The following is a 57,250-nucleotide window of genomic DNA, read 5'->3' on the forward strand; positions in this document are numbered from 1 at the left end:
ACGTGCTTTTGCCTTCTTTTTGGAGGCTTATCCTTTAAATTTAGAGCTGTTGACCTTTCTGGGTTTCTCGCCGGTGTTTTTGTTGGGATTCCGATTATTGTTTTTGGTGGATTTAAGTTCTTTTTCATTCTTGCATTCTTTTTTATAACTGCTTCTATAGCAACAAAATTTAGATATGAAGAAAAAAGTAGAAAAGGAGTTGCTGAGAAAAATAAAGGTGCGAGAAGTTATATTAATGTATTTGGCAATGGTATTGTGGCTTCTTTTTTTGCTGTTTTGTATTATATTGCTCCAATCTATCTTAATCTAGATAGTAATATATTTCTACTAGGATTTCTCGGTGCGCTAGCAACTGCAGCTGCAGATACTGCGGGAGGAGAAATAGGAAGACTTTCTAACTATAAACCAAGATTGATTACTAATTTTAAGGTAGTAGAAACTGGGGCAGATGGAGGAGTAACACTATTGGGAGAGTTCGCAGAGCTTATTGTTGCTTTTTTAATAGGAATAATGGCATATCTTGCAGGGCTTGGAGACGTGCGTATTATTTTGATAACTGGTATAGCGGGATTTGTAGGCTCTAACATTGATAGTATAATTGGTGCAACTCTTGAAACTTGGTATGACTTTTTTGGAAACAATCATACAAATATTGCGGCAACTATAGCAGGTGGAATTTTAGGTTCTATTTTACACTTTTTTAACATTTAGAAATTTTGGCCATAAAGAGGCCGTTGGTATTATGGATATGGGGAAGGGATCTTCTGCATAAAGAAATTTCATCAGATAGTTTTCTTCCAAAGATTTCAGTGAATCCCTTTTCAAGAGGGATTCCATCAATATCTGTATCAATCTTCATAAGTTTAATATCAAAATTTTCTAGTGCCCACTGAACAACAAATTCATTCTCTTCTGGCTCTAAGCTACATGTAGTATAAAGAAGAGTTCCTCCGCTTTTTAAACTGTCAATTGCTGCTTTTATGAGTTTTTTTTGGATTTCACTTAAGAAAATCACATCATGCGTGCTCTTTAAGGATTTTCTCAAACTATCCTTCCTCATTATACCGCTACCAGTACAAGGTGCATCAAGGAGAATTTTATCAGGGCTATTTTTTATTTTAATTATATCTTCACCGTTTATATTAAAGACAGCTATGTTCAAGCACCCGAGCCGGGAAATATTATTCTTGAGTGCAGAAAGCCTTCTCTTATTTATGTCAAAAGCATATATTATTCCTTCATTTTCCATAATTGCAGATAAATGAGTTGTCTTGCCTCCGGGCGCCGCACACATATCTATCACAAAATCATTCTTATGGGGAGAAAGAATCGGAGAAACGTTCATTTCAGCAACACCTTGAATGTATAAATATCCAAGAAGGTTTTCCTGGGTAGAAGAGACCGAAAATTTTGATTTTTCAATAATAAAACCAAAATCTTTGACATCTTTTAATAAGAATCCATTTTCGGTAAGTCTTTCATGTAACTCTTTTCTTGATATTTTTATCGTATTAATTCTAATTGAATCTTTGTTCTCAACTTCATTTGCTTTCAAAAAATCTGGGAGTTTATCCCCAAACATTTCGTTATATCTCTTAAGATTATCAAAGCTATATCCATATTCTCTCGCTATCTCACTCAACTTCATTAAATCAACAAACATATAAAATAGAGTGATATTAAAATAACTTATGCTTGAACTCGAGATGAAAGCTAGAATTGACAAGTATAGTAGAGGGAGAATTGATCAAATCTTAAAGAAATCAGTTTTTCTTGAAGAAAGATTAGAAGAAGATATATATTTTTCCTCGCCGATGAGGGATTTTAAACAAACAGATGAAGCACTAAGAGTTAGATACTCAGGAAATAAAGCTATATTAACATATAAAGGACCAAAGCTTGATAAGATATCCAAATCAAGAGAGGAGTTTGAGGCTTTTGTTTCGGGCGATATAGAGCTAATTCTTCAGAAGCTTGGATATACAAAAATAATGGATATAAGGAAGAAAAGAAAGGTTTACCAATATAATGATTTCACTTTGTTGATTGATGATGTTGAAGACCTAGGTGAGTATATTGAAATAGAGTTAAAGTCAGAAAATATTAAAGACATTGCAAAAATAGAAAATCTGTTTGATTCCCTTTTTCTAGAAAGTGAAAGAAGATCCTATCTTGAACTATTGCTTTTTGAAAAAAAATAAATTAATAAATTTTAAATCCTTCTTTAGAAAGGATCTTATTTGCAAGTTCAATATTGTCCACTTTTAATACCAATATCTTTTCGTTGTCAATGAATCCAAATCCAAGTGCATCTTCAATATTGACGTTGTTTTCTCCAAGAATTTTAGCTATCTCTGAAATAGTTGTTTTATTTACGTTAACACCAACTACATTCTGTATATTTGCTATCATTTCATGTTTTGAAAGTATTGAGGCTGCTTTTGTTACATCATCTAGGATAAGTCTTACTATTCCAAAGTCACCTGCATCTGCAATTGCAAGTCCTGATATAGAGATTCCTCCTTTGGATAGCTCTTCAATTATCTTCGAAAGCCTTTTTGGTTTGTTTTCAATGAATACGGATAGTATTTCCAAGTAGTTCACCTTTTCTTTGTCTGGATGAATGGACCGGTCAAAGTATCTTTCAAGACTTTGTCTGATGGATTCTTTGTAAGTAGACTTACAACAACCATTGTAATTACAGCTAAAACGAAGCTAAACATGCTGAAGTGCATTGGTAACTTCATTATGAATTGATGGACAAATCCAAAGAGTATTGCAGTTGAGAATCCAACGGCCATCGATGCAAGTGCTCCTTCTCTTGTAGCTCTTTTCCAGTAAAGACCAGCGAGTAAAGGCATTACAAATGTTGAAAGCATCACTCCTATTCCCATCCAGATTAATAGTGCTAGGAGTTGTGGCGGTTTTACGGCAAGGTAAAGTGTTAATGCTGCGGCAACTATAACTACTGCCCTGCTAACGGCGGTGATCTTTTTGTCATTGGCTTTTGGATTTATTAGATTCTTATAGATGTCCCAACTCACTGAAGTTCCTATTGTAAGCATGAGCCTATCTGTAGTTGACATGACCGCCGATAAAACCATTACGGCAAACAAAGGCCATACAATTGAAGGTAATGCATAGTTAACTGCTGCCACAAAAGAATAATCTGCATAAGGAACGTTAATAATTCCATCTGATACCATTGTCTTTGCTCCAAATCCAACAATCTTTACTAGGTACATTATTACAACGTATATCCCGAATGCTACAAAAGGTGCAAATTTAAAGTATTTGTCCTTTTTAACAGCAAGTACGTTGTTAACAATATGTGGAGCAGATCCAAGTCCTATTGCCAGTAGGAAAAAGAACGATACTAGATATAATGGAGTCATAAATGCATAACCTGCATATGGTGGATGCATCTGTGGATAAGCGAGATTTACCATGTTTGGATCTATAGATGCCAATACTGTGTTTATGTGTGTAAGTCCTCCAGCAGCCTTTATAACGAAGGGGGCCACTATAAGAACTCCACCTATCATGAACGCTCCTTGAATCATATTTGTCCATGCAACTGCATATAATCCGCCTAATGTTACATACATTAAAACTATTATACCTGCTATTAAAAGTGCTTCAGTATGAGTTATACCAAAGAGCCATACAAGTATTATACTTATTGCAGTATATTGACCAACAAGATAGATACCGCTAGTAACAACTACTGCTAGTCCTGAAAGTGCTCTCATTAGTTTTGGGCTGTAAAATCTGTGTGCAAAATAGTCTTGAACGGTCATATAGCCCATTTTTTCTGAGATTTTGTGCAATTTTGTTCCGTAGAACAATATACAGATTGCAGTAGTCAATGGAACAAATATCTGCTCCCATATGCTAGGCCATCCTGCAGTATATCCTAACCCTGCAACTCCCAATATAGTCATACCACTTGTTGTAGAAGCAACAATTAATATAACAAAAAACCAAAATCCTAAACTCCTTCCAGCTACTATGTAATCTTCACTGCTCTTTACTTTCTTAGATGCCCAGGCACCTATTGCAAGCATCGCAATAAAGTAGATTACAACTAGGGAGGTCGTCATTATTGATGCCATTATTTATCCTCCTCCGCTTTATATTTAAATCCCCAAAACAAAAGTAAAAGGGATATTACCACTGGAACTATTAAAACAACGTAAAATGTTGTTTCGGGTAGACCAAATATCATTTAATTCCTCCTATCTTTCTAAATTTCTTTTATCGATGACTCGTTGAGCTTTACCTTGGGACCTTGGTATTGTTCCTTCTTCAACGAGCTTAACATTTGCTTTTACTAAAAGAACGCTCTTTAGATCTTCTTCAACTTTATCTTTGAGTTGAATCAAATCTTTAAGATTCCCTGTAAAAAGATTTTTTGTTACCTCTATCTCAATTGTCAAGTGATCAAGAGGCCCTTTTCTTTCAACAATTATGGCATAATGTCCTTTAAATGTTGAATTTTTTAGAATTACTTCCTCAATTTGACTTGGGAAAACATTAACTCCCCTTATGATGAGCATATCATCACTTCTTCCATGGAGTCTTTCAATTTTTCTAAAAGGAATGCCACAATTGCATTTGTCTTCGTATATTACAGAGATATCCTTAGTGCGATACCTAAATAGAGGCATTGCTTCCTTCCATAATGGCGTAAAAACTAGTTCTCCCCTCTCACCTTCACCAAGAATTTCTCCAGTTTTTGGATCGATTATTTCCATTATGAAATGATCTTCCCAGACATGAAGCCCATCTTTTTCTTTGCATTCAACAGCTACTCCGGGACCACATAGCTCTGAGATTCCGTAGTTATCGTAGGCATTAATATTAAACAGTTCTTCGATTCTCTGTCTCATACCCTCTCCCCAAGGTTCTGCTCCAAAGACGCCAATCTTTAATTTAAGATCTTTTTCGGGATTGATTCCCATTTCTTCTATTGCTTCCCCAAGATATATTGCATATGAGGGTGTGCTTGTGAATGAGGTTGTACCAAAATCACGCATTATCTCAATTTGTTTCTTGGTGTTACCAGACCCTGTTGGAATTACGGAAACTCCAAGTTTTTCAGCGCCATAGTGAAAACCAAATCCTCCTGTAAAAAAGCCATAATTGTATATAATCTGCATAGAATCTTTTTTTGTTAAGCCCGTAGCTGCCAGAACTCTCGCCATCAAATCAGACCAGGTATTAAGGTCATTTTTTGTATAGTAAACAACAGTAGATTTTCCTGTTGTTCCAGAAGATGCATGAAATCTTACTATCTCCTCCATTGGTACTGCCACAAGCCCAAAGGGGTAGTTGTCCCGAAGGTCATTTTTTGTTGTGAATGGAAGCTTGTGAAGGTCATCGATATTTTTTATATCGTCAGCTTTCAGATTGCATCTTTTCAAGGTATCTTTAAAAAATCGAGAGTTTTTCGAAGCGTAATCTACGCAACATCTTAGTTTTTTATTCTGATATTCTATTATCTCCTCTCTGGATTTAAACTCCAAAAAAACACCCCGTTAAATTTCCCTAAATAGGGATAAATTTCACGAGGGAATTCAATAGCCATAATAATAATAGCAATAAACGGAAGAGAGAGCATTCTCAAAAAGAACATAAGTAGGTTTGAATAAATTCTCCCTCATTGAATCCCTCATAGTAAAAACAAATAAGATATTTATAAGGTTTTCTAATTTTTTGAGATTTATTTGAACACTGTTCTATCAATCAATGATAAATTATTTCTAATAACTAATAAGTAAAGAGATTTATTTAAACAATTGAAATATTAAACATATGGATGGAAGAATTTTAGAACAGATTTTGGAAAGACAATAAAAAAGAAGTTGTCAAAATATTCAAAGAATATGTTGTTGAAGATATAATAAAATAAATATAAAAAATATTATTTTATTTTAATTTCAAATGACTTCTCATCTATTGGAGGAACGCTTTCCCATGGCCTAGCATAAGAGAACTTGATATTAGTGTCTGTGTTAGATCCAATTACCTTGAATTCAAATATTTCAATTCCGCCACTTCCCATAAGTTGTGGCTCATCGGCTTTGTAAGATGAATCGACTAGTTGGATTATAGTTTCATCAAAATCTGCATTCCATTGGTATCCAGTAGTTGGATTGGATTTGAGAGTAATTTTGAATATATCTCCTTTTTTTACAGTAATAGCCCCTTGTGTATCTTCAGTGTAAGTTTTTTCTTGGGCTCCAAAGAAGGCGAAATATGCAGCTATTGCAATTAGGATAATAACGATTCCTCCGATTAATATTTTTTTGTTTTTTTCCATTTATATCACCTGTTCGACATATTCTAAATATCTTTTATATTTTTAAATATAATGATATAGTTCAATATATTTTGAAGCTAAATAAGTAAAAATTATAGATTAATTAATGACTGTAAATAAAATCAATTAATATTAGATTTATCTTTGTTTAAGGATTTTTTAGAAAATTACCTTCCTACGATGTTCTCTATCTCTTTTATTGTGGCTTTTCGCTGTTTCTCCTTACCGTATAAGGCAAATATCTTCTCTGCTGTTTCAAGAGTTCTTATTGCAGAATCTAGCCAATTGATTAAATCTGCCGAAAATATTTTAAGGCCATAATCTTTTCTGAACTCTTCACTAACTCTGTGGGGCGATAATTTTGCTTTTCTTAAATCTAATAATCTTTTCCCAATCTCAATCTTTGGACAATTACAATATGGGGCGTCTTTACAACCACAGGCAAAAAATTCAGTTAAAAGATTTATCAAGACTTCTTCACCGTGCCTAGATAGGGCTTCCTTTCTATTCTGGAAGTAAATTTTTTCTAGAGTTGTTCCAGAGAAAAGAGAAGACGAATCAATTTTTAGAATAGCTTGGAGTTTACTTGTGAGGTAAGTATTGGGCAATGGTAAAGTTTGAAAAATAATTTCCCTAACGTCCTCTCTATTAAATTTCTTCATGAAAAGTGCATGAGGTATTTTAAGAAAATTTGAGGAGACTATCCTACCAAATTTAGTAATATTTGCCTTATCTGCCCTGATATCGATCAATCCTTCCTTTCGTAAAGTATCAATAAATACATTGTCAAAAGATGGTGCAAATCCCATTTCAAAATTTCTTTTTATTTCACCAACGGATAAATTGGAAAATGTGGAAATAATCGATAATATTCTTTCTAGGGATGTATCACTATCATATTGAATATCTACCTTCTCAGATTTATTATCTAAAAGATAAAAACAATGTTCTTCTTCAGAAACATCGCCGTACTTTTCTTGTGGATCTACCAAAAGGTAAGCTTTTCCTTTATCATGAAAAGATGGTCTGCCAGCCCTACCTATCATCTGCTGAAATTCAAATATCTTAAGTGGCTCTATCCCCATGGAAAGCGTTTCGAAAGTTACTGCTGATGCTGGAAAGTCAACGCCTGCAGCAAGTGCTGCCGTAGTGACGACTGTATCAAGCTTTCCTTTCCAAAATTTATTTTCTATTTCTCGTCTCTCCTTAAAAGGAAGGCCAGAATGATAAGCTGCTGCATTTATCCCTCTTGTCTTAAAATGTTCAGCAAGAGAGTGACAATTCTTTCTTGAATTAGAAAAAACAATTACTTGCCCTCTGTGGCCTTTTGAAGAGATTTCTGAATTTTCCTTTCTTATTAATCTAGAGATAGTATGAAGTTTCCCACCGTGACCAGTGCAGAAAATAACATGCCTTTCAAGTGGAACAGGCCTCTTGTCATAACTGACAAGTTCCATTTTGAGTATATCTGAGAGTTCTTTTGGATTTCCAACAGTTGCAGATAATCCAATAAACTGAGCCCTTGGGCACAAAATATATAGTCTTGATATTAAGCTGTCTAATAAAGGGCCTCTTTCTTTGTCTTGGAGCATGTGAATTTCGTCTATTACAACAGTAGAAATACCGCTAATAGTAATCCCAGATCTAAAAATCTGGTCTATGCCTTCATATGTTCCAATTATTATGTCTGAATCTAAAGACCTGTTTATATCTTTTGGATTTTCGGCAATTCTAGATAACCCAACTCTCAAGGAAATGCTGTTATCAGGATAGTTCTCTTTAAAGTCCTCATACTTCTGTAAAGAAAGTGAAACTAGAGGGGATAAATAAAGTAATTTATCTCCCTTTTTATATTTTGAAAAAAATGATAATTCTCCAATCAAGGTCTTTCCTGAAGCAGTTTCGCTCATAATGAGAAAATTTTTACCATTAAATAGTCCCTTTTCTATTGCAATTGATTGTACCGGTGTAAGTTCGTTGATGCCTCTTGAAAAAAATCTTTCTTTGAATTCATTAGATATACCAAGATCAGATATTTTATGGATTTTAATGTCAAGGCGAGAAGCGTCAATTCTATCGTACATCGTGATAGATGAATCTCGTGTAGGATCAAACTTTGGATCAAAAACCATAAGCACCCTGTCAACGTCAGAATATCTTTTCAGTAATTTCTCAGCAAGTTTTGTATCTTTGATCCCTTTATAGTTCAAATCTTTTGTAATTTCAGATTTTGCACATATTTCACATATTGGCTCAGAGTGATAGGTGTAGGGCGTTCCTTTAGTATTGATTCTATTTTCAATCAAGCAGAACTTGCATAAAGAAATAAAATCAAATTTAGCGCCATAAGATTTTAGCATGTTGATAAATAAATTCAATATATCCTCGGTGAAGTGGTCTTTTGATATGTAAATGGTATCACTTCTCAGAAGTTTAAGTGATTCTTTTGGCATCAAGATTGTTTCTTTATCATCTTCAAGTTTTCTAAATTTTTTAGGAACAAATCGCTCTCCGTCTTGGACAAGAACAAGAAGGTATTTTGTAGCAATCTTCCCACTAAGAACTTCTAGGATTTCAACTTCATCTTTTTTCTTCTTGTTCCTTACGGCAATGAGCATTATAAGAAACCTTTTCCACAATATTTATAAAATAACCTTTTTAATAAAATAAAGGTGATCGTTTGAAGGTTCTTATAGCCGGTAATTTTGATGTTGTTCATCCGGGGCATATCTATTTTTTAAAAGAGGCATCAAAATTAGGAAAGGTCACCGTTATTATAGCAAGAGATGAAACTATTAAGAAATTTAAAGGTCGTGCCCCAATATTTAATGAGAATGAACGTAAATTGATTCTTGAAAGCCTTAAAATGGTCGAAAAAGTTATACTTGGAGATCAAAAAGATTTTTTTGCGCCAGTTTTAGAAGAAAATCCCGATATAATTTTTCTCGGACCTGATCAGTATTCATCATGGATTGAGCAACGGATAAGCAAAAGTGGACTTACTACAAAAATAATGAGACTTGACAAGAGATTGCCCTATAGTTCAAGCGAACTTAAGAAGAGGTTTTTAAAGGTATATGCCCTAGATTCTTTAAAGAGTGACACTGGGATATAATTAACAAGGATTTTCATATGTTTAAACAAATACCTCGTATTGATATAGATGAGATAGTGGATAAGGCATTCAAAAATGCCAAGAAAAAGGCCCTTTCTAGTAAAAAGAACATTAATGAGATGGTTAAAGAAAAGGAATCAATTAGAGTAACAGTTGCCGGTGAGACTTTGGCAGAATCTCTTTTCAAGGTTGTGGATAGATATCCCTCGTTTGATAGATTGCCCCCCTTCACACGAGAACTGATAGATGTAATTGTGGGTATAGATAAATTAAGGCACAATCTAGGTGCTGTTTCTTTTGCTGTGAATACAATTAACTCAATTAAAATAGAGTATATAAAAAATATTAGAAGAGCTAAGTCTTCTCAGGATGCATCAATTCTAAGAAAACAATGTTATGGTCGGTACATATCAATATTAAAACAGGTAGAAAAAAATCTAAAATTTTTAAATCATGCTAGAGATAGATTAAAAAATCTTCCTTCAATAAATCCAGAATTATACACGGTTGTTATTGCAGGATTTCCTAATGTTGGAAAATCATCACTCATGAAAGCTCTTACCAATTCTGAGCCAGAAATAAATTCTTACCCTTTTACAACAAAAGGAATCAATGTTTCTTCATTTAGTTACAACAGAAGAAAGATACAGGTTGTAGATACGCCCGGGCTATTGGATAGAGAACTTAGTTACAGAAATCCAATTGAACTACAAGCTATATCTGCATTGAAGTATCTTGCAAAATTAATTTTATTTGTCTTTGATCCAACTGAATCATGCGGTTACAGTATGGAACAACAGACTAGCCTATATAACGAAATATCTGAGAATTTCATAGGTGTGCCCTTTATAAAAGTCTTAAATAAAACGGATTTAAATGAATGGGGTTTTAGAGAAGAAATAGGAGGCATAAAAATATCTGCTCAGGAAGGAACAAATATAGATATTTTGAAAAAAAATGTTGAAGAAATACTTTTTAAATATTTTGAAGAAGAGGTAGATTACTTTGGAGAAGATTGAATCAATAACTAAAGGAATTACGGGTTTTTTAAGAAGCTTCAAGAAAGTTGTTGAAGACATTAACAGTGAAAAAGAAATTAAAAAAATAGTATATACTGGAAATCCTTACACATGCACCCCGATAATTGAACTATTATGTTATTCTATTAGAGAGATGAATAAAGAAATTATATATGTCCCGTCACTTAATATCGATAATCCTTACAAAGTCAATCTTTCTGATATTGATTATAATTTTTCCAAGGGAGGAGACCCCCTTAATCCAGATTTGGTAGTTATAATGGGTGGCCTAGCTATGCGCGGAGGTCCCGATGTAGAAAACGTTCAAATATTCTTAGATAAGATAGGTAACAAACAAAAAAAGGTAATTGGCTTTTGTTTTATGAGTATTTTTGATAAAGCAGGTTGGTGTAATGTTGTACCTTTTGACTATCTGATTGATATCCAGATGGATGGTTCATTATACGGTAGATAAAATGGAATTAAAAAGCTGTAAAAAACAATATATGAAGGATACTCACAGAGCTATTCCTCCAGAAGATACACTTAAAATTGTCAAACAAAAACTAGAGATATGTGGAATTACAAGAGTTGCAGATATAACGGATCTAGACAGACTTGGAATCCCTGTTTTCTCAGCCATCAGACCTGATGCTACTTTGGGATCAGTTTCTGTCTACAATGGAAAAGGTGTTTCAAAAATTGAAGCAGAGGTATCTGCAATAATGGAAGGAATAGAAAGATATTCTTCTGAAGTTAATGAAGAGATGATTTTAGATTCTTCACAATCTGAATTAGATGGAAAAGTAAATTATTTATCTCCTTATGAATTATCATTACCTGCCAAAGAGATGTATAATGAATATATAAAACTAGGTTGGGTCAAAGGTTATGACCTGATTAGAAAAGAAGAGATTTATGTCCCAGCAAATTCAGTTTTCCACCCATATCCTCTAAAAAGAGATTATCCTCTTTTCAGAACAAATACAAATGGGTTGGCTTCTGGAAATACTTTGGAAGAAGCAATTTTTCACGGATTATGCGAAGTTATTGAAAGAGATGCATGGTCTCTTGTTGAGATGAAAAGAACTTTTCCAAAGAGTCTTGTAATTGAGATAAATGATCCTTTGCTTGATGATTTTATTAATAGATTTAAGGAAAATGAAATAGAAATTATTTTTAAAGATATTACATCAGATATCATGGTTCCTACAATTCTTGCTGTTATTGATGATTTGAGATTAAAGGATCCAACTCTTATGGTAATGGGGATGGGGACCCATATCGACCCAAAAGTAGCCTTATATCGCGCTATAACGGAAGCGGCACAGTCAAGATTGACTCAAATTCACGGCGCAAGAGAAGATACGCAGAAAGCAGAAATGAAAAGAAAGATAGGATACGACAGAATTAGAAGATTAAACTGGTATTATCTTAATGAATTTGATATAAAGTCAAAAACATCTGATTTCACAATTAAAGCTTCAGATGATATACTTAAAGATATTAATACGTTATTGGAAATTTTGACTAAGAATGGAATTAATAGAGCCATAGTTGTTGATCTTACAAGGAGCGAACTTCAGATACCCGTAGTTAGAGTTCTTGTTCCACAGCTTGAACAATATGGTATTGATAATTCAAGGATCGGATCAAGAGGGCGGATGAAAGAAGTTGATAAAAATTATTATCTATTTGGGCCCAAGCCTCCCAATAGAAGAGGCTAAATCGATTTTGTCTTCAAATAAAAAAAGAGAAGTTATCTATGCACCCCCTATTAGGCGAGGGGACATCCCAAATGCTATTTCAGAAAGTATGGATGTAATTGGGATTATTGATGGCGTTTTCTTTAGAGAGAGTGCAGTGTCGCCAAGAGAGATAATGGAAGTTCTAAAGACGAATGGTGCAAGAATATACGGCTCATCAAGTATGGGTGCATTAAGAGCTTCAGAACTCGATAGGTACGGCATGGTAGGAATTGGAAAGATTTACCAATATTACAAGGATGGAATCATTAATTCTGATGACGAAGTTGCCTTGTCATTTGACAGTGAAGAATTTATTCCAATATCAGAACCACTTGTCAACATTAGAGAAACAATAAAAAGAGCTGTTGATGAAAATATAATAAATCAAGAAGAATCTGAGATAATCTTCAAATCCGCAAAAGTCTTGTATTTCCCAGAAAGACGGTGGGACAAAATAATAAAGAACTCAGAAAAACAATTAGGAGCGTGTCTCTCTAATTTTTCTATATTTGTTAAGGAAAAAAAGGTAGATTTGAAGAAAGAAGATGCAATTCAGCTTCTTAAAAAGATAGATAGTGATTCGAAATAGTTATAAGTTTCTATCTTGAAGATTATTCATGCGAAATAATAAAGATCTTTTTAACGAGTCTAAAAAGTATCTATGTGGAGGAGTTAATAGTCCTGTAAGAGCCATGAAACCTTACCCCTTTTTCACTGAAAGGGCCAAGGGGGCAATGTTATTAGATGTAGAGGGTAACAGCTACATAGATTACTGTTTAGGTTATGGGCCAATGATGTTGGGCCATAAAAATCCAGAAATTCTTGATGCTGTAAAACATCAACTTGAAAAGGGAACTGATTATGGAACACCGACAGAAAATGAGATTATCTTTGCCAAGAGATTATCTCAAGTTGTGCCTAATGTTGAAAAGATAAGGTGTGTTAACACTGGTACCGAAGCAACTATGAGTGCAATAAGACTTGCTAGAGGTATAACTGAAAGAGATAAAATTGTGAAATTTGATGGAGGCTTTCATGGAGCTCATGATGTAGTTTTGGTAAAGGCTGGATCTGGAGTAATGACTTCGTCCATCCCAGGTTCAAAGGGGATACCAAAAGCTTCTATAAAAAATACTATTTCTGTCCAATTTAACAACATCGGGGCATTGTCATCAATAATTGAAAAGGGTGATGTGGCAGGAATTATTATAGAGCCAATTATAGCTAATGCTGGTTGTATTTTACCTGAAAAAGGATATTTAAAGGAAGTAAAAAGAGTTGCAAAACAGAATGGAACGTTAATGATTATGGATGAGGTTATCACTGGATTTAGGGTAAGCTTAGGTGGTGCCCAAGAATACTTCAAAGTCAATGGGGATATTATCACTATGGGAAAAATTATTGGAGGAGGCTTCCCTCTTGCTGCATTTGGTGGGAAAAAGAAGATAATGAATGAAGTATCTCCTGAAGGTCATGTATATAACGCAGGTACTTTCAATGGAAATCCTGTTTCTATGGCTGCAGGATTAAAAACACTAGATATATTAGAAAGAAAAGAAACATACACAAAAATAAAGGAAAGAACGGACAAAATTGTGGATGGAATTTATGACATGACTTCAAAAATGAAAACTGCTTTATACAGTGCACCAGGAATGTTCTGTTTATATTTCGGTGTCAATGAAGTTAAAAATTATGAAAATGCTAAAAAAGCAGATACGGAAATGTTTAAGAAATTCCACAAAGAATTATTGAAAAGGGGAATATTTTTACCTCCTTCTCAATTTGAATGTAATTTTTTGTCAGTAGACCATGACGAAGAAGTGATAGATAAAACACTAGAAAGCATGAGTGCTGCACTAAAAGCAATTAAAAGATGAGGATAAAATGAAACTTATTTGTGGTACAAGAGGTTCAAAGTTAGCTTTGACTCAAACTGATGAGACCATTGATGCTTTATGTAAAAAAACTGGGATAAATGTTGAAAAAAAGATAATAAAAACTAAAGGGGATCAAATTCTTGATCTTCCTTTACACAAAATTGGAGGAAAAGGATTATTTATCAAAGAGATAGATGATGCCCTTATCAACAATCAAATAGATTTTGCCATTCATTCTCTGAAGGATTATCCTACAGATATCCTGCCTGAACTTGAGATTTGTGCAATTACGAATAGGAGACCTCCTTATGACGCCTTAATAAGTCTTGAAGCGTCTATGGATGATCTTCCTGAAGAGTCTACAGTTGGTACCTCCTCTTTGAGAAGAAAATCAGAAATATCAAGGATACGTCCTGATCTTAATATTAAAGATATTAGAGGAAATTTAGATACAAGAATTAGAAAACTGAAGGAAGGCCAATATGATGCAATAGTAGTTGCAGAAGCTGGATTCTCAAGATTATATGGAGAAATAAAAGAAATTGAAGGTTACAAATTTTCTCGAATTAGTTCTGACATTATCATTCCTGCGCCAGGACAGGGAGCTTTGGCTATTGTATGCAGAAAAGATGATGTTGAAATAAAGGAAGTGTTAAAAGCTATTGATCATGAGAAGACAGAAATAGAAACGATGTGTGAGCGACAATTTATGATTGATGTAGGCGGAGGGTGTAATCTTCCTGTAGGAGCACTTTCTTTTATAAATGAAAATGAAATTGAGTTGAAAGCATTTGTAGGGAATTTAGAAGGAACTAAATCTGTTAGGGGCGAAATTAAAGGAAAGAAGGAAGATTATATAAAGATGGCAAAAGAACTTGCTAAGAGAATTAATATCAGAGAGTGATTATTTGGTTGTATACATAGCGGGGGCAGGTCCAGGTGATCCAAAACTTATTACAGTTAAAGCTCTTGAACTAATTAAAAAGGCAGACGTTATTCTATATGATAAACTTGTAAGTAAGGATTTACTTTCATACTCTAAGAAAGAGTGTATTAAAGTTTATGTGGGAAAAAAATCAGAAGGATCGAGCCAGTTTCAAGATGACATAAATAAAGAACTTTATGATTACGGAAAAGATTACAATATCGTTGTTAGACTTAAGGGGGGAGATCCCTACATATTTGGGAGAGGTGCGGAGGAAGCAATGTACCTCTATGATAAGGGAATACCTTTTGAAGTAATTCCAGGAATTTCATCAACAGTTTCCTGCCCAATGTATTCTGGGATACCTCTTTCTTATAGAGAGTCAAACTCAGCTTTTGCGTTTTTAACTGGTCATGAAGCGGAAAATAAATCATTTAGTCTAAACTGGGATAGACTTCCAGACACATTAGTAATAGTAATGGGGATAAAAAATAGAGATGCGATAGCCAAAAATCTAATTAACTCAGGATTTGACCCGAACACACCAGTTGCAATAATAAAAAATGGAACAACATTGCTCCAAGAAACATCAATCTGTGACCTGGGTACTTTAGGAAAAACTCCTGCCGATCCTCCTTCTGTTATATTTGTAGGAAAAAATGTTTTGTTTAGAGATAAACTTGACTTTTTTCAAAAAAAAATATCTTTAATCAAAGGCAGAAAAATATTTGTTTCTAGAGAAAGTGGGGAAGAACTAGATATTATGCAAAAAATGGGGGCAAAAATATATGCTTACTCCCTAATCGACATAATAAATATTGATTTTAAACTTCCTAATTTATCATATTATGATGTCATTGTTCTTACAAGTGCAACGGGTGTTGATAAGCTTGAAGGTGTCGACTTGCCAATAGAAAAAGAATATTACACGATAGGCCCCAAGACTGAAGAAAAATTGATTGAAAGGGGAATATACCCCAGAAGACCCGAAAAATACAATTCAAAGGAACTTGCAAGATTTATGATTTCAGAATTTAAGGAAAGAAAAAAGATTTTGACTTTGAGATCCCATGAAGCCCCTGGTTATCTGGAAGATAGATTAAAAGAATTTCACGATGTTACAAGGATTGATGTTTATAAAGTAAAAATGAGAGATAATATACTCGATAAAAAGAATTTTGACATAGCATTTATTTCGAGCTCTTCAAATGCAGAAGCCTTTAAAAAGATGGGATTAAATGCGGGAATCATTGTCTCAATTGGGCCTGAAACAAGTAACGCTCTATTCAAAAATGGAATAACTCCTACAATCGAAGCAGATACTCATACCTTGTCTGGCATGCTTGAAGCCTTATTAGACCATCTAATTGGATGTGATACTTTTGACAAAAATAAAAGATCCTAAGAATATAGGAATAGTTGCAGTTTTTTCAGCACTTGCATTTGTAGCTACTAGATTTATTCAGATACCAATTCTCCAGACAGGAGGCTATCTAAACTTTGGCGAAGCTATAATATATGTCGCTGCCATATTTTTTGGGCCTTTTGTTGGCGGATTAGTCGGTGCGATTGGTCCAGCTCTTGCAGATGTTACATCCCCATATGCTGCCTTTGCTCCTTTTACATTTATCATAAAAGGCATCGAAGGATTCATAGTAGGCAAAATATCTTCTGGCAATCAGAATAAAATTAATAAAGCAATAGGCATATTAGCTGGCGGAAGTATAATGGTTGTTGGATATTTTATAGTTGAAATATTCGTATTTTTGATACCACCTCCAATTGCACTTATAGAAGTCCCATTTAACGTATTACAATTTGTAGTTGGGGGAATAATAGCTATAGTAATAACTGAAAGACTAAAAAAAAGTGTGGATAGAATAATTTATAGGTAGTATGAAAGACAAATCTAGATATCTTGAAGATTTAAAAAAAGTAATTGATGAAGGCGAAGTAGACTTTAGAATAATCGATACGCTAAACATTCTAAACTCTAAACAGAGCTACTATACTACATCCAGTTGCGCAGGCAGGATAATTTTAATTGAACTTGGAGAAATAGGAGACAAAAGGGAATCAAATTTTATTTTTAAAAGTCATGAAAGAGTAGATTACAAGGATATCTGGAGAATTATAAATGAATACAGCGGAAATAAAATGCTTTTTTTAATAGTCAACTCGCCTATAATTCATGTAGTTTGTAGAGATATAGAATCTGCTAAGAAATTGATTAATATTTCAAAAGATTCTGGATTTAAATATTCCTCAATTTTCTCTATAGGGGAAAAAATAATTGTTGAAATAAGATCCACTGAAAAAATGGATATACCGGTCGTAAAAAATCGTAAAGTGTATCCTAGCGAAGAATACGTAATAATGTTAGTTGAAATAGGAAACCAATTGATTGAAAGGATTAAGAAGAAGATAGAAAAGCTTAACGAAAATTTGAGGAGTATAGAATAGAAAATAATAAAATATTATTTTTTTATAGTCTTTTTCTTTTTTGGTATATCGTAGTTCTTCATGTCTTTTAGATTATCAGTTTTTACAATTGCTTTTACCTTATCTAGAGCGGAGATTAAGGATTCATCGGTCTTCATTCTGTAGACAATTATCCCAAGCTGTTCATAGCTTTTAACAATGTCTTCATTGTATACTGGTATTTCAATTTTAATGGGTTCATCGGTTGGGTTTCCTACGATTATATCTCTATAACCTAGTTTTGCAACGTTTTCTACAATATACCCGCCCATATTCTGAACATCTTTTGGAAAAAGTATAAATTTTGCCATTTTTTACACCACCGTTAGTAGAGACATTACCATTGCAAGGAAACCTAAAGCTGTGAATCCCATTGAAACTGGATACACTTGTTTAAAGGTAAATATTGGTGAGAATGCAGATACTATAGAGAATAGTATTGGCATAATCAAGCAGAGTAGGCAGTGTAGAACTAGTAAGGGCAAGTTAAGTGTTGGGGGAAGTCCTATGAATAATGTTATGAAAACACTTGATAGAACAAATAGTATTGATTCCCTCATCAGATAGTAACCTCCTCTAGCCCAAGCTGCGTATTCTAATGATGGCCCTTCAATTACATCAGATTTAGCTTTTTCAATGCTGAATGGATATTCGTTTAATAGCATTATATACCCAACAAAATAAACAAATCCAGCTAACATACCTGGAAATGTAAATAAAATTGGTTTTAGACTCATAATTTTTTCTAGGTACATTAAATCAATTATTCCACCAGGATAGATAAATGATGTATCAAATCCTTGGAATTGAACTATATCTGAAAAATTAATTGATTTAACTAAGATTACGGGTACGAACATTGCAAGGTATAGTGGAAATGAGCCTACTGTAATCATCTTAAATGCTCTGAGTACACTCTGTTGCTCAAAGAATCTCCTGTAATCTCCTTTCATTACGGCCCCTTTTATCTGGTCAGCATAAGGCATTGAAACAGACAAAATAGATCTTGAAAAGCTACCAATTGCCATGAACAAGAACTCTATTACTTTTAGTAATCCTACTACAGCGACAACTGTTCCCAATGCATTTACGCCCCACCATTCTGGAGTTGTAAAGAGTACCGCAAAGAACATCACGAATATTCCTATTATAGGTAGACTATGGAATAATCTTGGCATTGGTGAATTTGGTTTTATCTTTTCTTTATAAAAGAATTTAAGAATTGCCCAGAATCCAGGTGTGAGTATAGGTGGACCTATTCTTTGTTGTATTCTGGCCTGAACTTTTCTTTCAAGTCCAGGAATAAGAAATCCAGTAATTAATGCTGCTAATGGAATAAGTATGGTTGCAAGTATTAGTTTAATCATCATAGACCCCTCCTAATTAGGCTCTTCACATCTTCCTCTGTAAAAATCCTCTCCTTTCCATTTTCAACTACAATGGCTCTATTAGTGCAAGCAAGACATGGATCACAGCTTGCCATGGTAAGCATACCATCAGTTAATTGATCCCCTATACATGCAACTTCCATTGCGGCTAAAGCAGTTAAAGTTGGAGTTCTGTTTTGGTAGTTTCGTATTCTGCCAGTTTCATCAAGAGCTAGAGAATCATAAATCTCTCCTCTTGGTGCTTCAATATAAGAGGTTGAAAATTTCATTTCCTTTAATTCAAAACTTCTGTTGGATATTGGGCCGGAAGGTAAAGATTCGAGCGCCTGTTCAATAATCTTAATGGCTTCAATTGATTCAAGGGCTCTTGAAACAACTCTATCTTTATTATCTCCGTCGTCTAATACTATAACATTGAAATCAAAGTTTTTGTATTCTTTCATTTTCTTTCTAAGATCCACGCCCCAGCCACTTGCTCTTCCTGTTGGTCCAGGTGCGGCATATTTTATAGCTTCTTCTTTAGTTAATACGCCACTTCCTTTGATCCTTGACATGATCATTGAATCGTTAATAACTCTATTTGCATAATCGCCTATTTTTATTTTTAATTTAGCCAATCTTGTCTGTAATTCAGATAGCCTATATTCATCAATGTCACACCTTGGTCTTACACCGCCTAATATAGGAACTGCATAGTGAACCCTGTTGCCTGAGATTATATATAGAAGATCCATTATATCTTCCCTCAAAGTAAAGGCCCTCATACACATTGTTTCGTGACCCAAAACTTCTGTTGCGTGGGCCAAGTAAATCAAGTGGCTGTGAAGCCTCTCAAGTTCAGCCATTATAACTCTAATATAATCTGCTCTTTCTGGAACTTTAATCCTAAGTCCTCTTTCAACGGCTCGTGTGCCATTCCAAAGGTGTATATGTGAACATATACCGCAAATTCTCTCAGTAATTATAAGTCCTTTGTGAACGGGCATCCCTTCCATGATTCTTTCAATACCCTTATGGTAAGGATCAAGAGTAAGTTCACAATCTACAATTACTTCGTCTTCAACAAAGAATCTTGCTCTATAAGGTTCAAGCATTGCAGGATGTAAAAGACCCACCGGGACTTCTACTTCTGCCTTGTCTTTTCTAGCATTTTCTCCCACTCTTATCACCTCTCCAACAATAAGGGTATACCTGCTGCAATTCCTGCAATGATGTCTTCAGGCCTTGCTGGACACCCAGGAATATAAGCGTCAACTGGTATCACTTCATCTACCCTACAAAGTACTTCGTCACTATCTCCAAGTTCTCCGCCAAAATCTTTGAATATGCCGCATCTAACTCCACATGAGCCTACAGCGGCAACAATCTTTGGATCAGGGATTGCCTCATAAAGTTTCTTTAAAGGTTCGATAGTCCTTCTTAATACTGGACCAGTTACTGCAAGTACATCTGCTTCCCTTGGATTCCATGTTAAGATAACTTTGTACTGTTCAAGATCGTACCTGGGTGACCAAGCGACGTTTGCAATCTCAATATCGCAACCATTGCAACCACCTGTGTAAAACAACATGACATGAATTGCGTTTTTTCTGGAAATTTTCTTTAACATTTTTACACCTCACCAAAATATTTTGAGGAATCCTTAGCCATTATATCAATGATTTCTTTTATCTGAGCTTCTTTGAGTTTTATTGGTTCTTTTAAGAGCTTAGCAGGGTCGGCTTTAAATTCTCCAACTTCTCTTGGATGAATTGCACCAGGTTTTCCATAGAATGCATAAATTGGACAGTTATCATGACACCAAAAACAGTAAAGACACTTTAAAGGGTCATATTTTGGAGTTTGTGTTTTTGTATATCCCTTTACTATTTCAATCGGTTTCTTAATAGGTACCATTTCAATAGCTTCTACAGGGCAGATATTCGCACATCCCCCACATCCTATGCATGATTCATCATTAATAACTTCGGGATATTTTACCTTGCCTTGAAGTATGGAATTTCTGATATCTTTACTTGTTACTCTATCAGCGGCAAAAAGTATTCTAAGGATATTCACATATATACCCTTAAGAAATATTAAAAAAATACTTTTCATTATTTTGACCTCCCGTTAATGGTTCTGTCTTCAAAATCTGTCTGCACATTTATTGCATATGCAGGACAAATGTTATCACAAGCACCGCATCTAATACATGTATCCATATCAAAGACAAGTTTTTTTGCCTTGACAGAAATTGCATCTGATGGACAAATTTTAACACATTGCTCACACATTATACATAAATCATCATTATAAGTTAGAGTTCCACCTTTGATTTCTTTGTGATATCTTGTCTTTCTTGGAAGACATTTGACAGGACAATATGCACCACAGTTTTCACACATTACGCATTTTTCAAGATTTACTCTAAATCCGTTCAAATCGACCTCAATGCACTTAGTTGGACAGACTTCTTTGCAGATACCACATTGGATACATCCTTCGTGTTCTCCTTGCCATTCTCTGTAGTTTAACTTAATTGCATCTTTTTTACAAGCTGTTGTACAAATTCCACAAAGGATACAGTGGCCAGTGAACATCTTCTCTCTTTCACTTGTCTTAATTTTTGTTGGACAAGCTTTAACACAAAGATTACAATTGATACATGTTACTGTGTCAAATCTTATTCTTCCTCCTTCCCACTTTAAAGCATCATTTGGACAGGCATCCACGCATAGTCCACATTGATTACAATAATAGAGTTTTCTTTTTGATTCGCCCTTAATTATCTTAGGTCTATGATTTTCAATGACTATTGCATTATTAATACATTCTCTAACACATGTGTAACAAGAAACACATTTACCATAATCGATAAAAGAATTTTTTATTGCCCCAACTGGGCAGACATCCATGCATACGTCACAATGTGTACAAACTCCAGGTGTTGCTTCATATTTTATTGCTTTTGCAGGGCAGTAGTAAGTACATCGGCCTCCTTTATCACATCTTTTTTCATCTATAGCTATGCTTAAGAGCTTGGATTTTCCTTTAGCCTGAATTGGGCCCCCGTCTCTATCTTTTTGCTTTGGCATTATCTCTTCACCTCTTCAATAGTCATTGACTCAAGATTAAACCTAAGCTTTCCTTCGGCATTGACTCTGGCGCCCATTGGACAAACGTCTCTACAAACATTGCACATTGCACATATGCCCTCTGGAACTTTCTTATCCTTGTACTTGATCATTTTTATAACACTGACAGGGCAGTTCTTTTCACATATGGAGCATCCAATGCATTTTTCTTTGTCTACGATATACCCTCCATATCTATTTTTGAATATAGCATCGACAGGACATACTTCCATGCATTTGCCACATGTAACACAACTGAAAGCTTTGTCATTAATTATTCTAGTACTCTTCGTAGGGCATGCTTCTACGCACTTCTTAGCTAGATTACATTTATCAGTGGTAATGTACATCTTATTGCCTCCTTATGACCATTGCAATGAAGACTCCAATCACGGTTGAAAAGAATGCTTCTGAGAATCTGATTATATGTCCAAATAATGTCCATTGATAATCTGGATACGTGCCTAATGCCATTGCAATAAGTACTGAAACTAATAAAATTATAACATAATTTGCTTTGCTTATCTCTTCAAAGTTGACTTTGTATCCAATAATAATTCCATAAATAAGGCCAAATAATATTGGCCCCCATTGATTTGCAAGTCCAAGAGCCACAACTTCACCGCTCATCTTTCTTCGCCTCCATCAAGAACATCACTATTAGCGAAAGACCTGCCAACACGTTTAATCCTACTCCAATATTGAGGTAAGGTATAATACCAGGATGAGTTGGGTCTGGATAATCAAGAATATTGTCCCAACCAAATGCTCCAACATTTATTATATCATATGGATCGACACCAGTGTTGTATAGGTAGTAACCTGTTCCATAATAATAGGAAGTAAAGACAAGTCCAACCACTCCTATTAGTAAGAATATCAATGCTCCGATAGTGGACAGATTTACAAGATATCTGTGGGTAAACCTAAGGGGTGTTTTTTTGAGCCCATATATAACAACAGTCAAGAAATATCCAGTAGCTATTACTGCTCCACCGGGGAAACCTCCTCCCGGTGAAATGTGCCCACCAAGAACGATTGTAACACCAAAAGCTACAAGGAATATAGCTAGAGGAAATGCCATCAATCTTTGAATAACTGTGGATTTCTCGGTCATTTCTGGAGTTTCTTTTTTCTTGTATCCTTTTAGAGATCCCCATCCGAATACAACTGTTGTGGTTATTACTGCAGTTATTAAAATAAAAGTTTCGCCTAGAGTATCGTAACCTCTGAAATCGAATAGGATTACTGTAATAACATTTGGCGCAATGTTACCGCTGTACAGATTATAAAGATGACTCATTCCAGGTATTACATAATCGCTGAACTGATAGAGAGTTCTCAGGATAACGAATGACGCTATCAGTAGTGATACTCCTGCAATTATATTTCTTCCTTGTTGGTAGTCACTTGTTTTCACTTAAATCCCTCCTAAGAATATGGTAAATAAGAGTGCAAGTGTTAACGCCACATAAAATGAAGATAAATTTATGGAATCGGTGTTTTCTTTCTCTAACCTAAACACATTAGGCACTGTAAATAGGATTCCTGCCAGAATTATCAACGCCCCGAAACTCAATATGATTGAATTTGCAGTTCTTAAGACTAGTATTGCACCTATTAAGAGGAATGATAACATTAGAAATTCTGATGTTAGGGCACTTCCTATACCCATTCCCTGTCCTTTATCTTTCATTTTTTCATGGAATATTTCGTATACTTTATCTAACAATTATCACACCCCCAAAGAAACAACAAAGTTGTATATCGGATCATAGATAATATTTGGGAACAATCCTATTGCGAGACAAGCTAGGATCAATACAACGATGATGGCTTTCAAAATATTTCCACTAAATTCGGTATCAACTTTAATATTTGATCCTGGTTTCATGAATATCATGTAAAACGCTTTGATTATAGCAACAAACGTTGCTACACTCAGCAATATAACTAGTACCCCTAGTTCTGGTACACCTGCTTGAGTTGCAGCCTGAATTAATCTCCATTCGCTCTGGTAGGAGTTAAACGGCGGAACCCCTGATATTGCAAGTGTGGCTAATAGCATTATAAATCCAACTAAAGGAAAAGTCTGTAATCCATTCCCAAGTTCATCGAGTTTTGTAGTTTTGTATTTATCATAAACAAAACTTGCAATGAAGAATAGAATTGCCATACTTAAAACATCATTGACCGCATGGAAAATACCTGCTGCAATACCAAATGACGTTCCAATCCCCAAACCTACTGCTACAAGACCTGCTTGAGATACAGCTACAAAAGATAGAAGCTTTCTAAGTTCTATCTGTTGTAATGCCATGACTGAGCCTATGACAACAGTGAATATAGCAAATCCCAACATTACAGATTTTATAAGTGCATATCCAGAGAAAACTCTGAATAAGATTATAGCCATAGCTACAAGAACAAACTTAGACTGAACTTGTAATAATGCGGATATTTCAGGTTTTGCATTTTCATATATATTGGATTTTATTATATGGAACGGGAAAAGACCTGATTCGTATAGCCATCCTAATGTTAGTAAAGCTACGGCAGATAGTCCAATTGGAGTTAATTGTCCTCCGGCTTGTATAGCCTGTGATAAATCTGTTATGTTCAAAAGTCCATATGACCCCAATAGGAGGGCTATTCCTAATAAAATAGAAGCTCCTGAAACCGTTCCAAATACCATGTATTTGAACGCTGCTTTGAAGCTTTTAGCATCTTGAACAGCTATTACTAGTGCAGCTTGAGCAACTACTAGGATTTCAGTGAAAACAAAGAAGTTGAATATATCGTCAGCCAATATTATCGCACTTGTTGAAGCTAAACTAATGAAAATCATGGCCATGTATACCCCGGAAATCATCTTTTTATTTATCACTGTCAAAACGCTAAATCCTGTTAGGATAGTTAAAACAACCATTAAGATTTTCTGGACAGATCCATATGAATATACAATTCCCATGTAAACTTCAGGAATTAATATTTTAGATATTTCAGGGAAACTCCCAGTTCTTAGATGGCCACTGAATAGATGCACCCCATACAAAGTCACTATTGGTATAAATACAAAGACAATCAAAGAGACTATGGAGATAAATTTTACGGATTTGTCTTTTTGATGAAGAAAGTTTACTAATATCGCCATTATAAGCGGGAGTACAACCATCAATGGGATCAAAGTACTATTGTTTAACATTTATTCTTCCCCCTCAAACATTTTTTGAACGCTAAGAGTATGATATTTGTTATATAATACAATTGCAAGTGCCAGCATTACTGAGAGTGTAGATGCTCCAATAACAATGTTTGTAAGAACTAATGCAAACGGAAGGGGGTATGAAGCGTTGCTTGCAAATTCACCAAATTCTAGTAAATGAGAATAATTTGATGGTGTCGCAGAAGCGTGGAAGTGATGCATTACCTCAGGAATAAATCCTCCAGGCCTATAACCAATGGTAATCAAAACAAGATTTACTCCATCACCAATCAAGTTAGCACCAATTATTTTTTTCAGGATGTTGTCCATCATTAATAATGCCCATAGCCCTGTTACAATCAGTATACCTGCTGTAAGGAAAGAAGCTACTTGAAATGGTTCCATTTATTCATCCCTCCCCTGTGTCGTTTTGTAGAGTGCTACTATGAAAAGACCGGGAAGTAGTGCTGCACCTAAAATTGCTTGTACCGCAGCCACATCTGTAGCAAGTAAGAAATGGAATATTGCTGCTAAGGAAAAACTTTCGAAAGTAAGGATAATTATACTCTTGTAAAGATTTTCCTGAATTATTGCCATTAAGGCTGACAAAGCCACCGCAAATAACAATATATAATCAAACATAATCATCTGCCTCCGTAAAGTCTGCCCAAGATATAGAATGGACTGCAAAAGGCATTAGGAAAAAATGGGCTAAAGCAGCTAGGATAGCCACTGGACTTCCAAGGAAGATAATGACAAGTATACAGACGACATCCATTACACCTAAAATATGAAGTCTTGCATACACTATATTTTTTCTCTGCCCAAATCTAAAAAGTCCTAAAGCCACGCCAATAAGTCCCATTCCTGCTATTAGATAGAAATAAGGGAGTATCAATTCCATAAAAGAATATATGTTCATTCTGCAATCCCTCCTCTGAAGAACCTTGATATAATCAATGTTCCTACTGGCCCAAGTAAAAGTAAATATATTGCTATATCAGAAAAATATGGAATTCCATACATTTTTCCTACAATCATGAAACCCGTCGCAACACCAATTTCGGCAGCGCTTGCACCTGCTAGAGAATTACATACACCTCTAAAAGTTGTAACTCTAAGGCCAGAAATTATGGCAACAGCGAGTCCTATCAACATGACGTAAACGTAATAATCTTTAAGCTGGAGATAATGGCCGGCAATTAATATAACAGCTAAAATCAGCACCAATAAAATATTATTTTTGTTCATTTAATCCTCCACCATCTTTTTTATCCATCCCTCAAAAGGAATAACATCTTTTTGAGTTCTTGGAGAAATAACAGCTACAAGTAATTTCTGCTTTTCGGGAAATATATCAATCGTAAGAGTTCCTGGGGTAAGAGTGATACTGTTAGCAAGAATCGTCATTGAAACAGGTCGCTTAAGAACTGTATCTATCTCCATGACTTGCGGATCAATTTTACCATTAATACATTGAATAAAAACGTCTCTTGCTGAAACAATAATATAATACACCAATCCTATAAAATAAATAATACCCCAAAATGGTCTCATGGCTTTGCTCATTTTTACACCTTCAGGAATTTGAGTAAAAGGTTTATTTATAGTTTATAAATGTTTCGTCAATCGTTAATTAGCGACAATTACTTAAAAAAAATATTATTTATTAAACATAAAAACAATAAAAACCTTTAAATATAGCTTAAAAAACGTGTTTTAAATAAAGGTAGATGGTTCTCTTGGAAATCGAAGATAAATGGCAAAAAAGATGGGAAGAAGCAAAAATCTTTTATTCTGATCCCAACAATAAGAAAAAATTTTTTGTAAACTTTCCTTATCCATATGTTAATGGATTCATGCATTTAGGTCATTCTTTTTCCCTTATGAGGGCCGAAGTTTTTGCTAGATACAAAAGAACGTGTGGGTATAATGCAATCTTTCCTTTTGGATTTCATGCAACAGGTACACCCATAGTTGCAGCTGCCGAGAGAGTAAGAGATGGAGAAAAGTCCCAGATTGATATTCTAGAAAAGATGGAAGTTCCAAAAGAGTTAATTCCAAAATTTTCTGATCCAGAATTTTGGGTTACTTATTTTCCAGAAGAATCGATTAAAGATCTAAAGCTTCTGGGTCTTTGCGTTGACTGGAGAAGAAGCTTCATAACAACTTCACTTAATCCCTATTATGATAAATTTATCAGGTGGCAGTTTAACAAATTAAAAGAAAAAAACTTTGTTGTTAAAGGAGAGCACCCAGTTACCTGGTGTCCAAAATGCAATAATCCAATAGGCGATCATGCAAGGCTTGAAGGAGAAGGGATTACTCCGGAAGAAATAATCTTACTTAAATTCAAATTCGAGGGTAAGATACTGCCTGCGGCCACATATAGAGTTGAAACTGTATTTGGCGTCACAAATATGTGGATGAATCCAGATGTAAAATATGTAGAAGCAGAAGTTGACGGAGAAGTTTGGATTATCTCTCCCGTTGCTTCTGACAAACTAGGTAATCAAAAACATGAAATTAAGGTTATTAGAGAATTAAACGCTAAAGAGCTAATTGGAAAATCATGTGTAAATCCTCTGACTGGAGAAGATATCCCGATTCTTCCTGCAACTTTTGTTTCTCCTGAGATAGGAACAGGTGTTGTAATGTCTGTTCCTTCACACGCCCCATATGATTATATTGCATTAAAGGACATACAAACTAATCCATCAAAATACGAGGTTTCTGAAGATCTGGTCAAAAATATAACGCCGATATCATTGATAGTTGTAGAAGATTTTGGAAAAAATCCAGCGATTGATATCTCTGAAAAGATGGGAATTTCTTCCCAAGAAGACGTTGATAAACTTGAAGAAGCAACTAATATCATCTATAAGAAAGAATTTCATCAGGGTATATTAAACGAGAGAACTGGGAAATATAAGGGCATAAAAGTTTCTGATGTAAAGAAAGTAATTGTTACTGATTTTACTAATGATGGCGTTGCAACTCTATTTCACGAACTCCCTGGAAAAGTAGTATGTAGGTGCCTTACCCAAGGAGTAGTTAAAATAGTATCTGACCAGTGGTTTTTAGCATACGGAAGCCCAGAGTGGAAAGATCTGGCCAAGAAATGTCTAGCTCAGATGAACATTTATCCTGAAAAGGCTAGAAAACAGTTTGAGTACGTTCTTGATTGGTTAAAAGACTGGGCATGCACCAGAGAGTTTGGGCTTGGAACAAAACTCCCTTGGGATGAAAAGTGGATTATCGAATCACTATCAGATTCTACAATTTACATGGCGTATTATACTCTGGCAAAGTACTTTGAAGATCCATCTTACAAAATTGACTCCGAGAAACTTGAAGATTATTTCTTTGATTATATTTATTTGAATAGAGGCAACATAGAAGAAGTTTCTCCCAAAAGTGGATTATCCAAAGAACTAATTTCCGATATGAAGAAGGAGTTTGAGTATTGGTATCCTTTTGACTTTAGAAATAGTGGGAAAGATCTAATCCAGAATCATCTTTCTTTCTGTATTTTCAATCATGCTGCAATCTTTCCAGAAGAGCTCTGGCCTAAGGGATTTGGAGTTAATGGCTGGGTTCTTGTAGATGGAGAAAAGATGAGTAAATCCAAAGGTAACTTCTATACTATTAAACAAATTGTGAAGATGTACGGTGCTGATGCAGCAAGGATTACCCTAATGAATGGGGGAGAGGGACTAGATGACCCCAACTGGGACAGTGAATTTGCAAGAACTGTCACAGACAAATTAAAGAATTGGCAAGATTTCTGTATTGAAAACTACGGAAAAGGTAGAACTGAGAAGTTGTACATAGACAGATGGTTTTTATCTGTACTACACAAGGCCATAAAGGAAACAACTGAAGCTATGAATGATACTAATTTCAGGACAGCTCTCTCAAAAGGATTCTTTGATCTACAGAGAGACCTTAAATGGTATCTCAAGAGATGCCTTAACTCGCCTAACAAAGAAGTCATTTCTGAAGTCATTAAAGCTCAAACACTTATGCTGACCCCATTTACACCCCATATATGCGAGGAAATTTGGGAGAAACTAGGATTTGAAGCATTTATCTCAAATGCATCCTGGCCAGAATACAAGGAAGAAATGATAGACAAGATTTCTGAAGAAAGTGAATACTACGTTGAAGAAGTTGTTAATGATATAAGGGAAATAATAAATGTTCTCTCAAGAGGGGAGCAGAAGATTTTAGAAAAAGTTGAAATCTTTACATCAGAAAACTGGAAATGGGATCTTATCGAAATCATAAAGACAAAAGACAATATGGGTGAAGCAATTAAGGTCGCAATGTCAAATGAAGATTTCAGGGAAAACGGTAAGGATGTAAATCTCATAATCCAAAGGTGCTTTAAGAATAGATACTTCCCAGAAAGATTCAATGAAAAAGAAGTCTTGAAAGAAGCAGAAGCATTTCTAAGGGAAGAGTTCAAAGTAAATATTAACATAGACCCTCAAGAAGATCCTGGAAACTATAGAAAGAAGGCCCTACCAAGAAAACCAGGGATACATATCTATTTCAAATAATTTATTTAAATCTAATAGAAATCAATTTATACTGATAGTGATTTTGATGTATCAAGAGGGACTCTATGCTTGGAACATTAATACAGCTTATTATTTTATTCTTTGTTGTTATTGATCCTCTAGCAAGTTTCTTCGTCTTTTATGCCACTTCTTCAACAATGGTCCCAAAAGAAAGACAGAAGACAGGCGTTCTGGCTATATTAATTGCTGTTTTATTGTGTTTCTTGGTGCTTATCTTAGGTCAGAGTTTATTGGAACTATTCAGCACGACTCTGGATGAATTCAGGATAGCAGGAGGGATAATACTGACAATTCTCGGAATAAAAATGGTTCTAGGGGAACCTTTGATAAACACACATGACAAAAAAGAAAACTCTGCCCGAGCCTTAGCATCTATTATTGCAACACCCCTTATTACTGGACCCGCTACTATTTTCACAATTATTATAGCAAGTAACGATTATGGAAAAGTTCTGACAGGTATTGCTGTTGGTATTGTTCTCTTAGTAACGGTCTTATTATTCCTTATGTCTAATAAAGTGAAAAAAGTATTGGGTGACACGGCCACCCAAATTGCTATGACCATACTTGGGTTAGTAACACTTTCTTGGGGAGTGAAGTTCATAATCCTTGGGATAAAAAATATCTTCTAATTTATTCTAGGAATAAAACTTCAAAAAAGAACAGCGGATGAAACTAAGATTAAAATAACGACACTTGCTATATCCATCACACTGGTAAGTAAAGGTATTACCACATTATCAGGATCGAAATTTGTTCTAATTGAGAAATATGTAAGGTAATATGAAGTCAGCATACCGGCAAATGAAGATATAATTGCTACAAGAATCGATATCTTGAAAAGTGTCAAGAAAGCCATCGAGGGTATATTAAGTAAGGTTGATAATCCAAATGCCATTATGGCTAATAAAGGAAATAAAATTATAGTAATTGCAAATGTATATGAAAACTCCTTCAATATTTTTATTTTTGGGAGAAACGTTATCTCTGCCTGGCCTAAATGAAAGCTAGTAGAAATCCTTGCAGAGAGAATACTTCCAATATTCCCATTCTCCGCATTGAAAAGAGGCGACAAAACAAGTAATAACGGGAAAATGCCTATGAACTCCAAATTCTTGTCAAGAAGTGAACCTGCAAGAGTACTCAAAAAAGCACATACAGCTAGAAAAGCCATTGATTCTTTTAATATTTTTTTTGCATAATAACTGTTTCTCACAGAAAATAGTGAGAATAAAACAATGATAGTACTTATTGTAAGGCTAGAAAATATCATAAAATTTTTGCTTAAAGAGAATGATAAAATGCCTACCGCAAAAAGAGATACGACGTTTAGAATATCGCCAATTGATGCAATCAAAGGTGAAGACATATTGTCAGGATCAAGACCTTTCTTAAAAGAGAAAACGGCAACCAAAATTGTAGTTACAATGAGACCAATTGCAGCGACAAGAGATGCAAATAGTGAAATAAAAAAGAGATGGATAAATCCTATCGTTTGATTGCCAATAAGGAAGCCCCCCAACATCGCAAAAAAAGCGATTACAGTGGCCATTGTGACAGTCTGGATAAGAGAAGAATAAACGTTTTCTGCTATCAACTTTGAGTCTCGTAGACTAGGAGTTATTTCACCGGTATGAAGACCTGTTGAAAGTCTTGAACCCATTGAAGCATAAATATTTCCCCTCATGTCAATTGTGGCCGGAAGCATGGTCAATATTCCAGGCAATAAAATCAAGAAATCAATCATTTTTGTTAGGTAAATACCCGCAAAAATATCGGCAAAAGCACATATTATGAGTGCAAACATGCTTTGCTTAATTATAGTAGAAAAATCAGAAAAGTCTAGTTTCGGGGGCCATGTTCCAAACCTCTTTGTAGATACCTTTACTGGAAAGGTCCTTTTCTTTTTCAACTACATGCACTCCCCTTTTAAATGCCAATTTATGGATCAAAGATCCTCTAAGCCTCGACCGATGACCCAATAAATCGTCTTCTTCCATTTTTCATCACTTAATAATAGCCTACATATTTTAAAAATACTTAAAAAGATTTCTGTGAATAGTTCTTTTGAATATAAGAATAAGGTTTATAAATTTAGTTAGTAATTTGAATTTAATGAAGAGAATAAGGCCTTTTATCAAGAACAGCACTAAAGTTAGAGTTCTGACAAGATATCTTAATAACAACAGGGAAGTAAAGGAATACATGGAGAGGGTTAATCCTGTTTTTTATGAGATTTCATTTCTTGACTGTTATGTTGAAAAAAGCATAAGCGAGGAAGTCAAAAAAACATTGGAAGCCTATGAAGGCCTTGAAATAACAACAGCTGAGATCAAGGATAACAAATACACATTTTACATAGATAGTAAAGAAGGCGAACCAATTATTTGGATGAAAAACGAAGACCAGAGGATTAGATTCTCCAAAATACCTGTAGAGTTATCATAGATGATATAAGATGAGTTCAAAGTTTTTAGGATCTGTAAGGTTACATGCACCTTACCACCCTTCTATAGTCATTAAACTTGACAAAATAGAGTTCAGGATAGATAGCTCCTGCGGGGCAAAAAACGAGAACAAAGTCTATCTTTTAACACATTTTCATTTTGATCATGTTAGGTCATGTATGGCTGGCGGAGCAGACTTTCTAAGCCTTTCCGAAAATCCAATAAAAATCTATGCGCCTTATGATGGCAGAAAAGAGTATTGTGAAACTGAGAATGTCTTTGATATTCATTCTAAGATGATTAACTTTCATTCTAAAGGAAGAAGAAAACTTGTTCCGATACAGGAAAATGAAAATCTTCGATTTAATGGCACTACAGTTGTTCCTGTTCCATTTAAGCATACAGTACCTAACTTTGGATATTACATCAATAATCTAGAAACAAGCGTCCTTGTTACAGGGGACTGGGAAGGGTCAAATCATAAAAACAGACAAAAAATAATTTCTTTGGCTCCAAGGGTATTTATAACAGAATGCAGATATTTTTTCGACGAAGAAATAGAGATTGCAGAGGAGAGAATGCATGTTCATGTTGAAGATCTTCTTGACCTAAAAGAAGAGCTTGAGAATACAATGATTATTTTGACCCACATATCCCATAGATACCGCGAACTTGACGATATTATCAAATTAACAAAGGAAAAGGACTTAATATTTGCAAAGAATATATCGTTTAACAACGCCGGTTACCGTATCCGGGAACGATTCAAATAAAAGATATAATCTATAAACAATATAAATTTTTCTAGATATTTGATAACGGAAAATTTTAAATAAAGTTAATTGAATAATTAATGTTGCACAGGTCGAAACTTCGCTGGTAACAAAGTCTTTCATTCCTTGCATCTGGGCCGCTTAGGCGGATTTGAGTTTCACGCTCCACCCGCATTCAAGGCTCTTGGACAAGGGTATTTCCGGGATGGCTAAGTCTTATCGGAAAGTATTTGAGCCACGCTCAAAATTACCCGGTCCTTGACATTGAAAAAAATGTCTCTATCGGACACCGAAAGGCAATAGCCGCTTCGAGAAGTCGAAGCATCCGGCTATGAAAGACCTACTCCTTCGAAGCGACAAACTGTGCAATTTTTTCTTTATAGAATTAAAACTAAATAATAAGAACTAGCTTAGGTTGGCGTTGTTATATTTCCACTTGAAGCAAATATTTTGGGAAAAAGTTGCACTAATTACAAATGTGCTCAATTTCTTTGCAGCAATTATTATCGGATTATTGATAGGAGTGATAATGTCAATAAATATCTTAAAGAATATGGATTCATCTTTATTTTCATATTTCTTGGATGCTTCTCATCTCTAAAAATACCAATGCTAACAATTGAAACTGGGTACCTTGGTATTGAATTTACTCTAGCAAGAGCCGCCATCGCCGTCCCATTGTTCATTGGAATCGGGCACTTAATGGATTATTACCTAAAAGGAAAAGACTTTCAGGTCACAGACCCAACTGAAGCAAATTAAGACGTATGTTTTTAAAGGATTAGAAAAATAAATTATTATGAAGCAAATTTTATGTTTTTTTGTTTTTGCTGTAATTATCTTTTCAAGCCAATCTTTTCTTTACTCTGAGGATAATATTTTGTATGTATTAGATGACGGCTATATCATCAAAGACGTTTCATTTGATACAAACATAGATAATTTTTATCTAGCAGGAGGAATAAAAGGCACTAATGATTCATTTATAATTAAGTCAAAAGATGGCCAATTATTAAGAGAACATATAATTGAAAACTTCAGGATTATAAAAATTATAACTGATAAATTTTCTAACACTTATATATTAGGGTCGTCAGGAGACGGAAATAAAATACTTATAAAACTTACTTCAAGCCTCAGCAAAAGATGGGAGGTACAAATAAGATTTTCCGATATGGATGTTTTATCTTCTTTTACGGTAAATGATAATCAGGAGATTACAGTTGTAGGCTATTCGAGCTACAAAAGAGAATCTGATTCTTTTGTTATAAATATAGATCGTAATGGAAAAGTCATTACAGAAAAAGTACTGGACATCGGACCATTTGAAAGGCCCTATCAGATTCTCGAGGACAAAGAAGGCAACTTTTATATTACCGGAGAATCTAAAGATAAGAATTTTGACCTGTTTGTTTGCAAAGTAACCAAAGATTTTGAACTACTTTGGATTGACTATTTTGACAATCAAAATTGGGAAGATGGAGGTCTTGCTCTTGAGTTTATTGATGACGAGATTATTGCTTGTGGTTATTCTGGGAAGGAAGGCTGGTATGTTTTTGACACGGTTTTCATTAGATATTCCAAAGAAGGTAATGTAAGCATATTCGACAGAAAGAATTATTCTGGTGGAAGTGATTGGATTAAGCACTTCCAAAGAAAAGATGAACACTACTATGTCATATTATGGGATATCCTCACAGGGAAAGAATATACTCTAAAACTGGACAACAACTTTAATATTTTAAGAAAAAATGAAATCCAGAAAGAAGAAACGCCAATCAAAATAATCAACATAGGGGATAAAACCTATTTTGTATCTACAAAAGGGAATACAATATATATCAGAGATTTAGAATGAGCTATTGGATTTTATCCATATATTCTTCATTTGCAATGTGGTAAACCGTTCTAAGAGGGATCTTCAAACTTTTTGATATCTCTTTTACCGGAACCCCTAGTTCATACATCTTTTTTAATTTGCCGACTGTTTCATCGTCATATTTGTTTGGTCTTCCGGCACCTTCTCCAAAAGGAACGAGAAGTACTCCGACACGCTCCAATGCTTTTTTGACACGAATTGAGGTCAGAGAATAGAGACTTTTTGGGCACAGGATATATTTTACGTTTGGCGCATGTTCTAAGACTTCAACCATTATATCAACTGATGGCCTCATATTAATATAGATTTTTTCATCATTATTAGAAAGATCAGCTCTTAACTTTTTTATAAGGTCTCTTTTATCCTTTGCAATTATCTTTTTCAATCTTGAGCCCCCTTGAGTTCTTGTAAAAATTTCTTTGTTATATCCTTTTTTTCCCCACTTTTAACTACTCTTTCAAGAAGATATTTACGTTCTTTTGGTATTACTCCATAATTTTCAGCCCGTATCAAGGCAGATTCAAATTCATTATTATCTAAAGAGAAAAATAATAATGCTTTGTCATAATCTTCGGATATTAAATAATATGAAATTGCAGCAACTAGGCTGTTTTTTTCTTTTAGATTCATGTCTTTGAGTGTGTTCATCATTTCTTCTTTCAATAATACAGTCTTATAGAACCTTCCTAACAAAGCTTCGTTTGGTTCTGGATCAATTGTTGGAAAAGGCCCGCCGTATATCTTTCTCTCCATATATGTCTTTTTCAGATAGAAGAGTGCTATATCCTCGCATATTGCATCAATTCCAAATGGTGCATAGGCTATAGAAAGGACTTTTCTTATGTGTTTATCATATATTGGGGGCCTACCCAGATCAATCGCCTCATCATAAAAATCACGTTTATATGGAAAATTCTCTTTTTTGAAAGGTGAATAATCTTTTGGACCCCCCATCATCCCATATTCTTGAGGAATTCTCTTTTTAGAAGATGGCTTGCTCTTTGATTTATCCCCTAACATATCCATTATCTTCCGGTAGTTTTCTCTCTCCGTCTTATCTAATGAGAAAAGAGTCTTCATATATTCTCCAGAAAAAGAAAGATATTTCATTATTCCCAATCTATACACTCCATCAGGGCTAAAAATAAATTTCCCTTCGCCACCTTCCTCTGTGAACTTTATGGCTTCGTGACCAGCATATATCACGCCATCTTTTTCAAATCCCATTGCATCTATTAACTGACCTATAGCAACTCTGTGTGCCGCAATGGCATGCTGGATATTGTCAAAACATATCTTCTTTTCCATTGCTCTTTTTCTAAAATAAGGATCTTGCGCATCCTTGATACCTTTAATAACAAAATAGGGATTTTGGTATCCCAAGAACTCTATCTTTCTCCTAATCGAGATTAATTCTTCATAATCTTTTTTTAGTTTTAGGTATGTGACAAGAAAGTAGTCACTATCATTTAACTTATCAGGGTTTACACTATACTTTAACGTATCAAGATAACTAGAAATCCTTGATATTAGACTCATTTGTTTCGCCGGGATTTAATTTAATTGCAATAATCTTATAAGTCTATCCTTGAAAAAATATTGCAAAATAAAAACTAAAATAAAATAATAAAAATTAATACTGTTTATATATCTTGTAATCAAGTCTAAGGCTATCGGGCGAATCGATGTTTCTGAATACGATATAGTACAGTCCTTTTTCGGGTACAGTCCATTTTAGTTGCTCATGGCTTCTCTCTCTTTCATTTGTTGAGTTAAGGTATATTTTTCCAGAATAGTCTTCAGGAGATAATCTGAAACTCTTGTATCCGCTACTGTCAAGTACATACATCCTAATAAATAAATTACGATAGTCATTCTGTCTGACACTGTAATAAATATTGACTACGTCTCCTTTTTGCAAGTTAGTTGCATAAGCTCTCCACCCGCCTTTACTGTAGCTTACATTATTTCCTTGTGCTATAATATACTCATATTTGTCTAGTTTTTCTCCAGAATTGAGAATTGCAGAATACAAGTACTGTATTTGAAAATTGTTTATATTATGAATCATGAAATAATATACGCCATCTTCAGGAAAAGTATATTCGAATTCTGACTTTGTACCGGAGTAAAATCTCAAGTATTGATTATTCTTTTTCATGTTACTAAGAGCGTATACTGAAAGATAGTTGTGTTGTGTGCTATTCAATATGTATACATCTAAAGTTTCATTGTCCAGAGATTCATAAGAAAATTTCACTTTGCTGCCTTTCGAAACTGGTATTAGATAAGTTCTATAGTAATTACCATTCAAAGAATTTTTTTCATTGAAAAGAACCTCTACTGTGTCTGAAGTTTCTGGTTCTGTTGTCGCTTCAGTTTGCTGGGTTCCTGTTGATTGTTGATTTGAGCCAGGTGTTGCACACATGGCTGCTATTGCTACCAATGCTATCAATCCAAAAGTAATGAATATTTTTTTCATCGCCGCTACTAAAAATTTGAAGTTTAAATATTTAATCTTTATCAGTAACTATAGAGTCTTTGGAAGGGTCTGGAGTTTAATGGACTTAGTTTTACAAATTCATCTAGGGCATATATCTCTTTAGAGTTCATGTCTGAAGAATATTCGGATAAAACATTTGTTAAGAAATTAACATCCCATTCATCGAGAGGAGATACTGCAACACCCTTCCCAAGATTATATTCATCAACATTTCCCCTAATATATATTGCCCCTCCATGCATCCCTACTCCAATATAATTGCTTTCAAGTTTAGTTTTATTTTTACATAAAACAACTATGATACCTGAAGCCATATACTCTCCAAGAAAATCACCTGCGTTCTCTCCTATTACTATTACGGGAATCTTTTTTCCAAATGCTTTCATGTGAATACCACATCTGTAACCGACTTTTCCCTTGACGAATATCTTTCCGCCCCTCATAGCATAACCTAAAATATCTCCCGCATCTCCATGCACAACTATCTTGCCATTGTTCATTGTATTGCCAACACAGTCTTGTATATTGGCATTGACAAATATATTTGGGCCGTCCATCATTCCCCCAAGATCGTTTCCCGGCACGCCGTTTATTATTGCTCTTATGTCATTCTTTATTCCTGCAAATAGGTATCCTTGACCGTTGATATTGTTCAATGAGATCTCTTTTTCACCATTTTCTATTGCCTTACGTATCGATTTATTTATTTCAGAATAATTGAGTCCTTTGCAATTGAGAATCATTTAATTCCCTCGGTATATAATTTAACTATGCCTTCTCTCATCTTGCGAGGAATGGCATAAAAATTAATTTTATTGTTTAATAACTCATCCTTTATAGAAGATATATCCAGGTTGTTTCGGATAAGATTGTTTAGAATGCCCGCACGGTCAATATCTCCTAGGAGTGCAGCACCAATTAATTTTCCATCCCTAATTACGAGTTTTCTATAAATTTTCTTTTCGGAATTGAATAAATATAGCACTTCATCTTTTTCAGAAGGTCTTAGTAATCCCATAGTAATCATCTGGACATCAAAGATTTGGAGAGAATTCATAGGATAAATTGTATCCATCTTAATATCGCCACCGGACATGTTAATGCCTGCACAATAACCGCCACTGTAAGCATTTGGAAGTATTGGAATATTGCAATAGCTATTCTCAAAATGATTGTACACTTCAGTTACGTCACCCGCAGCATAAACATCTTCAATGTTGGTTTTCATATTCTCATCGACTTTTATGCCGTGATTAATTGAAAGTTCTGTTTTCTCAAATGGAAATATTTCAGGTTTTACACCTTTACAAGACACTATTGCATCACAGACAATTATATCCTTTTCAAGTTTAAGTTCTATTTTTGAACCTTCTTTCTTAGCCTCAATTACTTTTGTCGAAAGCAATAATTTGACTCCTTTTTCAATAATCTCATTGTTAAGGATTTCAGAAATCTTTTGGTCTCCTATTGAGCTTAAGACACCTTCAGAACTTACTATAAGAATCACTTCTTTTCCCATCTTATGTAGGTACTCGGATAATTTGACGCCAATTAAACCACCCCCAAGAATAGCAATCTTGTCTTTATTCACAAGGGATTCTTTGAGTTTTAGAGCTTCCTCAATATTTGTAAATGAATAGATTTCACCTTCAAAGCCTTTTATCTGCGGCACATTGGCTTTGGCTCCAGTTGCAATAAATAATTTATCGTATTTTATTTTGTCGTCTTCCAATAATAAAATTTTTTTATTGAAGTCAACTGATTTTAGGCATTTATTTAGCATTGTTGTGACTTTATGAAATCTATAGAACTCTTCATCTCTATAATATATACTCTCTAAACTATCTTGATTTAGCATTTTATATAGTTGAGGTTTTGAGTAAGATAAGCAATTTTCCTTTGAGATTAATATAATTTCATTTTCCTTGTCATTTACCCTTATACCTTCAATGGCTCCAATTGCTGCCGCCCCATTTCCAATAATAACATATCGCATCTAATCTGCCTCGTATATCAGTGCTTTATTTGGGCAATTAAGAACGCATATAGGTATTTTCTCTTCGTGGCAATGGTCACACTTGAAAGCTTTTTTATCGCCACGTTTTATAGCCCCGAATGGACATACCATGACACACATCCAGCAACCGACGCATCTTTCTGTGTCTAGTATAACAGTCGCATCTTCAATTTTTATTGCCCCCATCGAACATGCTTTAATGCATAAAGGATCCTTACAGTTCATACATACAATAGATCCGCAAATATGCTCCTTTTCCTCAAAAGACATTCGAGAAGGTTCTTTGTTCTTCTCAAAATTATATGCCAGAATAATATCCCCGGATTTAGAATGTTTAACATTACAGTGAACTTCACATAGTCTACATCCGATGCAGAAATCCTCATCACAAATTATTCTTCTTTTCATTTTCACATCCCCACATGTTCAATTCCTAAGATCTTAGATTCCAATTCAGTTAATCCAACTCCTCTTAATCTAAGTCTATTTCCTCGAAGAGCTTCTATCGCATTTATCCCCATGCTTCCTAGAATTTCTTTTATTTCGAGATTCCAGCTAGTCACAAGGTTTGTCAATTTTTCAGACCCGACTGCAGGGTTTAATCTTCTTGTTAAAGCAGGATCTTGAGTTGTAAGCCCCCAGTTACATTTTCCCTTGTAGCATTTCTGACATAATGTGCATCCCATTGCAATTAATGCTGCAGTTGCAATGTATACTGCGTCTGCTCCAAGGGCCATTGCTTTGACAGCGTCGGCACTTGATCTGATCCCACCTGCTGCGACAATTGAAACTTCGTTCCTGATGCTTTCATCCCTCAATCTTTGATCAATAACGGCAAGTGCAACTTCAATTGGTATTCCTGTGTTATCTCTTATGACAGAAGGTGCTGCACCGGTACCTCCTCTAAATCCATCAATCACGATCACATCTGCACCAGCTCTTACAATGCCAGAAGCTATTGCGGCAGAATTATGAACAGCTGCTATTTTTACAAAAACGGGTTTTTCATAATTAGTTGCTTCCTTTATTAGTGATATTAGTTGTTTTAGATCTTCTATTGAATATATGTCGTGATGTGGCGCAGGAGATATTGCATCAGTACCGGATGGAATCATTCTTGTCTCAGATATTTCTACTGTGACTTTTTCTCCGGGAAGGTGTCCACCTATACCTGGTTTTGCTCCTTGTCCTATTTTAATTTCAATTGCTCCGCACGCAGCAAGATAATCTGTATCAACTCCAAATCTTCCGGAAGCTATCTGGCCAATAGTATTTTTTCCATACTTATACAGTTTTTTATGAAGTCCTCCTTCTCCAGTGTTGTAAAAAGTACCAAGTCTATAGGCTGCTGATGCGAGAGATTCGCACGCGTTAAGACTTATAGATCCATATGACATCGCCGAAAACATTATTGGAGTTTCAAGCATTATCTGAGGAGATAGCTTAGTCTCAAGAGATACTTCACCATTTTCTTCCTTGAGAGTAATTTTATCGGGTTTCTTACCCAAATATGTCCTTAATTCCATTGGCTCTCTTAGAGGGTCTATCGGAGGATTTGTAACTTGTGATGCATCAAGTAACATTCTATCCCAGTAAGAAACATATGCCTTATCATTACCACTACCTATGAGGATCATCCCTCCAGTTTCGGCCTGTTTTTTTATACTGTTAATAGTGTATGAGCTCCAATGAAAGTTTTCTTTGTAAAGGGCATTATTTTTAGTGATTGTTAAAGCGTCTGTTGGACACATCATTTCACATCGATGACATCCTACGCATTTGTCATTGTAAATACGAATTAAATCAAACTCCTCAAAATACTTGAAGATTTCTTCAGAGCATTGTCTTACACAGACCTTACATTTGATGCATCTGTCTTCATTTTTATCTACGATAAATTCAGGAATAATATTAGACATATTTATCATCCAACAAAAATATTGCAGGCTCTCCGCCTTTTGGCCTATAAACTAAATCAAGATCAGGGCAAATTTTCCTTACTGCACATTCTTCACTTGACATATAGACTGTATTTTCATTTTTTCCTACAAGAAGCGGTCTTAGTTTTAACCTGTCTCCAAGACCCATTATACCATTTTCAAATCCTAAAATAACTGAGAATGGCCCTGTGAGTAGGGCTCCTGCATAAGTCATCCTCAATGCTTTTAGTACCTCTCTCTGTCTTTCTTCCATTCTGTCTATATCTACCCACATTGGACTCGCAAGGACCTTAGAGGCCAAAGGTAGAGTTAGATTATTTTTTCTAACTAAGAAATCTAAAAGATAAGTTATTACTTCAGTATCAGTTACAAGATTACACTTGTAGCCATACATCTCAAGATATCTTCTATTTGTATCGTAAGAAGAGATTTCACCATTATGAACTATAGTCCAGTCAAGTAATCCAAATGGATGTGCTCCCCCCCACCATCCAGGAGTATTGGTGGGGAATCTTCCATGGGCGGTCCATATGTAGCCACTGTAATCTTCGAGACGATAAAACTTACTGATATCTTCGGGGTATCCTACGCCCTTGAAGACACCCATATTTTTCCCGCTTGATATTACATATGCTCCTTCAATGTTATTATTGATGTCCATTACGGCCTTGAATGTCTCTTCTCTTTCGGAATCTTTGGACAAGATATTCCTATTTTTAACAAAGTATCGCCACAATAGTGGTTTATTGGGGAGAATAATAAAATTATCAGTTCTAATCTTTTCATCGTATTCGATTAAAAAGTGTTTATTGATCAACTCTTCAGTTTTCTCTTTTGCTTTTACAGAATCAAAAAATAAATGAAATGCATAATCGTCCGGATAATCCGGATAAATTCCATAACCAGAAAATCCACCACCTAATCCATTGGCCCTATCATGCATTACAGAAATTGCATCTGTGATGACGCTGCCACTGACCTTTTCTCCGTCAGTATTTATTAATCCGAATATAGAGCAGCCTGAAATATCCTTTTCTTTCGGAAATTTGTTCATAATAAAAGCTTAAAAGAAAATATATATATTAATTTCTATAACAAATTGGCCATTATAGGCCAGAATTAATGTCAAAAATGCCTATTAAAGTCATATTTGAGTATAATAAATAATCTAAAGTAGACCTATTATGTTTCCTTTGTCATCAATATCCATTTTTACAGCGGCAGGCAACCTTGAAAGACCGGGCATTAGGTTGATGTTACCACAAACGATAACAATATAACCTGCACCACTTGCAAGTTCAACGTCTGTGACTTCTAAATCAAATGGAGGTGGAACTCCAATTAGATTTTTATCATCTGATAAAGACAGTTGAGTTTTCGCGATACATATGGGAAGATTCCCATATCCAAGTTTTTTATATAATTCAAGTTTTTTCTTGGGTTTAGTTTCAAATATCACACTTTTTGCCCCGTAGATTTTTTTAGCAATTATCTCAACTTTTTTTTCAATGTCGTCAGTTAGTTCGTAAAGTGGTTTGAAATTATTCTTTTTCTTAGATAATTCCAATACCCTATTTGCAAGCTCTATGCCACCTTTACCTCCTTCTGAAAACATATTGGACAATGAAACAGGCACTTCTTTTTTTGAGCAAAGTGATTTTATCATTTCAATTTCTTGATCTCTGTCAAAATTGAATTTATTTATACATACTACAACTGGAACCCCAAATAGTTTGAGATTATCAATATGTTTTTCAACATTTTTTAGACCTTTTAAAAAAGCCTCTTCATCGTGGTATGTAATAATATCCTTTAATCCACCATGGTATTTTATTGCCTTGCATGTCACGACTAACACTACGGCGGATGGAGAAAAATTACCTTTTCTTGAAACTATATTAAGGAACTTTTCTGCACCTAAATCTGCACCGAATCCAGCTTCAATTATGACAAAATCGGCCAATTTTAGAGCAATATTGGTCGCAAGTATCGAATTCGTACCTATGGAGATATTTGCAAATGGCCCTCCATGGATAATCGCAGGTGTGTGCTCAATTGTTTGAACAAGATTTGGTTTAAGAGCTTCTTTTAGTATTGCTGCCAGTGCTCCTTCAACTTTTAATTTCCCTGCATTTATGGGATTTCCTTTTCGATCAAATGCAACGGTGATTTTAGAAAGTTTTTCCTTAAGTTCTATTATATCGTGTGAAAGGCATACAATAGACATTATCTCCGATGCTGCAGTAATAATAAATTTGGATTCACGGGGTATGCCATTACCTGAACCTCCAAGACCAATAACGATATTTCTCAGAGCTCGATCATTCATGTCAATTGCTCTCGGCCAAACAATATTATTAATATCAATATCCAGTTCATTACCCATTAATATATGTGTATCAAGCATTGCTGCCAAGAGATTGTGTGCGGCTTGTACTGCATGAATATCGCCGGTAAAATGTAAGTTGATGTCCTCCATTGGAAGAATTTGTGAGTGCCCGCCGCCAGTAGCCCCTCCCTTCACGCCAAATACAGGCCCCATGGAAGGTTCTCTTAAGGTAATCATTGTTTTCTTTCCAAGAAGCGATAGAGCTTGTCCCAATCCGATGGTGGTAAGTGTCTTTCCTTCTCCATGTGGAGTTGGATTCATTGCAGTTACTAGGATTAAATGGCCATTATTGTTTTTTTCTGTTTTCTTTAGAAGCGATAGATCTATTTTTGCTTTATGTTTACCATACGGTTCAATATATAATTCGTCGATTCCTGCTTTTTCAGCAATTTTTTCTATTGACCAGATGTCTGCTTTTTTAGCTATCTCAACGTCACTTTCCATCATAACCATCTTGATTTCAGATTCAATTGTAAATCTTTTTAAAAAGTTTTCGTTATTTAGTATATGCTTTCTAAGTCTGAGCTAAGGGCTGCAATTAAAGAACAAATTGTTAATCTAGATTATGCCAAAAAAGAGGTTATGGACGAAAAAATAAGAAAAAATATCTATAATCTTAATGAATATTGGGTAGCAAAGACTATTTTTTCATATGTTTCAAAAGATAAAGAAGTAGATACACTTGATTTAATTAACCATTCAATAAGTCTTGGAAAAACAGTTTGTGTTCCCTTGACTAAGAAGGAGAATAATTCTCTTGAAATGAGAAAAATCGAAGATTTAATGGACCTAAAAATCGGAAACTTCAATATTCTAGAGCCAAATGATCATGCTAAATGTGTCAATTCTAAAGAAGTAGAAATACTTTTTATCCCAGGTCTTGCATTTGGAATTGGGCGTGAAAGACTCGGAAGAGGGGGAGGTTATTTTGACAGATTCTTAGTACAATCAACTGGCCTTAAAGTGGGTCTTGCCTATGAATTTCAGATCTTTGATTCGTTACCAGTTCAAAAGCACGATATAAAAATGGATATGATAATCACTGATAAACGAATTATCAACTGCGTTTAAAAGAATAAATAAGGATTATTGCGGGGAAGAGAATCATCGAAGCAAAAGGATTTATTGCTAAAAATGACGCAAGGGCTGGCAGGCTTGATCCTGTTATCGTAGAAAGATCCTGGCTGAGGGAAAATGTAGAAAATATTGTTCCTCTTTTTGAAACTTCTATATTTTCACACAAGAAGGAATAACACCAAACATCAATGAATGCTCCGGCTAATCCAATAAGTCCAGATGATAGAAAGAACAAAACAATATTATTGGAAATAACTAAGAATACAATCCCTGTTATGTGGATTAATGCCCCCCATTTAATCCAAAATCTTTTAGTTTCAACTTTTGCGTAACGTCCAATAAGAATCTCAGAAACACCAAAAACAAGAGATTCGAATGCGACTATCAAAGAAACTATAGATCCTGACATCCCAAGTTTTCCTATGGCAAATCTAACAAAGAATATCAAGAAAGCAGAGAATACTGCAATATCAAAAGTCTTGTACACTAATGGATCTAATACTTTTTTGAGTGTATTAATAGAGGGGTAACTCTTTTCGCGTAATTCAAATTTAAATTCTTTCATGAAGTATAGATACAACACAGAGATAGATGCCCCAATTAAGAATATGGTGTAAAATGTCCACTTCAATCCGAGTAGATCAACAAATATACCTGGCAGCAGAAGTCCAAATACCCATCCTAGGCCTGAAACTCCTCCAAAGATACTGACTTTCTTTTCCGGTTTTTGTGTAATAGGTCTAAGGGAAAAAATTATAACTACTGTAAGAAAAGTAGCAAGAGAAACAGCTACAAAAACTTGAAGTAGTGCGAGATGCAAGATATTATTTGTAAATGAAATGAGAAAAGCTGATATTGAAGAGAGTATCAAAGCGGCCAGCAATAAATATTTCTCTCCAATTCTATCAGAGAGAACTCCTACTACAGGTTTCAAGAAAAATGAAACACCGTCCCCAATGACAAATAGCAATGCATAAGGCAAGAGAGATATTCCTATTTTAGTAAAATATATCCCGAAGAGAACCATTGTGAATCCATGAAAAAATGATTTATAGAATCCCAACATTGATCCAAAGAACAATCTTTTAGTTTCAACTGCCAAATAATTTCCTTCCTTTCAATATGTATCCCGCTATATATATGGACCCAGTAATAAGTAATTTTTCATCGTTTTTAAGGTTTGACAGGCAATAGTCAAACGCGTTTAAAGGATCTTCAAAAGACTTAATTTCATTGAAATACCGTCTTGCTTTTTCTTCAAGAGTATTAATATTGGCGCATCTTGGAGGAATTGTTGTCAAGACTATTCTCTTTGAAATTTTGGAAAATTCTTTTAGGATTCCTTCAATATCTTTGTCCTGAGAAATTCCAACGAGTAAAATTGTTTTTGCATCTAGAAATAAATTGTTGTAAGTTTCTGAAAGCGATTTTGCACCGGCAATATTATGTGCAACGTCGACTAGAATCATTGGATTTTTTCTTACTATCTGGAATCTCCCTGGCCATGTTGATTTTTCAAGGCCTTCCCTAATCGAACTTTCTTTTATTTCAAATCCATAAGAAGATATCGATTCTGCCAAGCTGATTGCACAGGCTGCGTTTACTATTTGATGACTGCCAATCATCTTAATTTTAACATCACTAAACATATTGTCACTGGATTTGTAATCAAAAATAGACCCTTCAAAGTTAATTTTTTTCTCAATTGCATCAAAATCTCTTTTGTATAATTTTAATGAAGCTCCTTTTTCAAGACAGATTTTTTCAAGTAATGGTGATAGCTCCAAATCAATGCAAGAAGATACTGATGATCCTTTTTTTATTATGCCTGCTTTTTCAATTAATATTTCCTCTTTACTGTGGCCCAATATTTCTTGATGGTCAAGAGAGATATTTGTAATGGCTACGGATTTACCATTTAAAACGTTAGTAGCGTCTAGCCTTCCACCAAGCCCAACTTCGGAGATTATAAAGTCGACTTTTTTATCGGCAAAATAGATAATTGAGATTGCAGTTAGAACTTCAAAAAATGTTGGACTACCAATGCCCTTGATTTTTTCTGCTTCTTCGCAGTAATATTTTAGATCTAAAAGGATTTTATCAAAATCTTTCGAGGGGATATTTTTATCTCCAATCTTTATTCTTTCGTAAATGTCAATTAGATGGGGAGATATATAAGACCCAACTTTGTAGTTAGATTGGGACAATATTCCAGAAATAAAAGTGACAACTGAGCCTTTTCCATTTGTTCCGGCAACATGAACTACGGGGATATCTTCCCATTTTCTTCCACTTTTTTCAAGTAGAAATCTTATTCTTTCAAGACCAAGTTTTGAATTTAATCGTTCTTGCCCAGGTGTAGAACCAATAAGTTTTAACGACTCTAAAAAATCATCTTGCACAGTCGTTCTGTTTTAAAAAGCAGATTATAAGGTTTTCCAGAAGCATGGCTCGAGTCATAGGGCCGACCCCACCTGGAACTGGGGTGATATATGATGTTATTTTACTGACCTCATCATACTTAACATCCCCTTTAATACCGTCCACATCTCGAGTTATACCAACATCTACCACTACAGCCCCTTCTTTCACCATATCTGCAGTCAAGAAATCAGTTTTTCCTACTCCGACTATAACTATATCTGCATGCTTTGTCTTTTCTTTCAGATTTTTAGTTTTGGTGTGTACGACGGTTACTGTTCCACCTTTATTTATCATCATAGCTGCCAAAGGCTTTCCAATAATATTACTCCTATTTATTATTGTTATGTCAGCACCTTCTATCGGTATGTTGTATTCTTCAAGAATTTTAACTACTCCTTTAGGCGTGCATGGAAACAAGTCTGAGATGTTTAGGAGTATTCTACCAACATTGATGGGTGTAAATCCATCTACATCTTTTAATGGGTCTATTCTTTCTAAGATCTTGTTACTATCTATGTGTTTTGGTAAAGGTAATTGGACAAGGATTCCATGAACATCTTTTCTTTTATTTAATTTATCAATTAACAAAAGAAGATCTTCTTCACAGATATCATCATAATAGAACTCTTCATAATCAATTCCAATTTTCTCTGAATCCTTCTTCTTTAAAGTAACATAAACTCTAGATGCAGGATTGCTTCCTACTAACACAGTTGCCAATTTAGGATGAAGGCCTTTTTTATTATATTCTGCTACTTTTTCTGAAAGTTCATTTGCTATTCTCAGAGATAGTGCCTTGCCATCAAGTATTTTTGTGGTCATAAGTTCAATGGGAATTTTTTGCAGAGATCCCTTACCTCCACTCTTACTTTTTCAGGAGCGCAGTCATCCTTCTTCTGAAGAACACGATGAATCATTTGGGCTATCAATTTCATCTCTTGCTCCTTCATTCCTCTGGAAGTAATTGCAGGGACACCGAGTCTAAGACCTGATGTAACATTAGGTGGCTTTGGATCGTAAGGTATAACATTTCTATTTGCTGTAATGCCTGCAGCTTCCAATAATTCCTGCGCTTCTTTTCCAGTTATATCATTTTTTCTCAAATCCAACAAGAGTAAGTGATTATCAGTGCCTCCAGTGATAAGCTCATATCCTAATGACATTAACTCCTCAGATAAAACTTTACAATTATTGATAATTTGTCTCTGATATTTTATGAAATCTTCACCCATTGCTTCCTTAAAGCAAACTGCCTTTGCAGCTATTGTATGCATCATGGGACCGCCTTGAGCAAATGGGAAAACAGCTTTGTCAATTGCCTTCTTATGTTCTTCTTTGCAGAGTATTAGTCCCCCTCTTGGACCTCTTAAGGTCTTATGGGTAGTAGAAGTTACAAAGTCACAATAAGGAATAGGAGATTTATGAAATCCGCACGCGACAAGTCCTGCAATGTGCGCCATATCTGCGAGTAAAAGAGCGCCTACTTCATCTGCAATTTCTCTGAATCCTTCAAAATCTATCTCTCTTGGATAAGAACTAGCACCTGTTACAATAAGTTTAGGCCTTAATTCGATAGCTTTTTCTCTTACCTCGTTTAAATCAATCCTATACGTATTTTTATTGACACCATAAAAATGGAAGTTGTAAAATTTTCCAGAAAAATTAACAGGGGACCCATGTGACAAATGTCCTCCACAAGATAAATCCATCCCGAGAACTGTATCCCCGACATCTAAACATGCAAAATATACTGCCATATTAGCCTGTGTTCCTGAGTGTGCCTGAACATTTGCATGGTCTGCTTTGAAAAGCTTCTTTGCCCTTTCGATTGCAAGAGATTCTGCAACGTCGACAAATTTACAGCCTCCATAGTATCTCTTGCCAGGATAGCCTTCGGCATATTTATTTGTCATAACAGATCTTTGTGCTTCAAGAACTGCATTACTTGTAAAATTCTCACTGGCTATAAGTTCAAGCCCTTCATTTTGACGATTTTTTTCATCTTCAATTGCATTAAAAATTTCAACATCAACTTGATCCAATGATTTCATAAAATCACGACATGATTAAAAAGCCTAAATCTCTTATAAATATTTTGCTATTTTCTAATCTCAAGATATTTTTATAATTCCATATTATGGCAATAATATTTCATAATAGTTAATTTTATATACCTATTAGGTAGGATAATATAATATTCTGGCATGAAATAGAGGAATTACTATGGTAAAAGATATTTGTATTCTAAGAGGAAGGACTATAGATGAGCAAGAGAAATTAATCATCAAAGCTTTGATAAGAAATCCTAGAAGCAGTGATAATCAAATAAGCAAAGCGACCAGAGTTCCAGTAAGAACTGTCTACAGAAAAAGGAAAAAATTAGAAGAAGAAGGCATTATACACTATTATCTAAATGTAAATCTAGATAAATCAGGTATTGGTAAAATAAATGCCAGACATCTCTATATCATTAAATTTAAACTTGGTCTTCCATATACTCAGTTTATCCGAGAAATTAATGAAGAAAATAACGTGAGAACTGTCTTCACCGAACATATCTACCAATCTTTCCTTGCAGAAGTCGATGGGAGAGTTGCCCTTGTAATGATTTTGGAAGGAGAAAGAGATGAGGACATAGTAGAAAACTTTAATAAAATAATAGTTCCGTCATTGAAGAAAAATCATGGTCCAGAATCAATCGAAGATGTTCAGACTATAAGACTCTCAGATCCTATCAGATTCTTCCACAATTACCTGCCGATGTTAAACATTAAAAACGGAAGAATTCGTGATGACTGGAGAGATGAATTAATTTTTATTACCTAATTATCTTTGATTATTCTAGGCCATTTTTTCTTTTTATTAGGCCTTATTAGACCTAAATTAGCCATTATAAAACAGTAAGTATTAAATAGTAGATGATACTTCTCTTTTCTATCAAATACCTAGACAAATGGGTAAATATAAAAAATAATTTTGGAGGAATAAAATGGACAAAGAGCAGGTAAAGAAAATAATTAAGGAAAAGAACATAAAATACGTAAGATTGCAGTTTGTGGACATGCTAGGAATACCAAAGAACTTTTCAATATCTGTAGACCTACTAGACTCTGTATTTGAATCTGGGATGGGTTTTGATAGTTCTTCAATTAAAGGATTTACAGATATCTCGCACAGTGACAGTGTTTTGATGCCAGACCCGGATACATTTAAGATAATCCCGTGGCTTGATGAAGCAAGAATAATCTGTGATGTGTGCTACCCAACAACATTGAAGCCTTTTGAAGGTGACCCAAGAAGTCTTTTGAAAAAAGAAATACAAAAACTTGCAGAAGAAAAAATGGAGTTTTATGTTGGTCCAGAGATAGAGTTTCACTTATTAAAGCAAGAAAATGGAAAACTTGTCCCACATGATTCTGGAGGATATGCAGATTTTTCACCTCTTGATTTAGGGGAAGAAATCAGAAACAAAGCCGGACTATACATGCAAATGATGGGTGTAAAAAGTGAGATTACCCATCACGAGGTAGGAAGCGGCCAGCACGAAATTGATTTTAGATTTAAAGAAAGTGCTCTTGAAGCAGCCGATGATGTTATCACATATAAGCAGGTCGTAAAAAACATAGCTGCTAAAGAAGGTCTTGTAGTTACATACATGCCAAAACCGTTTTATGGACAAGCTGGAAACGGTATGCACTGTCACCAAAGTGTTTTCCAAAATGGAAGAAACGTATTCTATGACCCAAAGACAAAAAATTTATCCGATAAAGGCCGATGGTACATAGGTGGAATTTTAAAACATGCAAAAGCACTTACTGCTATTTGTTCTCCATCTGTTAACTCCTACAAGAGATTAGTTCCAGGATACGAAGCGCCAGTATATATTGCATGGGGATGGTCTAACAGAACAACTTTAGTGAGATTGCCTGGATACGATCCAACTAATGAAAAGGCTTTAAGGATAGAATTTAGATCTCCTGACCCAACTTGTAACCCATATCTTTCATTTACTGCCATGTTAAAAGCTGGGATGGACGGAATCGAAAATCAGATTGAGCCTCCTGAGCCAGTTGACTATGACTTATTCGAATTATCATTAGCCGAATTAGAGGAAAGGGGTATAGAAACATTGCCAATAAACCTAGGAGAAGCAATAAAGGAACTTGAAAATGACAAGGTAATAAGAGATTCATTAGGTAAGCACATTTCTACAAAATACATTGAGCACAAGAAAAAGGTTTGGGAAGAATATTCAATGTATGTTACTGACTGGGAGTTCCAAAAATACCTCAGATACTAATAAAATTTTAATTTTTATTATTTTTCTCACAGATATGATTTACAACAGAAAATTTTCATATATTTTAAAAAATGGCCGAAATCAATCTAAAATCTTTTATATTTAAACTACTTTTATAATGCAGATGTTATACCTTATAGGCCTTGGACTGTCAGAAAAAGACCTTTCGTTGAAAGCCTTTGAAGTATTGAGTAAAGTTAAGAATATTTATGTTGACACTTATACTAATTATTTTGATTTTGACCTTCTGTGGCTTGAAAAGAAATTAGGTACTAAAGTGATCCCTCTTTCTAGAGAAGACATAGAAAAAAATCCTTTATTCTTAGATATTGCGAAATCTGATGATGTTGCACTTCTTGTATCGGGAGATCCTCTTGTTGCTACAACCCATACAGATATCCTCTTAAGGGCAATTAAAAGAGGCATCCAAACAAAAATATTTCATGCTTCATCAATTTATTCAGCCATTGCTGAAACAGGCCTCCACATATATAGATTTGGAAAAACTGCCAGCATCCCCTATCCTGAAGAAAACTTCTCCCCAAGAAGCTTTTATGACGTGGTAATTGAAAATAAAGAAAGAAATCTCCATACAATGCTATTGCTAGATGTAAAAAAGGAGAAAAATCTTTTTATGGATCCAAAGGAAGCCATGGATATATTAAAAAGAATTGATGAAAGTAGAATTATTGGAGAGATTATTATAATTTCTAGGATTGGGCATGAAGATCAAAGAATCATATATGGAGATATAGATGAATTAGTCAACTTTGATAAAGAATTCTATGGCTCACCCCCTCATACTTTAGTAATTCCTGCAGAGTTACACTTTGCAGAAGAGGAATATCTGATAAGTCTTGCAGAAATACATAAAAACAGTAAAAATAAATAAAAAATATTACGATAATAAAATAGCCTTGGTGTTATCATTATGCCATTTGAAAATAAAAAAATAGATGAATTGACTGAAAAAATATCCGCAGTTGAAACATCTAACGAAGAAAGAATTTTGGAAATATCAAGATTACTTGATGGGTATAAAGAATTTCTCGATACATTAAAATCACATAATGTTGAAGCTATTAAACAGTGGGAAATTGAAAAGTTTGAAGAAAAACTTCAGCAGATTATAAAAAATGTCGATATTGTTAGTGAAAAAGAAAGAACTGAATTAGAAGAGCAGCAAATCTACGATGACATTGATGAGTTAAAAGTTATTGTTTGGGATATTCAGAAAAAAATTGACTCAAATTTATTAGAGCTTAAACACAGAATTGATGAAACAGAAAAAGAACAAGAACTTACACTCCTTAATTTTTTAAGAAAAGTAAAGAACAAAGATGATATCTTTACAGAGGAATATGTTCTTAACAATTATACTGAAGTCCTTGAAATATTCTCACTTCTTGATGTAGAAAATAAAAAACTTCCAAAAAATATATCCCCCGAACTTGAAGGTGAGATAAATCGATATTTGTCAAATATTGAATACAGGATTGAAAAAGTGGAGGACATTCTAAAAAAGGACTATGAAATATTTTTGAAGGAAATTGAAGAAAAAAACAAGTGCCTAGATGAGGAATTTATTTCAGAAAACTTTGATCAGACTAGAGAGATTTATTCTTCTTTGATTGAAAAGAAGAAACAGCTTAAGGGTGGAAGAGTTACACTTATTGAGAATAATCTTAAAATTTTAAGCGAGAGGATAAAAGAAATTGAAGATAGAAAAAGAATGGACCTCTTAACTATACTTGATGAAGTTGAAAAACTACTCCCTATTTTCACAGAACAATATATATTGGATAATCCCCTTGATTCGAGAGAAGTGTATGAGAAATACAGCAAAATAGGAAATACTTTGAAAGGGACAATAGACTCTAAAATTGAAGAAAAAGTTAGTAAATCTATCAATAATATACTTTCAAGGATTGAAAACGTTGAAAAGAGAGAAATTGAAAATCTTTCTTTCGTCTATGACAGGACTGGAAGAGCCCTCGAAAAATATACTGAAGATTATATTGCTGGAAACTTATCCGAGGCAGAGAGAACTTATGTTGCATTGTCAAGAGATATGCAAAGGCTATACCCAAGATTCTCCAATGAATTGAGTAAAAATATCGAGAGAAACTTAAATGATTTGTACTTGAGAGTTAAAAATATTGAAGAACTGAAGAAAAGAGAACTCGAGAACTTTCTAGAGAATTCTTACAATGCTTTAGAAGAATTTGACTATTCTAAAATTAATACAGATTTGGAGTCTGCAAGACAAATGTATCAAAAACTTCTTGAAGAAAAAAAGAGATTGCCCGCAGATCTTGAGATAGTAATTGAAAGTAATCTATCTGAAATACAGGAAAAAGTCATCAAAACTGAAGAAGCAAAAATCAAGATATTAGAGAATTTCTTGGACAAGACCATCAATAGTCTGGAGAAGTATCCTAGAGAAAGTATAGATGCCAACATCAAAGAAGCAGTTATTCTATACAACAGCCTCAGAAGAGAGCAAAAAAATCTCCCTGTGGGAATTGATTATGAACTTGAAAAGGCAATTAATGTGAATCTTAACGCCTTCGATAACAGAATAAAGGATATCGAAGATGGAAAGAAGGGATATGTGGATGAATTTATTGAATATCTCAATCAGAAAATGGGAGACTTCACAGAAGAAAAAATACTCGATAATCTTGTGAATGCAAAGGAAGATTTCCAAAAACTTCTGAAAGAAAAAGATGATATAGTTGTGTTTGCAAATTCAGAACAAGAAATTGAGATTGAGAAAAGGATAGAAAAAATAAGTGCAAAGTTAAAAGATGTCCAAGAAGACGAGCTTCAAAAGATTGATATTCTTTTAAGAAGAGCACAAACTTTTGATATTAAATTTGATCAGGGTTATATTAACTCAAATCTTTTTGAAGTAAGGGATCTCTACAAAGACCTAATGAAAACAAGAAATGAAATACTTTCCATAATTGCTGAAGACAAAAGAGATGAAATCGATGAGATTCTTGGTAGGCTCAAAAAAAGAGTAGAGCACGCAGAAATAGTGAAAGAAGAAGAACTCCAATACTTTATTAGAAGAGTTAAAGGATTATTGGATAAGTACAGTTTCGCACAGGTTCTAAGGAGTGCATCTGAAGCTAAGGACGAGTATCAGACCTTAGTTAAAGAAAAGCAGGGATTGTTACTAGAGTATGATGATCAACTCAGGCTTGAAATAGAAGCTTTAATGTCTGAATTTAGCAATAGGATAAAGGATGCTGAAAAAGAAATTGTACAGAGTAAAATCGATAAGATTGTTAATAAAATAGGTGGATTTGTTACAAGATACTCTTATGTTGAACCTTCAGACAAAGCCCTTGTTATGGCAATGATAGAAGAATATAAGGACATAGTTGCCAATTATAAACAGTTCGAAAATGAACTTGATATGAAATCCCAAGAACTCCTAAAGGAAAGAATTCAACAGTGCCAGAATCTAATAAAACAGATAGATTACGAAATACAGTATGAAAGGGACATCATGGAAATAAAAGAAGGATGTGTCGAATTTATAAAGATGTATCGGGACAAAGAAGTTCTGCTTTCCAAAATATGGGAAGCACAAAACAAATATAATACACTACTTCAAAAATTCGAAAGCATTCCCTTCCACAAAGATTCAGCAACTGAGCACGAAATAGTAAAGAAGTTACAGATTTGTTATGGCTTAATTGACAAATCCTTTAAGGGACTATAAAGAGATAAAGATTTACATGATATTGAAAACTTCTAAGGAGATCCTTGGAGAATATATTCTTTGTGATAATTGCCTTGGAAGACAGTTTGGAAAAATTTCAATATCCACAAATGAAAGAAGAGGGAAAGTAATAAGAAATCTATTGAACTGTTTTAATCCAGAAATAATTCCTAATATAAACCAACAAAAGCCTTGTTTTCTTTGTGATAATATTTTTGAAAAGACCGAGGACATCGTAAAAGATGTATCACCAGATTTCGAGTTTTCTACTTTTCATGCAGGTACAAAGATTCCTGAAGAAATCATGAAAAAAGAGGGAATGCTAAAAGAGAAATATAATCTTCAGTACCAGGAAAACCTTAAACAAGAACTTAATAGGGAGCTTGGAAAAAAGATAGGGGCCATCATTGGCAAAGAGTTCAAAAGGGAAAAAGAAGATGTAACAATACTTCTACATCCTTATGAATCAAAGATCGAGTATGTAATTAATCCATTATTTATCTATGGCCGATACAATAAACTAATTAGAGGGATCCCACAGACTAAATGGTTTTGCAGAAAGTGTAAAGGCAGGGGTTGTTCAAGATGTGGGCATACTGGAAAAATGTATGATGAAAGTGTTGAGGAATTGATATCCAAATTATTTTTAGAAGAAACTAAAGGTCAAGATTCCTCTTTTCATGGGGCAGGTAGGGAAGATATCGATGTTTTAATGCTTGGAAATGGTCGACCTTTTGTTCTGGAAATAAAATCCCCTAAAATCCGAGATATCGATCTTCAAAGAATAGAGCTTGAAGTAAACCAAATGAATGAGGGAAAAGTAAAAATTTCAGAGCTTTGCTTTGTGGGCAAGGAAGTAGTTGAGAAAATAAAAAATACTAATTTTAGAAAAACTTACCTAGCAGAGATAGATGCATGCCTGACTGAAGAAGAAAAGAAGAAAATAGAGGAATTTTTCATTGACAGAGACATATACCAAGAAACCCCAAATAGGGTCATACATAGAAGAGCCGATAAAACTAGAATTAGAAAGGTTTATAAAGTTCTTACCTCTAAGGAAAATTGCTCGTCACTAGAGATATACTGTGATGGTGGACTTTATATAAAGGAACTTATCTCTGGAGATGAGGAGAGGACAAATCCCAGTATTGCAGAATTATTGGGTAAGAATATAAAGTGTATATTGCTAAATGTAATTAGTATTGAAGAGTAGGTGTAATTATGTCTAGAAAATCTCATGGTTTCAAACTCAAGACAAGAGGTAAACTAACAAAAGATGTCAGAACAAGGGGGAAAGTCCCCGTATCAAGAATTCTTCAGAATTTTGATGTTGGAGACTCCGTGCACATTATTTTAGAACCCTCGGTCCATAAAGGCATGCCTTTCCCAAGATTTCACGGGAGAACGGGCAAGGTAGTAGGAAAGAGAGGTTCAGCTTATCTGCTTTCTATAATGGATGGAAACAAGGAAAAGACTATTATTTCAAGACCTGAACATATGAAAAAGCAGGTTTTTTAAAAGAGGTTCGTTCATGATAGGAAAGGAAATAATCTCTGAAGATATTGTTCCAATAACAAAAGTTAAAGAGATACTTTCCAGTAGAGCTGAAAAAATCGAATTGGGATATGAACAAGGAATTTCATTAGATTATACAAATAAATTCAGCAAAATGGAAATTGAAGATATAGAAAAAGCTACTGAAGAACTTACAGAAAAAGTTCCAAGATTAAAAAAGGAAAATATAATCAAAATAGTCGATATTGTTCCAGAAGACAAGAAAGACATCGAAGTAATATTCTCAAAAGAAAGGTTAATATTGGACGAAGATGAAGTTAAATCCATATTGGAAATTATTGCAAAATATAAAAAATAAGTGAAATTTATGATGATGAGAACTAGTGTTTTTGAGGAGTATGGGATAGTTCTGGATTACCTGCCACAAGGTCTTCCAGGGGAAAATCTCCCACCTCATAAGAG

The 57,250-nt window shown here is 34.5% G+C and carries 63 protein-coding genes; 26 read left to right on the top strand and 37 right to left on the bottom strand.

What is annotated here, in order from left to right; all coding sequences use genetic code 11:
* A partial coding sequence (locus KO464_06060) for a DUF92 domain-containing protein (GenBank protein ID MCC7572935.1) occupies positions 1-711 on the top strand: 711 nt, incomplete at its 5' end.
* Here KO464_06060 and KO464_06065 read toward each other — a convergent pair.
* Positions 701-1,648, bottom strand: coding sequence for an RsmB/NOP family class I SAM-dependent RNA methyltransferase (locus KO464_06065; protein ID MCC7572936.1), 948 nt, complete (start codon positions 1,646-1,648; stop codon positions 701-703). The two genes, KO464_06060 and KO464_06065, sit on opposite strands and share 11 nt — an antisense overlap.
* Before the next feature lie 43 nt (positions 1,649-1,691).
* On the opposite strand from KO464_06065, the gene cyaB reads away from it, so the two are divergent.
* Positions 1,692-2,201, top strand: a complete 510-nt coding sequence (cyaB, locus tag KO464_06070) for a class IV adenylate cyclase (GenBank protein MCC7572937.1) — start codon at positions 1,692-1,694, stop codon at positions 2,199-2,201.
* Position 2,202: 1 nt separating this feature from the next.
* On the opposite strand, the gene KO464_06075 is transcribed toward cyaB, so the two are convergent.
* The 5 genes from KO464_06075 to KO464_06095 all read right to left on the bottom strand — a co-directional run bounded on the left by KO464_06075 (position 2,203) and on the right by KO464_06095 (position 8,943).
* The gene (locus tag KO464_06075; protein ID MCC7572938.1) at positions 2,203-2,595 is read right to left on the bottom strand and encodes an acetolactate synthase; all 393 of its coding nucleotides are present in this window, start codon (positions 2,593-2,595) and stop codon (positions 2,203-2,205) included.
* 5 nt (positions 2,596-2,600) lie between these two features.
* Positions 2,601-4,115 (bottom strand): sodium:solute symporter family protein, encoded by a 1,515-nt coding sequence (locus tag KO464_06080; protein ID MCC7572939.1) that lies wholly within the window; start codon positions 4,113-4,115, stop codon positions 2,601-2,603.
* A gap of 123 nt (positions 4,116-4,238) precedes the next feature.
* Positions 4,239-5,528 carry a phenylacetate--CoA ligase gene (locus tag KO464_06085; protein MCC7572940.1) on the bottom strand — a complete coding sequence of 430 codons (1,290 nt, stop codon included), beginning with the start codon at positions 5,526-5,528 and terminating at the stop codon, positions 4,239-4,241.
* Positions 5,529-5,926: 398 nt separating this feature from the next.
* A complete protein-coding gene (locus tag KO464_06090; GenBank protein ID MCC7572941.1) occupies positions 5,927-6,325 on the bottom strand; it encodes a protease inhibitor I42 family protein in 399 nt (132 codons plus the stop codon).
* A gap of 167 nt (positions 6,326-6,492) precedes the next feature.
* Positions 6,493-8,943: a DEAD/DEAH box helicase gene (locus KO464_06095; GenBank protein ID MCC7572942.1), complete on the bottom strand. Its 2,451-nt coding sequence runs from the start codon at positions 8,941-8,943 to the stop codon at positions 6,493-6,495.
* A gap of 62 nt (positions 8,944-9,005) precedes the next feature.
* Here KO464_06095 and KO464_06100 point away from each other — a divergent pair, with 62 nt between their 5' ends.
* Genes KO464_06100 through KO464_06145 form a run of 10 tightly spaced genes read left to right on the top strand, consistent with a single transcriptional unit; the run spans position 9,006 to position 17,475 of the window.
* Positions 9,006-9,440, top strand: coding sequence for an adenylyltransferase/cytidyltransferase family protein (locus tag KO464_06100; protein MCC7572943.1), 435 nt, complete (start codon positions 9,006-9,008; stop codon positions 9,438-9,440).
* Positions 9,441-9,457: 17 nt separating this feature from the next.
* On the top strand, positions 9,458-10,459 hold the full coding sequence (locus KO464_06105; GenBank protein MCC7572944.1) for a 50S ribosome-binding GTPase: 1,002 nt from the start codon (positions 9,458-9,460) through the stop codon (positions 10,457-10,459).
* On the top strand, positions 10,446-10,934 hold the full coding sequence (locus KO464_06110; protein MCC7572945.1) for a DUF2124 domain-containing protein: 489 nt from the start codon (positions 10,446-10,448) through the stop codon (positions 10,932-10,934). The genes KO464_06105 and KO464_06110 overlap by 14 nt, the downstream gene beginning before the upstream one ends.
* 1 nt (position 10,935) lies before the next feature.
* The gene (locus KO464_06115) at positions 10,936-12,186 is read left to right on the top strand and encodes a YcaO-related McrA-glycine thioamidation protein (protein ID MCC7572946.1); all 1,251 of its coding nucleotides are present in this window, start codon (positions 10,936-10,938) and stop codon (positions 12,184-12,186) included.
* The gene (locus tag KO464_06120; GenBank protein ID MCC7572947.1) at positions 12,134-12,796 is read left to right on the top strand and encodes a TfuA-related McrA-glycine thioamidation protein; all 663 of its coding nucleotides are present in this window, start codon (positions 12,134-12,136) and stop codon (positions 12,794-12,796) included. The genes KO464_06115 and KO464_06120 overlap by 53 nt, the downstream gene beginning before the upstream one ends.
* A 28-nt stretch (positions 12,797-12,824) precedes the next feature.
* Entirely contained in the window at positions 12,825-14,087 is a 1,263-nt protein-coding gene (gene hemL, locus KO464_06125; protein ID MCC7572948.1) for a glutamate-1-semialdehyde 2,1-aminomutase, read from the top strand.
* A 7-nt stretch (positions 14,088-14,094) separates the two neighbouring features.
* Complete coding sequence (gene hemC, locus KO464_06130; GenBank protein ID MCC7572949.1) at positions 14,095-14,991, top strand: hydroxymethylbilane synthase; 897 nt, start codon at positions 14,095-14,097, stop codon at positions 14,989-14,991.
* 4 nt (positions 14,992-14,995) lie between these two features.
* On the top strand, positions 14,996-16,417 hold the full coding sequence (cobA, locus tag KO464_06135) for a uroporphyrinogen-III C-methyltransferase (protein MCC7572950.1): 1,422 nt from the start codon (positions 14,996-14,998) through the stop codon (positions 16,415-16,417).
* The gene (locus tag KO464_06140) at positions 16,395-16,907 is read left to right on the top strand and encodes an ECF transporter S component (protein ID MCC7572951.1); all 513 of its coding nucleotides are present in this window, start codon (positions 16,395-16,397) and stop codon (positions 16,905-16,907) included. Before cobA ends, KO464_06140 begins: the two co-directional genes overlap by 23 nt.
* Before the next feature lies 1 nt (position 16,908).
* Positions 16,909-17,475, top strand: a complete 567-nt coding sequence (locus tag KO464_06145; protein ID MCC7572952.1) for a hypothetical protein — start codon at positions 16,909-16,911, stop codon at positions 17,473-17,475.
* Between the two features lie 14 nt (positions 17,476-17,489).
* Here the strand turns inward: KO464_06145 and ehbP are convergent, their stop codons facing one another.
* From ehbP to KO464_06225, 16 genes are all read right to left on the bottom strand, one after another.
* A complete protein-coding gene (ehbP, locus tag KO464_06150; GenBank protein MCC7572953.1) occupies positions 17,490-17,804 on the bottom strand; it encodes an energy-converting hydrogenase B subunit EhbP in 315 nt (104 codons plus the stop codon).
* 3 nt (positions 17,805-17,807) lie between these two features.
* Entirely contained in the window at positions 17,808-18,863 is a 1,056-nt protein-coding gene (locus KO464_06155; protein ID MCC7572954.1) for an NADH-quinone oxidoreductase subunit H, read from the bottom strand.
* Entirely contained in the window at positions 18,860-19,975 is a 1,116-nt protein-coding gene (locus KO464_06160; protein ID MCC7572955.1) for a nickel-dependent hydrogenase large subunit, read from the bottom strand. Before KO464_06160 ends, KO464_06155 begins: the two co-directional genes overlap by 4 nt.
* A 71-nt stretch (positions 19,976-20,046) precedes the next feature.
* Positions 20,047-20,490: a hypothetical protein gene (locus KO464_06165; GenBank protein ID MCC7572956.1), complete on the bottom strand. Its 444-nt coding sequence runs from the start codon at positions 20,488-20,490 to the stop codon at positions 20,047-20,049.
* A 2-nt stretch (positions 20,491-20,492) separates the two neighbouring features.
* Positions 20,493-20,978 carry a 4Fe-4S dicluster domain-containing protein gene (locus tag KO464_06170; protein ID MCC7572957.1) on the bottom strand — a complete coding sequence of 162 codons (486 nt, stop codon included), beginning with the start codon at positions 20,976-20,978 and terminating at the stop codon, positions 20,493-20,495.
* Complete coding sequence (locus KO464_06175; protein ID MCC7572958.1) at positions 20,978-21,958, bottom strand: 4Fe-4S binding protein; 981 nt, start codon at positions 21,956-21,958, stop codon at positions 20,978-20,980. The genes KO464_06170 and KO464_06175 overlap by 1 nt, the downstream gene beginning before the upstream one ends.
* Positions 21,958-22,347: a 4Fe-4S binding protein gene (locus KO464_06180; protein ID MCC7572959.1), complete on the bottom strand. Its 390-nt coding sequence runs from the start codon at positions 22,345-22,347 to the stop codon at positions 21,958-21,960. The genes KO464_06175 and KO464_06180 overlap by 1 nt, the downstream gene beginning before the upstream one ends.
* A gap of 1 nt (position 22,348) precedes the next feature.
* Positions 22,349-22,627, bottom strand: coding sequence for a hypothetical protein (locus KO464_06185; GenBank protein ID MCC7572960.1), 279 nt, complete (start codon positions 22,625-22,627; stop codon positions 22,349-22,351).
* A complete protein-coding gene (locus KO464_06190) occupies positions 22,617-23,417 on the bottom strand; it encodes a cation:proton antiporter (protein MCC7572961.1) in 801 nt (266 codons plus the stop codon). Before KO464_06190 ends, KO464_06185 begins: the two co-directional genes overlap by 11 nt.
* Positions 23,418-23,729, bottom strand: coding sequence for a hypothetical protein (locus tag KO464_06195; protein ID MCC7572962.1), 312 nt, complete (start codon positions 23,727-23,729; stop codon positions 23,418-23,420). It abuts the gene before it with no gap.
* Positions 23,730-23,732: 3 nt separating this feature from the next.
* Positions 23,733-25,202, bottom strand: a complete 1,470-nt coding sequence (locus tag KO464_06200; GenBank protein MCC7572963.1) for an energy conserving hydrogenase EhbF — start codon at positions 25,200-25,202, stop codon at positions 23,733-23,735.
* Entirely contained in the window at positions 25,203-25,607 is a 405-nt protein-coding gene (locus KO464_06205; protein MCC7572964.1) for a cation:proton antiporter subunit C, read from the bottom strand. It lies immediately after the preceding gene.
* Complete coding sequence (locus tag KO464_06210) at positions 25,608-25,811, bottom strand: DUF4040 domain-containing protein (protein MCC7572965.1); 204 nt, start codon at positions 25,809-25,811, stop codon at positions 25,608-25,610.
* 25 nt (positions 25,812-25,836) lie between these two features.
* Positions 25,837-26,124: a cation:proton antiporter gene (locus tag KO464_06215; GenBank protein MCC7572966.1), complete on the bottom strand. Its 288-nt coding sequence runs from the start codon at positions 26,122-26,124 to the stop codon at positions 25,837-25,839.
* Positions 26,121-26,453, bottom strand: a complete 333-nt coding sequence (locus KO464_06220; protein MCC7572967.1) for a hypothetical protein — start codon at positions 26,451-26,453, stop codon at positions 26,121-26,123. Before KO464_06220 ends, KO464_06215 begins: the two co-directional genes overlap by 4 nt.
* Positions 26,454-26,759 (bottom strand): Na+/H+ antiporter subunit E, encoded by a 306-nt coding sequence (locus tag KO464_06225; GenBank protein ID MCC7572968.1) that lies wholly within the window; start codon positions 26,757-26,759, stop codon positions 26,454-26,456.
* Between the two features lie 176 nt (positions 26,760-26,935).
* Between KO464_06225 and leuS the strand changes: the two genes are divergently transcribed.
* The gene (gene leuS, locus KO464_06230) at positions 26,936-29,767 is read left to right on the top strand and encodes a leucine--tRNA ligase (GenBank protein MCC7572969.1); all 2,832 of its coding nucleotides are present in this window, start codon (positions 26,936-26,938) and stop codon (positions 29,765-29,767) included.
* Between the two features lie 65 nt (positions 29,768-29,832).
* Positions 29,833-30,420: a MarC family protein gene (locus KO464_06235; GenBank protein ID MCC7572970.1), complete on the top strand. Its 588-nt coding sequence runs from the start codon at positions 29,833-29,835 to the stop codon at positions 30,418-30,420.
* A gap of 20 nt (positions 30,421-30,440) precedes the next feature.
* Here KO464_06235 and KO464_06240 read toward each other — a convergent pair whose 3' ends face one another.
* Together KO464_06240 and KO464_06245 are read right to left on the bottom strand one after the other, a co-directional pair.
* Positions 30,441-31,595, bottom strand: coding sequence for a magnesium transporter (locus KO464_06240; GenBank protein MCC7572971.1), 1,155 nt, complete (start codon positions 31,593-31,595; stop codon positions 30,441-30,443).
* 25 nt (positions 31,596-31,620) lie between these two features.
* A complete protein-coding gene (locus KO464_06245; protein ID MCC7572972.1) occupies positions 31,621-31,788 on the bottom strand; it encodes a hypothetical protein in 168 nt (55 codons plus the stop codon).
* Positions 31,789-31,903: 115 nt separating this feature from the next.
* Between KO464_06245 and KO464_06250 the strand changes: the two genes are divergently transcribed.
* The 4 genes from KO464_06250 to KO464_06265 all read left to right on the top strand — a co-directional run bounded on the left by KO464_06250 (position 31,904) and on the right by KO464_06265 (position 34,866).
* Entirely contained in the window at positions 31,904-32,236 is a 333-nt protein-coding gene (locus KO464_06250) for a hypothetical protein (protein MCC7572973.1), read from the top strand.
* A 10-nt stretch (positions 32,237-32,246) separates the two neighbouring features.
* Positions 32,247-33,008: a hypothetical protein gene (locus KO464_06255; GenBank protein MCC7572974.1), complete on the top strand. Its 762-nt coding sequence runs from the start codon at positions 32,247-32,249 to the stop codon at positions 33,006-33,008.
* A 450-nt stretch (positions 33,009-33,458) separates the two neighbouring features.
* Positions 33,459-33,770: a hypothetical protein gene (locus KO464_06260; GenBank protein MCC7572975.1), complete on the top strand. Its 312-nt coding sequence runs from the start codon at positions 33,459-33,461 to the stop codon at positions 33,768-33,770.
* 37 nt (positions 33,771-33,807) lie between these two features.
* Entirely contained in the window at positions 33,808-34,866 is a 1,059-nt protein-coding gene (locus KO464_06265) for a hypothetical protein (protein MCC7572976.1), read from the top strand.
* A 1-nt stretch (position 34,867) separates the two neighbouring features.
* On the opposite strand, the gene KO464_06270 is transcribed toward KO464_06265, so the two are convergent.
* From KO464_06270 to KO464_06310, 9 genes are all read right to left on the bottom strand, one after another.
* A complete protein-coding gene (locus KO464_06270; GenBank protein MCC7572977.1) occupies positions 34,868-35,272 on the bottom strand; it encodes a helix-turn-helix domain-containing protein in 405 nt (134 codons plus the stop codon).
* Complete coding sequence (locus KO464_06275) at positions 35,269-36,426, bottom strand: DUF530 domain-containing protein (GenBank protein ID MCC7572978.1); 1,158 nt, start codon at positions 36,424-36,426, stop codon at positions 35,269-35,271. The genes KO464_06270 and KO464_06275 overlap by 4 nt, the downstream gene beginning before the upstream one ends.
* Before the next feature lie 94 nt (positions 36,427-36,520).
* The gene (locus KO464_06280; GenBank protein ID MCC7572979.1) at positions 36,521-37,369 is read right to left on the bottom strand and encodes a hypothetical protein; all 849 of its coding nucleotides are present in this window, start codon (positions 37,367-37,369) and stop codon (positions 36,521-36,523) included.
* 41 nt (positions 37,370-37,410) lie between these two features.
* Positions 37,411-38,133 carry a hypothetical protein gene (locus KO464_06285; GenBank protein ID MCC7572980.1) on the bottom strand — a complete coding sequence of 241 codons (723 nt, stop codon included), beginning with the start codon at positions 38,131-38,133 and terminating at the stop codon, positions 37,411-37,413.
* Positions 38,130-39,386, bottom strand: a complete 1,257-nt coding sequence (locus tag KO464_06290) for an FAD-dependent oxidoreductase (GenBank protein MCC7572981.1) — start codon at positions 39,384-39,386, stop codon at positions 38,130-38,132. The genes KO464_06285 and KO464_06290 overlap by 4 nt, the downstream gene beginning before the upstream one ends.
* Positions 39,387-39,815 (bottom strand): 4Fe-4S binding protein, encoded by a 429-nt coding sequence (locus KO464_06295; protein ID MCC7572982.1) that lies wholly within the window; start codon positions 39,813-39,815, stop codon positions 39,387-39,389.
* A gap of 2 nt (positions 39,816-39,817) precedes the next feature.
* A complete protein-coding gene (locus tag KO464_06300) occupies positions 39,818-41,335 on the bottom strand; it encodes a 4Fe-4S binding protein (GenBank protein MCC7572983.1) in 1,518 nt (505 codons plus the stop codon).
* Positions 41,319-42,401, bottom strand: coding sequence for a glutamine amidotransferase family protein (locus KO464_06305; GenBank protein MCC7572984.1), 1,083 nt, complete (start codon positions 42,399-42,401; stop codon positions 41,319-41,321). The genes KO464_06300 and KO464_06305 overlap by 17 nt, the downstream gene beginning before the upstream one ends.
* 114 nt (positions 42,402-42,515) lie before the next feature.
* Entirely contained in the window at positions 42,516-44,180 is a 1,665-nt protein-coding gene (locus tag KO464_06310; GenBank protein ID MCC7572985.1) for a formate--tetrahydrofolate ligase, read from the bottom strand.
* 63 nt (positions 44,181-44,243) lie between these two features.
* Here KO464_06310 and KO464_06315 point away from each other — a divergent pair, with 63 nt between their 5' ends.
* Positions 44,244-44,807, top strand: a complete 564-nt coding sequence (locus KO464_06315) for a 5-formyltetrahydrofolate cyclo-ligase (GenBank protein MCC7572986.1) — start codon at positions 44,244-44,246, stop codon at positions 44,805-44,807.
* Here the strand turns inward: KO464_06315 and KO464_06320 are convergent.
* Genes KO464_06320 through KO464_06335 form a run of 4 tightly spaced genes read right to left on the bottom strand, consistent with a single transcriptional unit; the run spans position 44,794 to position 49,288 of the window.
* Positions 44,794-45,915, bottom strand: a complete 1,122-nt coding sequence (locus KO464_06320; GenBank protein MCC7572987.1) for an MFS transporter — start codon at positions 45,913-45,915, stop codon at positions 44,794-44,796. The two genes, KO464_06315 and KO464_06320, sit on opposite strands and share 14 nt — an antisense overlap.
* Positions 45,905-47,215: a bifunctional folylpolyglutamate synthase/dihydrofolate synthase gene (locus tag KO464_06325; protein MCC7572988.1), complete on the bottom strand. Its 1,311-nt coding sequence runs from the start codon at positions 47,213-47,215 to the stop codon at positions 45,905-45,907. The genes KO464_06320 and KO464_06325 overlap by 11 nt, the downstream gene beginning before the upstream one ends.
* On the bottom strand, positions 47,205-48,059 hold the full coding sequence (locus tag KO464_06330) for a bifunctional 5,10-methylenetetrahydrofolate dehydrogenase/5,10-methenyltetrahydrofolate cyclohydrolase (GenBank protein MCC7572989.1): 855 nt from the start codon (positions 48,057-48,059) through the stop codon (positions 47,205-47,207). Before KO464_06330 ends, KO464_06325 begins: the two co-directional genes overlap by 11 nt.
* Entirely contained in the window at positions 48,056-49,288 is a 1,233-nt protein-coding gene (locus KO464_06335; GenBank protein ID MCC7572990.1) for a serine hydroxymethyltransferase, read from the bottom strand. Before KO464_06335 ends, KO464_06330 begins: the two co-directional genes overlap by 4 nt.
* A gap of 172 nt (positions 49,289-49,460) precedes the next feature.
* Between KO464_06335 and KO464_06340 the strand changes: the two genes are divergently transcribed.
* The 7 genes from KO464_06340 (at position 49,461) to KO464_06370 (ending at position 57,146) form a co-directional block, all read left to right on the top strand.
* On the top strand, positions 49,461-50,063 hold the full coding sequence (locus KO464_06340; protein ID MCC7572991.1) for an Lrp/AsnC family transcriptional regulator: 603 nt from the start codon (positions 49,461-49,463) through the stop codon (positions 50,061-50,063).
* A 163-nt stretch (positions 50,064-50,226) separates the two neighbouring features.
* Positions 50,227-51,537 (top strand): type I glutamate--ammonia ligase, encoded by a 1,311-nt coding sequence (gene glnA, locus KO464_06345; GenBank protein MCC7572992.1) that lies wholly within the window; start codon positions 50,227-50,229, stop codon positions 51,535-51,537.
* A gap of 124 nt (positions 51,538-51,661) precedes the next feature.
* Complete coding sequence (dph5, locus tag KO464_06350) at positions 51,662-52,429, top strand: diphthine synthase (protein MCC7572993.1); 768 nt, start codon at positions 51,662-51,664, stop codon at positions 52,427-52,429.
* A gap of 39 nt (positions 52,430-52,468) precedes the next feature.
* On the top strand, positions 52,469-55,273 hold the full coding sequence (locus KO464_06355; protein ID MCC7572994.1) for a hypothetical protein: 2,805 nt from the start codon (positions 52,469-52,471) through the stop codon (positions 55,271-55,273).
* Between the two features lie 16 nt (positions 55,274-55,289).
* Positions 55,290-56,486 carry a tRNA pseudouridine(54/55) synthase Pus10 gene (locus KO464_06360; GenBank protein MCC7572995.1) on the top strand — a complete coding sequence of 399 codons (1,197 nt, stop codon included), beginning with the start codon at positions 55,290-55,292 and terminating at the stop codon, positions 56,484-56,486.
* Positions 56,487-56,494: 8 nt separating this feature from the next.
* The gene (locus tag KO464_06365) at positions 56,495-56,791 is read left to right on the top strand and encodes a 50S ribosomal protein L21e (protein MCC7572996.1); all 297 of its coding nucleotides are present in this window, start codon (positions 56,495-56,497) and stop codon (positions 56,789-56,791) included.
* A gap of 13 nt (positions 56,792-56,804) precedes the next feature.
* On the top strand, positions 56,805-57,146 hold the full coding sequence (locus KO464_06370; GenBank protein MCC7572997.1) for an RNA polymerase Rpb4 family protein: 342 nt from the start codon (positions 56,805-56,807) through the stop codon (positions 57,144-57,146).
* The last annotated feature ends 104 nt before the right edge of the window (positions 57,147-57,250 follow it).

Origin of the sequence: Methanofastidiosum sp., assembly GCA_020854815.1 — an archaeon.
Taxonomy (GTDB): Archaea; Methanobacteriota_B; Thermococci; order Methanofastidiosales; family Methanofastidiosaceae; genus Methanofastidiosum.

Excerpts from the sequence above, each read along its gene's own strand:
- KO464_06115 (MCC7572946.1), top strand. The coding sequence starts at position 10,936 with ATGGAATTAAAAAGCTGTAAAAAACAATATATGAAGGATACTCACAGA.
- KO464_06370 (MCC7572997.1), top strand. The coding sequence starts at position 56,805 with ATGATAGGAAAGGAAATAATCTCTGAAGATATTGTTCCAATAACAAAA.
- KO464_06255 (MCC7572974.1), top strand. The coding sequence starts at position 32,247 with ATGAGTTCAAAGTTTTTAGGATCTGTAAGGTTACATGCACCTTACCAC.
- KO464_06275 (MCC7572978.1), bottom strand. The coding sequence starts at position 36,426 with ATGAGTCTAATATCAAGGATTTCTAGTTATCTTGATACGTTAAAGTAT.
- KO464_06225 (MCC7572968.1), bottom strand. The coding sequence starts at position 26,759 with ATGAGACCATTTTGGGGTATTATTTATTTTATAGGATTGGTGTATTAT.
- KO464_06175 (MCC7572958.1), bottom strand. The coding sequence starts at position 21,958 with ATGCCAAAGCAAAAAGATAGAGACGGGGGCCCAATTCAGGCTAAAGGA.
- KO464_06265 (MCC7572976.1), top strand. The coding sequence starts at position 33,808 with ATGAAGCAAATTTTATGTTTTTTTGTTTTTGCTGTAATTATCTTTTCA.
- KO464_06160 (MCC7572955.1), bottom strand. The coding sequence starts at position 19,975 with ATGCTTGAACCTTATAGAGCAAGATTCTTTGTTGAAGACGAAGTAATT.
- KO464_06310 (MCC7572985.1), bottom strand. The coding sequence starts at position 44,180 with ATGGAAAGTGACGTTGAGATAGCTAAAAAAGCAGACATCTGGTCAATA.
- KO464_06080 (MCC7572939.1), bottom strand. The coding sequence starts at position 4,115 with ATGGCATCAATAATGACGACCTCCCTAGTTGTAATCTACTTTATTGCG.
- cyaB (MCC7572937.1), top strand. The coding sequence starts at position 1,692 with ATGCTTGAACTCGAGATGAAAGCTAGAATTGACAAGTATAGTAGAGGG.
- KO464_06200 (MCC7572963.1), bottom strand. The coding sequence starts at position 25,202 with ATGTTAAACAATAGTACTTTGATCCCATTGATGGTTGTACTCCCGCTT.
- KO464_06090 (MCC7572941.1), bottom strand. The coding sequence starts at position 6,325 with ATGGAAAAAAACAAAAAAATATTAATCGGAGGAATCGTTATTATCCTA.
- KO464_06145 (MCC7572952.1), top strand. The coding sequence starts at position 16,909 with ATGAAAGACAAATCTAGATATCTTGAAGATTTAAAAAAAGTAATTGAT.
- KO464_06355 (MCC7572994.1), top strand. The coding sequence starts at position 52,469 with ATGCCATTTGAAAATAAAAAAATAGATGAATTGACTGAAAAAATATCC.
- hemC (MCC7572949.1), top strand. The coding sequence starts at position 14,095 with ATGAAACTTATTTGTGGTACAAGAGGTTCAAAGTTAGCTTTGACTCAA.
- KO464_06235 (MCC7572970.1), top strand. The coding sequence starts at position 29,833 with ATGCTTGGAACATTAATACAGCTTATTATTTTATTCTTTGTTGTTATT.
- KO464_06240 (MCC7572971.1), bottom strand. The coding sequence starts at position 31,595 with ATGTTTGCACTCATAATATGTGCTTTTGCCGATATTTTTGCGGGTATT.
- KO464_06285 (MCC7572980.1), bottom strand. The coding sequence starts at position 38,133 with ATGATTCTCAATTGCAAAGGACTCAATTATTCTGAAATAAATAAATCG.
- KO464_06295 (MCC7572982.1), bottom strand. The coding sequence starts at position 39,815 with ATGAAAAGAAGAATAATTTGTGATGAGGATTTCTGCATCGGATGTAGA.
- KO464_06290 (MCC7572981.1), bottom strand. The coding sequence starts at position 39,386 with ATGCGATATGTTATTATTGGAAATGGGGCGGCAGCAATTGGAGCCATT.
- KO464_06245 (MCC7572972.1), bottom strand. The coding sequence starts at position 31,788 with ATGGAAGAAGACGATTTATTGGGTCATCGGTCGAGGCTTAGAGGATCT.
- KO464_06205 (MCC7572964.1), bottom strand. The coding sequence starts at position 25,607 with ATGGAACCATTTCAAGTAGCTTCTTTCCTTACAGCAGGTATACTGATT.
- KO464_06170 (MCC7572957.1), bottom strand. The coding sequence starts at position 20,978 with ATGAAAAGTATTTTTTTAATATTTCTTAAGGGTATATATGTGAATATC.
- KO464_06340 (MCC7572991.1), top strand. The coding sequence starts at position 49,461 with ATGGTAAAAGATATTTGTATTCTAAGAGGAAGGACTATAGATGAGCAA.
- KO464_06315 (MCC7572986.1), top strand. The coding sequence starts at position 44,244 with ATGCTTTCTAAGTCTGAGCTAAGGGCTGCAATTAAAGAACAAATTGTT.
- KO464_06165 (MCC7572956.1), bottom strand. The coding sequence starts at position 20,490 with ATGTTAAAGAAAATTTCCAGAAAAAACGCAATTCATGTCATGTTGTTT.
- KO464_06065 (MCC7572936.1), bottom strand. The coding sequence starts at position 1,648 with ATGAAGTTGAGTGAGATAGCGAGAGAATATGGATATAGCTTTGATAAT.
- ehbP (MCC7572953.1), bottom strand. The coding sequence starts at position 17,804 with ATGGCAAAATTTATACTTTTTCCAAAAGATGTTCAGAATATGGGCGGG.
- KO464_06280 (MCC7572979.1), bottom strand. The coding sequence starts at position 37,369 with ATGAAAAAAATATTCATTACTTTTGGATTGATAGCATTGGTAGCAATA.
- KO464_06155 (MCC7572954.1), bottom strand. The coding sequence starts at position 18,863 with ATGATGATTAAACTAATACTTGCAACCATACTTATTCCATTAGCAGCA.
- KO464_06330 (MCC7572989.1), bottom strand. The coding sequence starts at position 48,059 with ATGACCACAAAAATACTTGATGGCAAGGCACTATCTCTGAGAATAGCA.
- KO464_06105 (MCC7572944.1), top strand. The coding sequence starts at position 9,458 with ATGTTTAAACAAATACCTCGTATTGATATAGATGAGATAGTGGATAAG.
- KO464_06300 (MCC7572983.1), bottom strand. The coding sequence starts at position 41,335 with ATGATAAATATGTCTAATATTATTCCTGAATTTATCGTAGATAAAAAT.
- KO464_06335 (MCC7572990.1), bottom strand. The coding sequence starts at position 49,288 with ATGAAATCATTGGATCAAGTTGATGTTGAAATTTTTAATGCAATTGAA.
- KO464_06305 (MCC7572984.1), bottom strand. The coding sequence starts at position 42,401 with ATGAACAAATTTCCGAAAGAAAAGGATATTTCAGGCTGCTCTATATTC.
- KO464_06220 (MCC7572967.1), bottom strand. The coding sequence starts at position 26,453 with ATGAACAAAAATAATATTTTATTGGTGCTGATTTTAGCTGTTATATTA.
- KO464_06250 (MCC7572973.1), top strand. The coding sequence starts at position 31,904 with ATGAAGAGAATAAGGCCTTTTATCAAGAACAGCACTAAAGTTAGAGTT.
- glnA (MCC7572992.1), top strand. The coding sequence starts at position 50,227 with ATGGACAAAGAGCAGGTAAAGAAAATAATTAAGGAAAAGAACATAAAA.
- KO464_06180 (MCC7572959.1), bottom strand. The coding sequence starts at position 22,347 with ATGTACATTACCACTGATAAATGTAATCTAGCTAAGAAGTGCGTAGAA.
- dph5 (MCC7572993.1), top strand. The coding sequence starts at position 51,662 with ATGTTATACCTTATAGGCCTTGGACTGTCAGAAAAAGACCTTTCGTTG.
- KO464_06185 (MCC7572960.1), bottom strand. The coding sequence starts at position 22,627 with ATGAGCGGTGAAGTTGTGGCTCTTGGACTTGCAAATCAATGGGGGCCA.
- KO464_06215 (MCC7572966.1), bottom strand. The coding sequence starts at position 26,124 with ATGAACATATATTCTTTTATGGAATTGATACTCCCTTATTTCTATCTA.
- KO464_06365 (MCC7572996.1), top strand. The coding sequence starts at position 56,495 with ATGTCTAGAAAATCTCATGGTTTCAAACTCAAGACAAGAGGTAAACTA.
- leuS (MCC7572969.1), top strand. The coding sequence starts at position 26,936 with ATGGTTCTCTTGGAAATCGAAGATAAATGGCAAAAAAGATGGGAAGAA.
- hemL (MCC7572948.1), top strand. The coding sequence starts at position 12,825 with ATGCGAAATAATAAAGATCTTTTTAACGAGTCTAAAAAGTATCTATGT.
- KO464_06095 (MCC7572942.1), bottom strand. The coding sequence starts at position 8,943 with ATGCTCATTGCCGTAAGGAACAAGAAGAAAAAAGATGAAGTTGAAATC.
- KO464_06360 (MCC7572995.1), top strand. The coding sequence starts at position 55,290 with ATGATATTGAAAACTTCTAAGGAGATCCTTGGAGAATATATTCTTTGT.